General features: G+C 42.3%; 30 protein-coding genes and 2 pseudogenes. 6 read left to right on the forward strand and 26 right to left on the reverse strand.

Annotated features, from left to right (window positions below; translation table 11 throughout):
• The 10 genes from MD535_RS21865 to MD535_RS21910 all read right to left on the reverse strand — a co-directional run.
• Window positions 1-870 (reverse strand): hypothetical protein (locus tag MD535_RS21865; RefSeq protein WP_265677164.1); only part of this gene is annotated, 870 nt, incomplete at its 3' end.
• Window positions 870-1,223 (reverse strand): hypothetical protein, encoded by a 354-nt coding sequence (locus MD535_RS21870; protein ID WP_265677165.1) that lies wholly within the window; start codon window positions 1,221-1,223, stop codon window positions 870-872. The genes MD535_RS21865 and MD535_RS21870, both read right to left, overlap by 1 nt.
• Before the next feature lie 28 nt (window positions 1,224-1,251).
• The gene (locus MD535_RS21875; RefSeq protein WP_265677166.1) at window positions 1,252-2,262 is read right to left on the reverse strand and encodes a hypothetical protein; all 1,011 of its coding nucleotides are present in this window, start codon (window positions 2,260-2,262) and stop codon (window positions 1,252-1,254) included.
• Complete coding sequence (locus tag MD535_RS21880; RefSeq protein ID WP_265677167.1) at window positions 2,263-6,627, reverse strand: PAAR-like domain-containing protein; 4,365 nt, start codon at window positions 6,625-6,627, stop codon at window positions 2,263-2,265.
• Window positions 6,628-6,644: 17 nt separating this feature from the next.
• Complete coding sequence (locus MD535_RS21885; protein ID WP_265677168.1) at window positions 6,645-7,094, reverse strand: hypothetical protein; 450 nt, start codon at window positions 7,092-7,094, stop codon at window positions 6,645-6,647.
• A gap of 359 nt (window positions 7,095-7,453) precedes the next feature.
• Window positions 7,454-8,245, reverse strand: a complete 792-nt coding sequence (icmH, locus tag MD535_RS21890; RefSeq protein ID WP_265677169.1) for a type IVB secretion system protein IcmH/DotU — start codon at window positions 8,243-8,245, stop codon at window positions 7,454-7,456.
• Window positions 8,242-9,567, reverse strand: coding sequence for a type VI secretion system baseplate subunit TssK (tssK, locus tag MD535_RS21895; RefSeq protein WP_265677172.1), 1,326 nt, complete (start codon window positions 9,565-9,567; stop codon window positions 8,242-8,244). The genes icmH and tssK overlap by 4 nt, the downstream gene beginning before the upstream one ends.
• A gap of 11 nt (window positions 9,568-9,578) precedes the next feature.
• On the reverse strand, window positions 9,579-10,079 hold the full coding sequence (gene tssJ, locus MD535_RS21900; protein ID WP_265677190.1) for a type VI secretion system lipoprotein TssJ: 501 nt from the start codon (window positions 10,077-10,079) through the stop codon (window positions 9,579-9,581).
• Window positions 10,072-11,556: a type VI secretion system-associated FHA domain protein gene (locus tag MD535_RS21905; protein ID WP_265677205.1), complete on the reverse strand. Its 1,485-nt coding sequence runs from the start codon at window positions 11,554-11,556 to the stop codon at window positions 10,072-10,074. Before MD535_RS21905 ends, tssJ begins: the two co-directional genes overlap by 8 nt.
• A 9-nt stretch (window positions 11,557-11,565) precedes the next feature.
• Window positions 11,566-12,168, reverse strand: coding sequence for a hypothetical protein (locus MD535_RS21910; protein ID WP_265677206.1), 603 nt, complete (start codon window positions 12,166-12,168; stop codon window positions 11,566-11,568).
• A 608-nt stretch (window positions 12,169-12,776) separates the two neighbouring features.
• Between MD535_RS21910 and MD535_RS21915 the strand changes: the two genes are divergently transcribed.
• From MD535_RS21915 to MD535_RS21925, 3 genes are read left to right on the forward strand one after another with little or no spacing between them, the layout of a single operon-like run.
• Window positions 12,777-14,096 carry a type VI secretion system ImpA family N-terminal domain-containing protein gene (locus tag MD535_RS21915; protein WP_265677207.1) on the forward strand — a complete coding sequence of 440 codons (1,320 nt, stop codon included), beginning with the start codon at window positions 12,777-12,779 and terminating at the stop codon, window positions 14,094-14,096.
• A 21-nt stretch (window positions 14,097-14,117) separates the two neighbouring features.
• Window positions 14,118-17,510 carry a type VI secretion system membrane subunit TssM gene (gene tssM / locus MD535_RS21920; RefSeq protein WP_265677208.1) on the forward strand — a complete coding sequence of 1,131 codons (3,393 nt, stop codon included), beginning with the start codon at window positions 14,118-14,120 and terminating at the stop codon, window positions 17,508-17,510.
• A 29-nt stretch (window positions 17,511-17,539) separates the two neighbouring features.
• Window positions 17,540-17,992 carry an Lrp/AsnC family transcriptional regulator gene (locus tag MD535_RS21925; protein WP_265677210.1) on the forward strand — a complete coding sequence of 151 codons (453 nt, stop codon included), beginning with the start codon at window positions 17,540-17,542 and terminating at the stop codon, window positions 17,990-17,992.
• 40 nt (window positions 17,993-18,032) lie between these two features.
• Here the strand turns inward: MD535_RS21925 and tssG are convergent, their stop codons facing one another.
• The 13 genes from tssG to MD535_RS21990 all read right to left on the reverse strand — a co-directional run bounded on the left by tssG (window position 18,033) and on the right by MD535_RS21990 (window position 33,455).
• Window positions 18,033-19,031 carry a type VI secretion system baseplate subunit TssG gene (tssG, locus tag MD535_RS21930; RefSeq protein WP_265677211.1) on the reverse strand — a complete coding sequence of 333 codons (999 nt, stop codon included), beginning with the start codon at window positions 19,029-19,031 and terminating at the stop codon, window positions 18,033-18,035.
• Entirely contained in the window at window positions 19,028-20,776 is a 1,749-nt protein-coding gene (gene tssF / locus MD535_RS21935) for a type VI secretion system baseplate subunit TssF (protein ID WP_265677213.1), read from the reverse strand. The genes tssG and tssF overlap by 4 nt, the downstream gene beginning before the upstream one ends.
• 10 nt (window positions 20,777-20,786) lie before the next feature.
• A complete protein-coding gene (gene tssE, locus MD535_RS21940) occupies window positions 20,787-21,197 on the reverse strand; it encodes a type VI secretion system baseplate subunit TssE (RefSeq protein WP_265677214.1) in 411 nt (136 codons plus the stop codon).
• Between the two features lie 58 nt (window positions 21,198-21,255).
• Window positions 21,256-22,731 (reverse strand): type VI secretion system contractile sheath large subunit, encoded by a 1,476-nt coding sequence (tssC, locus tag MD535_RS21945; RefSeq protein ID WP_265677215.1) that lies wholly within the window; start codon window positions 22,729-22,731, stop codon window positions 21,256-21,258.
• 8 nt (window positions 22,732-22,739) lie between these two features.
• Window positions 22,740-23,246, reverse strand: a complete 507-nt coding sequence (gene tssB, locus MD535_RS21950) for a type VI secretion system contractile sheath small subunit (protein WP_265677216.1) — start codon at window positions 23,244-23,246, stop codon at window positions 22,740-22,742.
• 26 nt (window positions 23,247-23,272) lie between these two features.
• Entirely contained in the window at window positions 23,273-24,832 is a 1,560-nt protein-coding gene (gene tssA / locus MD535_RS21955; RefSeq protein WP_265677218.1) for a type VI secretion system protein TssA, read from the reverse strand.
• A 2-nt stretch (window positions 24,833-24,834) separates the two neighbouring features.
• Entirely contained in the window at window positions 24,835-26,826 is a 1,992-nt protein-coding gene (locus MD535_RS21960; protein ID WP_265677219.1) for a serine/threonine protein kinase, read from the reverse strand.
• 231 nt (window positions 26,827-27,057) lie between these two features.
• Window positions 27,058-28,002 carry a hypothetical protein gene (locus MD535_RS21965; RefSeq protein WP_265677221.1) on the reverse strand — a complete coding sequence of 315 codons (945 nt, stop codon included), beginning with the start codon at window positions 28,000-28,002 and terminating at the stop codon, window positions 27,058-27,060.
• A gap of 6 nt (window positions 28,003-28,008) precedes the next feature.
• Window positions 28,009-28,983, reverse strand: a complete 975-nt coding sequence (locus MD535_RS21970; protein ID WP_265677222.1) for a DUF2169 family type VI secretion system accessory protein — start codon at window positions 28,981-28,983, stop codon at window positions 28,009-28,011.
• Complete coding sequence (locus MD535_RS21975) at window positions 28,964-30,283, reverse strand: hypothetical protein (RefSeq protein ID WP_265677223.1); 1,320 nt, start codon at window positions 30,281-30,283, stop codon at window positions 28,964-28,966. Before MD535_RS21975 ends, MD535_RS21970 begins: the two co-directional genes overlap by 20 nt.
• A 17-nt stretch (window positions 30,284-30,300) precedes the next feature.
• Window positions 30,301-30,786, reverse strand: a complete 486-nt coding sequence (locus tag MD535_RS21980) for a hypothetical protein (protein WP_265677225.1) — start codon at window positions 30,784-30,786, stop codon at window positions 30,301-30,303.
• A complete protein-coding gene (gene tssI / locus MD535_RS21985; RefSeq protein ID WP_265677227.1) occupies window positions 30,786-32,864 on the reverse strand; it encodes a type VI secretion system Vgr family protein in 2,079 nt (692 codons plus the stop codon). Before tssI ends, MD535_RS21980 begins: the two co-directional genes overlap by 1 nt.
• A 72-nt stretch (window positions 32,865-32,936) precedes the next feature.
• Window positions 32,937-33,455 carry an Hcp family type VI secretion system effector gene (locus MD535_RS21990; protein ID WP_265677228.1) on the reverse strand — a complete coding sequence of 173 codons (519 nt, stop codon included), beginning with the start codon at window positions 33,453-33,455 and terminating at the stop codon, window positions 32,937-32,939.
• Window positions 33,456-33,911: 456 nt separating this feature from the next.
• Between MD535_RS21990 and tssH the strand changes: the two genes are divergently transcribed.
• The 3 genes and pseudogenes from tssH to MD535_RS26355 all read left to right on the forward strand — a co-directional run.
• Window positions 33,912-36,581, forward strand: a complete 2,670-nt coding sequence (gene tssH, locus MD535_RS21995; RefSeq protein ID WP_265677229.1) for a type VI secretion system ATPase TssH — start codon at window positions 33,912-33,914, stop codon at window positions 36,579-36,581.
• Window positions 36,568-37,942: pseudogene (locus MD535_RS22000) on the forward strand (sigma-54-dependent Fis family transcriptional regulator); the annotation flags it as partial. The gene tssH and the pseudogene MD535_RS22000, both read left to right, overlap by 14 nt.
• Before the next feature lie 86 nt (window positions 37,943-38,028).
• Window positions 38,029-38,193: pseudogene (locus tag MD535_RS26355) on the forward strand (helix-turn-helix domain-containing protein); the annotation flags it as partial.
• Between the two features lie 68 nt (window positions 38,194-38,261).
• Here the strand turns inward: MD535_RS26355 and MD535_RS22005 are convergent.
• The 3 genes from MD535_RS22005 to MD535_RS22015 all read right to left on the reverse strand — a co-directional run.
• Window positions 38,262-42,953, reverse strand: a complete 4,692-nt coding sequence (locus MD535_RS22005; RefSeq protein ID WP_265677232.1) for an OmpA family protein — start codon at window positions 42,951-42,953, stop codon at window positions 38,262-38,264.
• Window positions 42,946-44,181: a hypothetical protein gene (locus tag MD535_RS22010; protein ID WP_265677235.1), complete on the reverse strand. Its 1,236-nt coding sequence runs from the start codon at window positions 44,179-44,181 to the stop codon at window positions 42,946-42,948. Before MD535_RS22010 ends, MD535_RS22005 begins: the two co-directional genes overlap by 8 nt.
• Window position 44,182: 1 nt before the next feature.
• Window positions 44,183-45,485 (reverse strand): hypothetical protein (locus MD535_RS22015; protein WP_265677237.1); only part of this gene is annotated, 1,303 nt, incomplete at its 5' end.

Consider the following 45,485-nt stretch of genomic DNA (forward strand, 5'->3'; position numbering starts at 1 on the left):
CTCGAAGTTTTCGGGTTTTTCATCAATGTATAAATAGTATTTAGGCTGAGGGCGTTCGAAGCTTTCACCGGTGATCACGGCACTTTTTCCTTTGTCCATAAAGGCAAAGACTTGAGCCATAAATTCGGTATTATCATTTTCATTGTTAAAATTTGCTCGAGCTGTAGGTTGAACAAAGAAGTTGGCAGGCCAGAACTGTCGTTTTTTGTGCTCGCTGTACAACAATAAGTTAAGGCCTTGCATCATTTCACGGTAACCAAGGCTATCAAAATGACAAGCGGCAACCTTGCCCCTACGCCATGTGTAGACTATTTTTCGCTCGCGATCAAAGTAGATGTCCGCCATTCTGGGTAAACAAAGAAAGGCAATGGTGCCAGCTAAGGAGATCATCAATAGCACACAAATAGCACCAATTTTCTTGTACACAAAATCTCTGTAGTCTTCATCGCCATATAGAGTAACAGCTTTAATAAGAGTGACTTTTGAACCCGTTCCGTCTTCATCTACTAACGTACGATAGTACATGTCTCGCTTCTCATCGTATTCTCTACCAATATTCTTATATGATTGATTTAAATCAATCATATAGTGGGCGCTACTAACCATCCCCTCATTAGGTCCAAAGCTACTGAGCATATGAAACGATAGGCCCCAGAAGGCCAATACAAAAGGCGCTATGTAGACAAACCGAACGGTTTGTGTTGGGGTAGCAACTGATAGCGTTGTATCGTTAACCTGCATGATTGAATTTTGCGGATCTTGATAGGCATCCAGCGTGACTCTGTCATTGAGCCACTCTCGCAGCTCGATGAATTTTTTGGCATGCCTTAGCAACCCAAAAAATCCTCTTTTATTTCTTTTCTCTATCATTACAGTAACTCATCGTCTTTCAGGACAATAAAGGCCTGTTTTGCCAACCCATTTTGAGTCAACATCCGTTTGGGGGCTATTACATCAGGCCTAGGTTGATAGTACCAATATAAGTTTGCATTATTCTCCAACTCGACCTCCACGGTCAGATGTAATGATGCGTTTTCGAGTTTATGCTTAGCCGGATCAGCCAATGCATGTTGAAGTGCATCAGCAAACGCTTTTGTTGCGCTTTCATCAAGTTGCATTGAATATTGGTTTGGCTGAATCATCTCTAACTTGCGTTTTTGAATTGAACCCACGATTTCAGACACACCCTTGACATAGGCTGGGAGCACGAATTGGTAGGTCACTTTTTATTTATTTTCCAAAGGTGTAACCTTAAATCGCATGACCTCTTACCCGATTTGTACGGTAGTGGGAAACTAGGTCATCTTCAGCGGCAAGAGCCCCTTCAACACGCTGCTCAAAGTTATCCGGCTTTTTATCCTTACGTAAGAAGTATTTTGCTGGCTCCCTTCTAAATGATTCTCCTGTAATTACCGCTTCTTTGCCATGCTCCATAAACGCTAAGATTTGAGCTAATGGGTAAGTCATATCGCCTTCTCGATGAAAAGAAAGCTTACCGATATCAATACCCATTATCCCCATCGGTCGGTAGCCCGTTTGGTTTTTGTTCTCAAATTGCAATACGATATTTAAGCCAAGGTGGTTTTCTAATATCCCCATTTTGTCAAATGATGCCGCTCCAACCCTTCCATGTCGCCACGAGTAGACAATTTGCCGGTTTCGATCAAAGTAAACTTCCGCGTCTTGAGGTTTGAGTAAAAAAAGCAACCACGCTCCTAAAGATAAAGCGCACATCAGGGCAAGGAAGCCTGTCGTTGAGAGAAAACTATCTAATTTTCCTCGTTGCTTCAGCGCTCTCATATGAGTGAACAATGTGACATTACCGTCTTGCTCAAAATAGATGCTAAAGGATTGAATTTGTTTATCTTCATCAGCTACTCTTCCACGATAGTAGCTCTCATCATCCTTTCGCCCTTCTTTCTGAAAGTCTATAATCCAGCGTTCGTATTTATTTTTTCTATCTTGGTGAAATTCAATCATACGCTCAGCTCGAGCCTTTTGAGACTCAAAGTTATATTTGTAGCTAGAATCGTAGATAAAATACAGGGTTAATATGGTTAGCATCAGCATCCATGGCACGACAATGGTATTGCGGCGAGTATGATAACCAGTCCTTAACGTCAACAGATTGTCATTGACCGTCATAAACGGTTCGAGCGGGTCTTTCATTGGGACAACAATCACTTCTGCTCGAAATTGCGCCCACCATTTTGAAAAAGGTTGCGCTTTTGTTGTGAATATTCCTTTAGAGCCGCGATTCATTTACTTTCCCCAAGGTGTAGTATTTGGTTTTTCATCAAGCATGCCTATTTGACTCGTGCTTATGTAGCCGCTGTTGGTTAAATAGCGTTTTGGCACAATGGTGTTTGGCGTCGGTTCGTAGCACCAGAGCAGACGAGCCGGATGTGAAAATTCGACATTGACCGTGACATGCAGGCCGTCTTCTTTGGCGATACATAACGTCCTATCTTCAAATGCCGCCGCCAACGCACTCCTGAAGTTTTCGGTCATGGCCTTATCGGGCTCAGGGACCGAGTAAGCCGCGTATTTGGCGTCATCCAGTTCACGAAAAACCGAACCATGCAATTGAGATATGTTCATTTTAAAATCTGGCAAAACGAACACATAACTGAGCTTGTAACGATATGGCGCTGAACCATACGGACGAATACTGTTATCCACTATTGAGAGTTTTGGTGCGTAGAAATAGTTCAAAAACTCCTGAGACTCGACGTTCAATGCGGCATCAAAGTATTTGATGTTATCAGATGTCACAGCATTTATAACATCTATTCTGTCCCCAGCAGTACTCGTATCCTCTTGTTTTTTAAAGTCATTCCAAAACGGGTAATGCTCACTGGTCCCCCAGAAAGAGCTGTAAAGTAAGTTTTCAAAACTATTTTTGCCAAATCGGTCGATTTGATATGCGCTAAATAGCAAGCCAGTAAGACCAACGGCAAATAATATGACTCCAGCAAAGCCACCAATGACAGAAAATGCCACCAATACACTTGAGACGCCACCAACAACATAGCCTAACCGAGCTTTGTCATTACCTGCTCTATCACTGGTAAATGCATCCCAGAAGTAAATAAACGCCATTGCTACGTTTGCACCTACAACAAGTCCTTTTATCGGCGCTGCCGCTAGACGCGTATCTAGACGCTGACTGTAAGCTTGTAAACTGCGTACTCCGAGCTTTTCAGCTAACTGCTTACTCATATTCGGTAACTGCTTTTGAAGAGCAAGAAGTGCCCTCTCAGTTCTGCGTGCTGCAACATTTACTCCCTTAGCACTATACTGGCTAAGAGTAATACTGTCTGCGGTAATTGCCGCGAGCGTAGATAGCATTTTCACCGTACGATACAAATATTCTTTGTCATCATTGACGGGATCAAGTGTATCGAATTGTGTTTGAGCCAAAAGATCATTGATGGTATTTACATTTGCTTGGTACGACCAATAGGTCAGTCCTAAGCCTGCACTTTCTTGAGCGAAGTGGAGAAGTGTTTTGGTAGGGAGCTTATCGGCCATCTTTTTGAGCCATTCAGGTGCTGATGCGGTTGGCTCAGCTTCCAGCAATTCGAAAATACGTTGCTCTGCTTGGTTTGCTTTCATTTCAGACCAATTGAGAAGCTTTTCTCCAAATTGCACGTTTGATTTGATCGAGCTTTTGTGACCTTCTTGTTTATCAATTAAGTTTTCGATGTCATCGAGAGCCACGTTAAGTCGATTCCCCGTAAACCGAACTCCTAAGAAGGCATCAAATAATGTTGGTAAGGTTGCTCTATAAAAGCACTCTAACCCAGAATTTCCCAGTAACTTAGTGCCATAAGTGAACTCAGCTTGTATACGAGCTAAATAATTACCTATAGAAGTTAATACGGGAGGAACAGCATGGTGCCAATTTATTTGTTCTTGAGGCTGAAGAAATACTATCTGAATGGCCTTTAGAGCAATTCCCCACACCTTATCTAATGGGGTGAGTTCTTCTGTATGAAAGGCTTCACCAACCCATCTATCCATGCTTTCAATGCCTTCTTCACTTGCGGTCACGCCTTCAAAAAGCGACCCAAGCAGGAGCAGAAGTTTACCCATCTCAGCAGCAGGATCGATAATGCCTTGCTGACGAATATCAAAGTAGTGTCTTAGATAGCAAGTAAGCGAGCCAACTTCATCTTCAGCGCCTCTACCCGCTACATAGTAGTCCATTAAGTCGAGATATCTTTGACGCTGTTTTTTATTGTTGTCAATTTCAATTCCATAATCTCTTAAATAATTGTTCAGGTCTTTTATCGCTAGGTTCTCTTCTGCTGCTTTCTTAACTTCCGGAATATCGCTTTTAAGACACGACTGTGCGTATTGACCAATCGTCAAAGGGTATTGGTTGACACTTACATAGGCTTGCTGCTCAACAACATTTTTCGAGATGGCTTTGGAGATATCACGCTGACGACCAACAGGATCAAACAAAGCCACCAACGTACCATCTTTATGCTCGCTATGGCTTTTTTGCATGGTTTCTACTATGCCTTCAGCCGCAAGGTGATAACTTAGTGCGGTGGTGGCCAAATCGAGGCCATGGGGCATCGGTTTGGCGCTGTCTTTGTCTGCCAACCACTTCTCATCGTTATTACGATAATCTTCAACCAATTTACTCAAGTTATCTTGTGTGGCTTTTTGGCTGAACTCCGTGTTCGGTGCACTTAGGTCAACCCGCTGCATAGACTTTCCACGTAACTCCTCATCATCGTTCATCTTATCGATGATGGCAGCTGACCATTCATGCTCAGAGTAAGCAATGGATATGTGCTTGGTTTCTGCGGTGACGAACGCAAAGGGATAGAAGGTGGAGCCAGATGATGTATCGAGCGTTAAACCATCTTGGGCGTTTTCTTCATTGGTAAAATAGTACTTCTCAAACTTCTCAATCACCCCCGTTGGGGTGTCGGTTTGAGCGTACTTAAAGATATGAAACGGCTGCGCCTCGTCTTCTCCTTCTTCCTTAATGTATATCCAACCTTCACGGAGTAAGCGAAGCAGATAACCGCCCGTTTCGTTCAACCCTGATGCGGCGACCATATCAGTCATGGTCGGTGGCGCTTGCGCTGGCATCAGCTCGCCAAAGAAGTTCGCGTAGCCATAGCGCACCGGATAAATGGGGATCACATTTTGAATCACACCAGCCACTTCATTCATATAAGGCTCAACCGTATCAATCGATTGAGTGGTATTCACTACCGCGGGTATGGCTCGATTTTCTGTCGCATATAAATTTTCTGGCGCTTTAGTGACGTGCACATTGGTTGTGTTAGCAAGTAGAAGTGAAGCTTTAGTCTGAAGTTTGGTAAACGTTCCTGAAATTAACTTTGGTAATCCCTTCATATAAGCGTTTAGCGTATTAATATGCTTATCGAATACATCTTCAGATAAATACGCATATTGAAGCTTACTGGCTTCATCACGTAAGAAGGTGAGTCGAGCTTTGATTTTACCGAATAGAGCTTCGAATTCATCATTGATGGTTTTTTGCGCCGCTTGCCATTCATAACGGCTTAAGTAAGTTTGTGGATTGCCCTTACCACGTGCTCGCATATACGCGAGCATTCGGTCAGCATTTTCATGGGGTGCCAGTCTTAGTAACACAGAGAGTATTTCGCCCTCCTCTAATACAATCGGAAGCGTGTACGCCAAAAGCGCCTCTGTCGTATGGGGTAAAGGCTGATTTAAGTGGCCAATAATGGCGGTACACGTTTGACCAAACTCATAGGCAGTTTCAGGATGAAAATGGCAGAAATGCAACTTGATTTCGGTTTCTACCATATCTTGGAAGAATTGATCTTCACTCAAGGACGCGCCAATACATCCCCAAGGGGTACCAATCGTATCAATTTTAGTCGGTTGCCAAAAGCCACGCCCACCCTTGCTTGCCATGTCAAAAAATTCATCATCTGGCGTTGACTCTGAATAACGAGGGTTTTCTCTGCGTATTGGCGTGACGACAAAATCATCTTGGCTTTCTTGCGCAACAATTTTGACTTTTCCTGGTTTTAGCTCCGCCGTCGTGCTTTTGCCATTCTCATCTAAAATGCCGGAAGTCACCGGCGCACCTTGCTCATTCATTAGTGTATATTGGGCATTGGTTAACCGTTGTCCATTAGGGTAACGTACACTCACATCCACCACATCGGTGCTTTCTAAATCTTCATCGACACTGACAGAGGGGTTTTGTACCCCCCCTAAACACATGGTATTAGCCGCGTTCATTGTCATTTGGTCGGAAAGGCGCGCGACGCCTTTACCTTCAATGATCACATCCGGCGAAGCAGAAATAAACTCAGCTTCAGCTTCAATAGTACCGGAAGATATACCTTTCTTATCGCCGCCTGCATCACCCGTACTTTTTGAAAACGTACTGCCTTTTAGCGCTATGCTATTACCTCCATCTGCACTGACCGAGGTTGAACCACCCGCCAAATCTGCCGATTTAGCATTATTGCCATATGGAATAGGAACAACTGGCTTGCCGACTGTCGTCAAACAAACATCGGGTAGCGTTGCGTTAGCTTCGCCTCCTGAGCCTTTGTGAACAACACTCAACCCATTTGCGGCTATCGTTACTGCCATATGTAATAACTCCTTGGCTAATTTAAAGTGATTTTGGTGGCTTGAATTCTCTGCATTTTTTCAGCAGTGCTATTAATCGTTTTAGCAGTCGTCTTGATGCTACTATTTTTCGCCGTCATCGTTATTTGAGCGTCACCAGAACGTATAACAACCTCTTCTTCACCTTGTATCTGCATTTTTTTAGAACGAAAGACAAGGCATTCACTGCTAATCAAAGAGGTGTAGATATTAGTGAGGATGGGAAGGTTAATATCACCAGTGAAGAACTCAATACGACAATCCAGTTGGTTGTCAATCGCCAGTTCAATATCAGACATCGTAAATGCTCGCCCGATACTTGCCCAAATAGGTTGACCCAAAGGGTTATTTTCAAAGTCTACTTTGACTCTATTTAAGTCCTGATGAAGTTCGATCACCCACCCGAAACGTGAATTCAATTCTGGGGTGTGCTCTGGTTGCTCATACATGCGCATTACTTCGTTGATGTAAATATCGAGCAATGATATCAATTAAGTTAGAGAAGACACTTTTTCTAACCATCTGAGATACGTCGACTCTCCCCCTCGTTTGCAATGAACTTATAGTTATTATGACCATCACACTAGGTAATATAAATATAGCGTTAGCCATAAGGCATAAATCACCAATAACATGAAAATCAATAATCGAGATATGCGTCACGCTTTGTATTTTTAGGATACACTCGCTGCTCACGTCATTCTCGAAAAGTCGCATAAAAATCAGAACAAGCGGTATCAAATTGGTAGTAGCGACAAAAACCAGCCCAAAGGCGTCTGGCACAAGGCACCATTTTAAATACGTTCTACTATTGATAGACTTCAAGCAACTGTTGAAATTTTAGATCAATCAAAACATACGTAGCCGCGTACATAAGAGCAAGTGTGACCCCACTAACAGTAAGGATCAACTTTGGTGACACTACTCTTTTTAGAGGCTTCTTTAGATACTTAGCGTTCAAATTAACGAGAGAAACTTTCTCTTGTTCAGCTAACCTATCATCACGAACCAAACGATAAATTGTGCTACCGATCTCAGCTAACTTCTCATTGCCACGTTCTTCCCGACCATATTTACCTTGAAAGCCCAATTGAAGTAGCAAATAAAGAAACTCTATCACATGGCGGTATTTCCTAGGATCTGTCTTCAAACGTTCAAGAATGATAAAGAACTTATCACCGCCAGACGTTTCGTTGTGAAATTCAGACAGTAAACTGTTTTGGCTCCAGTAACTGTTCGCACCCCATTCTTGTCGACACACTGATTCATCCATTGCCGCACACAAGCAATAACGAATAACTAAAATCGATGCACGATCAAGCTCCATATCGTTAAGTTTACGTTCACCCTTTCGTATTTCACGCGCGACTTGTTCTCGAAACGGCATCGGATCATCTAGCCAAGGGATAGAAGACATACATGACAGGCTTGCGATCAGCCAAGTAAATTGGTCAACAAGTGGGTTAACACCCATGTTTTCAATGTTCAAATTACGCACTGAGATGTTGCGAGATAAATCTGGAGCAGGCATTACCTCCATTGGCTTGCCTGGCTCAGGTTGGAATAACACTACCGTCGCATCGGTTTCTGCGTAACTCATAAACGGACTGCCCATAGTTGCAGTGATAAATTCGCGAAGTCACCGGCTACATGAACCGCAATAGCAGCGGCATTCTTAAGCGCAGCCCACTCTTCACACGCTTTATCCAGTTCGAAATAGGTATAACCAGCATGATAAGGAAGTGATCGGGGTACGACAGGCATAGGTTTAATTTCGATACCCGGAAGCTGTAAGTTAATCAAATCGCGAATATTATCAATCGAACCAATCTTCGTTTGGCTAATAAATTGCGTGTGTAAAACGTCCAAAGTAACGTCCGCTTTAACCGCAAGAATAAACGTAGTGTTATCCACTAATTTGCTATCAGTAATGGCCGCTGTGCGAATGCCATATTTTTGTTCGGTTAGTGCCAGTGGCACTGCACGTTGCTCAGACATCACACTCAGCGTCATCTTAGCGCTTTCTAATGATCTCGATAGACACGAGGTTAAATCACCATGATTATATTTAGTGAACTCTTGAGGACGTCGAGATACAGAACAAAGGGTTGATAACTCACCTTCCGCTTGCACAAGCACGCGATACAAAGATTCAGGATGTACTCCATCAACACTCGCAAAGTGCCAAAACAAAGGCTCATAACGGTTTAATGCTTGCAAAAGCATAAAATCAGACACCGAAGAAACACCTTGTTGATCAACAACACCGAGTCGTTGCACGATAGATTCGGCTCTGTGCTTTAACATAGAAGCAAACTCTGTCGCGAATTTGCTCAAAACGACGGAAGCATGAATATCGACGCAGGTTGGAATGAAGCTGTCGTCTAAGATGACACTTCCATCTGGCTTTACTTCAGAAATCTTTAAAATAGGGATCGAAGTATAAGCACTTTTATCCTCATGGTCATATTTCAAGCAAAAGCTAAGTTTACCAACAATAATACTCGCCATATCTTCAGAGTCGTAACAAGCATCAACCGCTTCTTGCGACTCCATATTGTACCGTGCACCGTTTTGTTTTGAACCAAATAGCTCCGAGCGCTCTGAGGGTAACGGACAACATAAGTACACCACTTTGTCCGCGATAGCAGGATCGACATCTTTCACTTCTGGCAGTTCGGCTAACAAAGGTAAGTCGAATGGTGTGCGGTCTTGTAAAATCCCTTCAGCTCGAGTAATGCCTATTTTTCCAAGAACCAACAGCTCGTTATTAATCTCTAACCGTTTAATACCCCAGTGAAGAGGAGAACTATAGGAACTCAACATATTTGACAGTTTACTTTGAGAACGATCTAACTGTTGAAAATGCTGAGGCTTCATGAACATCCCATCTTGCCAAACAACTGGATTGTATAAAGACATCTATCTATCCTTTAAAAGTAAACTTGTTCAATACCGCGAGTATTATTTGATGACAATTTGCTATCTTCTAATTTAAGCCTCAGGAAGTACTCACTTTTCTCTTCAATTACTTCTACTTGACGCCATGAAGAGCCGTTTATATCTCTAAATGCGACCGAGAACCCAACCGCTCTTGTCGATGGGTCAAGCACCAGCATTTCACTGACCACATCACCTGGTTGCAATTGATATTCATAGCGCTTTATATACTCATCCCCCAATGATGCTTTATCATTTTCAAAAAGAGCAAAAAAATCCAAACTTCGAAACAGAACGGGTGATGTCAATTCGTGCACACGTAAGATCACTGGGGAGGATTGACCGCCCTCTCGTTGGTTGAGATTCGATGATGCTTCAATCACTAATTCAATCGATGATGTTTCAGGTGTAATACCTGATGACTCCTTAAATTGGTCCCACATCGAGCAACCTGATAGCAATATAACCCCAATACATATGGCGACACTACGCATGACTTTCCTTAGTTGATTTGTTATATATTTCTTTAATTTGACCTTGCAACGAAGTCTCATGTAACTGACGTCGCTTATGTGTGTAAAACTCAGTATATTCTGACCACAACTTCGATTTTGTAGTAAATATAGAGCCTTTAACATAATCATCCTCAAATCGCATAGGATCCGTTATAGTTGATTGCTTGATGAGTAAATCACTAACTGCTTTGCTATAAATGGTTCGGTGCTTTTGAAGTTCATCTAACATTTGTTCAATCAATTCTGTAGGCGCCAGTAAATCTTGACTATTCAATATCAGCATTAGCTCAGTTAGATTCGCCTCTTGTTGTATATTTTCTGGCTCATCTTTAATCAATTCAATTTCGCGAAGTTCTTTTTGTAAGTTATCCATACATAAGCGAAGACAGGTTCCCATCTGTTTAAAAAACTCAGGTTCCTTACTAATCAAATCAGCCTCATTAATACCAAGCCCTTCGCAGAACGCCTGTGCTAAATCTTTCGTAACAACAAACTGACCTAAGTCTTGAGAACTATCATTCCCCAACTCTCCCTGAAGATTGCTCGTAATCTCTTTTTCATTATGCGGAGTGGGTTCTTGTGCTGTAGGTACAAACGGCTGCGTTACTTCTTCCCACTTTTGGCGACTGTCTTCACCAACATTAAGTTGTCTTGGTTTACTTCCTACACCTTCAAGTGATGGATGCGTTCCTTCTACTTTGCCCTTTTCGCTCGAGTAAGCATTTTGATGATGAATAAACGCTCCATCTGGTTTATCTTGATCCTGTTCTAACTGAGTTTTCAATTTTTCCATTCCCATCCAATCTTCTGGGATTAGACTCGACAACTCAATTTCAGAGTGAATACTTAGGCTATCGTCTACGATCTGGCGGCTATTATTAATCGAATTGACCTGACTGCTTTCAAGATTATTTTCATCGCTGATTAAATGGTCATCTTCGCTATGCATAGAAAACTGAAGGTGTGCGACAGGGTCATGGCTCTCGATTTCATCGAGTTTTGTTTCCATAAATATATCTTCAAGCGAGCCTACCTGAACGCTTTCTTCCACAACCACTTCACCCAGATTAACTAATGGATCCGTCGAGTCTCGTTCAGGTGCAATATCAGATGCAATATCTTGTGTCGCTACAACTTGCTCTAGGGCGATACTAATCTCGTACTGCCCCATTGATATAATATCGCCATCACAAATCGAGACAGGTTGATTTTTTAGGATTTTGTTACCATTAACTAAAATACCATTAGTGCTAACATCACTGATATAAAATGTATCCCCGTAAACACTAATTAAACAATGAGTACCCGAAATAAACCGGTTATGGTCTATGAGAGATAAAGTACAACCAGCAGAACGACCAATTGAACCACCACTTTCAGGCATTTCAAACTGCTTAACACCTACGTATTCTTCTGGGCACTTTGAAATAAATAGAACGAGCTGATTTAAGCGCATTATAAGCCTCTAGAATAAGAGTGAAACTGTCAGCTCAACACCGCCGAGGCCACTATTGTAGACAGGATGAATGTAAGACACTTGTGGAATTATTTGTAAATGCGCATCCGGGCTACTACCCAATTTGATCACACTACCTATCGTTGCTACAGCGCCCAACTCAAATTGTTCAACATCATCAAGCTGATTACCATATTTATACCCATCTTTGTCTACTTCCCATCGATTTGAGTATTGTGAAAACCCAGCAGAAAGGCCAGCACCGATATAAGGTGTAAAGATACTCCATGAATCTAGGGCAAACTGAGGAACAACGCGAAATTCATAGTTCGTGACTTCTTGATAAACACCATTGCTAGGTGCCTCTATTTGCTCACTCAAATAATTAAAACCTAACCACCAACGCCAACGGTTGTTATTTTTATCGATAGGACGAGTATGAACGATTCCATAACGTAAAGAATCCTTTTGACCGCTAGAACCTTGATCGTATTCCATACTTTCAATTGCTAGCATATTCACTGAAATGCCATATCGTTCGCCTTTCGCAACCGCAAAAGATGAAAACAGGCACACAACTGAAATCAGCCCGACATTAATTGGTTTTAGCATTTACTTCCTCTAGGTCGTTCCCCTGGTACAATTTGGAGGAAAGATAACAAGTATCTCTTTTTTTTCAACCCGCTAATAACCACCTCGAACAAATAAGTCAAATTACCTAACAATAAATGTCAAATACCTACTGATATGAACATTGTAATCTTCTCTTCATTACGAAAATAAGGATGACGTACCGTAATCAACTCGTAAGCCAACATTTCAGGAAAGCTCTTCAAACAACACAGGATTCGCCTGGTAAAGAAAATTCACTAATATTTAGAACCAAAAAATGATATCTTCGTTCCACTTTCTCATACTTTTTATCCACTGCAAAAATAGACAAGTGTCGATATATAATTCTAATTTATTCTGGACTCACAAATTATTACACTCATAAATTTATTTATAAATCAATATAAAATCCAAAACTGAGATTAGCATCACAATTAATTGAATTTAATTGTTAGCCGAGTTTATAGTTATTTAATTTTATTTTTTTGCCGATAGAATTCATCAAATAAAAATCACTAAAAATCACTAAAAATCACTAAAAATATCGCGCATTCTGAATATGCAGAATGACAAAATTATAAATAAGAACTCAGTTGGAACCAACATTCATGATTTTTACCGACTTCGCAAGAAGACCTATCGACGAAACTTTGCCCAGCGGGATCAACCCAAACAATTTGGAAGAGTTCAACGAAATAAAGCAACAAATAAACAACCTAAATAAGGTAACTGGTCGCACTTCGTGGAAATTAGTCCAAACATTATCGAAGAAAATCCTCGTATCACATAGCAAGGATTTTCGGTGCAGCTGCTACTACACCGTTGCAGCTAATCAGAATGAAGGGCTAAAAGGCTTAGTTGAGGGGTTAAGCTCGCTACTCGATCTTTGCGTTGTTTACTGGTTTAGTGCTTTTCCAGAACACTCAAAATCAAACGCTCGGATTAGTGCCATTGAATGGATGGTAGAAAACATAGAAAAACGAATTCAGAAAAAAAATGTGACCCAAGATGACCTTCCTTTAATTGAAGCTAGCCATCAGCTTTGCATTCGTATTGAAGAAGAATTACGCCTCCATTATGGTATTAAAGCACCTTCACTAGGTAGAATCCATCGCATTTTAAAACGTTGGATAGAGGACCTGAAAGAACGCAAGATTCGAGATATTGCGATATTAGAACAAAGCAAAAAAAAACCCGTTCACTCAGTTCCGGTTATATCGCCCCCTGTTGGAGTAAGTATCGACATCCCTTCGAGTGCATCCAAACAGCCGCAAGAGGAAGCAAAGCTTAACCCTAGTAAACACGCATCTGGACGACTGGCAATCTATTCAATGATAGGGATTATAGTAATAGCGTTAGTCTCTCATTTTGCTCATAAACAGCACACCTATTTATCGCTCGAAAATCAAATCGCGCACGCGTCCATAACTGAACTCAAACCTGTATTAGACTCGTTAGGTTACGACAATCATATCTATTCTAGCGACTTGAGAAGCGCTGTTGTTAAACGGCTTGACTTACTGCTTACAGATTGGGCTTCCGACCCGATAAAAGTCAGTGAGGTAAACACTATCTCTGCGCTCACGGAACAATTAATTGTACTTTACCCTGACTCATCATCAGCACGACTTCTACACGAAAGTTTCACTCGTCAGCGGATTAAATTTGAATCAGATTTTCAAACATTACTTAATCGCTTTACATCTGCAAGAACCACATTTGCCAACGTTAAAATAAACAATTCTGACTCCGATTCGGCTAAAGCATACGAGTATAGCAACTCTTTATTCCCGCTTCTGGGTCGAATTGAATACGCAGAAAAAAACGCAAAACAAGATGAGCTTGACCGCTCTATCTTAATTCTCAATACGTACTTATATAAACTTAATCAATTACAAGCGTCTATTGGCGTACAGAAAAACAACTAATCAAAATAGAAACCAAGGCTTATGTTCAAACACAAACTCTTTAGAAACCCAGTGATTGTTTCCAGCGCTGTGGCAGTGCTGTTATCAGCACTCATCATCGCCATTTATATTATCTGGTTAGATAACTCTCAAAAACCTTATCTTTGGCTTGGTTTAGGTGCTATTGCTTTCTTATACGCAATTTTTCAAATTACTCTTTGGTTCAAAAAGAGGAACGGCACCTCAACTCAAAAGTTGGAGACTGAAGATGAAGCGCTTGCGATGGTGATTAAACCACTTCTTGACAGCGCAAGGAAAAAGCCTATTTATCTGTTGATTGGCAATAAAGGGTCGGGCCGAAGCCAATTTTTAACCAACTCTAACGCCATTAAACCAATAGACAAAAATCGCACAGCGAAGAACGATTTCTTCGAATGGTACGAATCAGATCATGCCGTTTACATCAAACCTGATCACCGTTTGGTATTCCAAGATATATCAAGCAGTGATGAGTCATTATGGAATAGGTTGATTGAAGAGATAATACGTCATAGACCAAGAAAGCCTTTTGCTGGGTGCCTGCTTTTTATCGACTTCGAATGTCTTATCGTTTCTGAACCTGAACAGCTCGATTATATTCAAAGTGCATTACTCGAACGCCTTAAGTCTATTAATGACAAAACTTCTTCAGCGCTTCCTGTGTACCTCATGATGTCTAAACTAGATAAACTAGAAGGCTTTAAGGAATACATACATTTCAGCTCTTTGAAAACAAACGTGGAGTTTCTATCTATTCCTCTTAAAGACGCGAAAGGCGTTATCACTGAGTATTATAATGATAGTTACCGTAACCTAGTTAAGGTGATGGAAGTTAACGCTCTGGACTCTTCCGCTCACTCTAATGACGTTAGCGAGAAACAAGCCATTCTCTCTTTCCCTAAGCAATTCGAATTGTGCCAAGCGGAGATCAGTTTAATTGTAGAGCGAATTTGCCAAGTAAACACCGGATCATATTCACTAGATTTAAGAGAGATTTTCTTTAATTCGAGTCTTCAAGGGGGGAGGAAGTACAACTTACTTGCTAAAAGTTGCAGTAGCTATTTTAATTTGCCAATTATTGCTTCTGAGCACACACAGTTAGCCGAAACGCCCTACTTCACTCGATTCCTTATTGACGCAAAAATATTGCCAGAAAGTGACTTTGCTGGTGAAAATAAAACTCACCTTCGCTTAATTCAAAAGCAAAGCCGACTTGCCTTTTCACTGTGCTTTGTTTTACTTGTAGCAAGTGGATACTTCTTTGCTACAACACTTGATAGCAACCTTCGCGTAATCAATCAATTAATCGGCATTGAAAATAAAGAACAGGTAACCCAAGAGCAAATTGAGTTTACTAAGCTACTCGTGCAAGCCAATGATACCGTTCAACCTTCGTATAACGCCTGGCTCACTGGAACGAAAGCACTCGACCAAGAACTAGTGTCGATGAATGTAAGTCGTTTAGATAAAAGTACCAAAATTGCATATCAAGCGTTACTTAATGAAGTATCTCAAAAGTTAATGCCAGTAATTGAGAAAGGCTACCGAATTCAATTAACTCAAAATCAAGATGAAGTTCACCGTGCTTTGCCACTCTTAAAAGGGTATTTAATGCTTAAAGACCCATCTAAGCGTGATCTGCAGTTTCTTCGTCAACAAACACTCGCTACCTTAACTGACTTGAGCGACCAACCTGAAGTCATTAATGAAGCAATGAACTACTTAGACGCGTATTTCCGAACCAAGTTTGAGCCAGTCCCAATTAATATGGACATAGTGCGTGCGACGCGTCGAAACTTACTTGCAAACTCCAATGTTGATCTTGTTTATGCAAGTCTATTGCAGCAAGCTCATAGTATTGACTTAGGTAGGTTAGACCTAAGTCGTGTCGTCGGATTCGATTTCAATAATGTGTTCACCGATTCTCAAGAAAATGACCGCTTGATCATCGATAAAATCTACACATCCACAGGATTCAGTACCTTTTATCGTCCGCGAGTCGATCTCATGTCTCAGCAAGTGATCAGCGATAACTGGGTTCTTGGCTTATCAAATCACGTTATCCCAACACCACAAGAGCAAGAAGCATTTAAAGCTGATGTACGTAAAAAATATACCGATGATTACATTAGTTACTGGAGGAACGCCCTCAGTGAACTAAAAGTACGCCGTTATAACGATGTGGGGCAATTAACGAACGCCATTGACCTTATTTCAGGACCATCATCACCGATGACAACAATCCTCAAACAAGTTTATACCAACACTCAGTTTTCTCCAGTAGGAGAAAACAGCGCTCTTTTGTCACAAGTTAACCCTAAATTGCAAGAGGTCGTTGATACTGCATCAGCAATAACAGAGGAAGTCGTTAAACCAGACTACTTACTGGTAAAAAGAGTGGAACAAGCCTTTTACTTGTTAAACCAATTACAGATTAGTGAAACTCCTAATTCACCTACTCCGTGGGACGAAACGATTGCTGCACTCAGTCAAGTACGCACCTACATGAAGAATATTGCAGATGCTCCAGACCCTCAGATGGCAGCTCTTTCTGCAGCTCAACACCGAATGAACAGTACTGACACCGATCCAATCATTCGATTAAAGCAAATCGCTCAAAAGTCACCTGAACCCGTAAAAAGCTGGCTCCTAGGCATTGTAAACCAAAGCTGGTCTGTCATGATCGCAGAATCGTCTAAGGGAATACAAACGCTGTGGTACAGTAATATTTATACTAAATTTAAAGATTTGGGACTTAATAAATACCCATTCAACCTGACATCAAGTGAAGAGATTTCCCTTGAAGACTTTGAATTGTTATTTGCTACAGGTGGGTTACTCGATTCCTTTATTCAGAAAAACTTCGCGCCCTTTTACGACACAAACTTGTGGCAACCAAAAGAAGTTGAAGGTCAAACGATGCCACTATCTCCAGAACTTCTTGTTCAGTTAAGAAATTATAATGTCATTCGAGACACTCTAATCAACAAAAACACCAACAGAGTAAGCATCCCATTTAGCGCTAAAGTCCTCGATCTTGACTCAAGTGCCATTCGTGCACGCGTTAATATCGCCGACGTCGATATTAGTTACTATCACGGACCTAGTAGAATTCGTGAACTTCAATGGCCTCCTCAAAATGGGGATTTTAATATCAGCATTACAATCCAAGATGTAACAGATGAAGGCAAACAGCACGTATTAAGTAAGAGTGGTCAATGGGCTATATATCGCCTGTTCGGTGATTCAACACTAACAAACACTCATAACGGCAGTTTCATCAGCGACATCAAGGTTTCGGGTAGAGATTTGAGCCTACGTATCACCCCTCTTACCCAAAAAAATCCGTTTACTCTAGCGGAACTTTACAATTTCACACTTCCAGAAACTATATAAAAACAAAAAAACAACAAGGCAGAAAACACATGATGGCAAATATGAATTTACAAGGCTTAGACAAATTGGACCGAAAAATTCTTTCGAATCTTTTATCAAATGGACGCGAATCTATCGCCAACCTATCTCGGAACATTGGTTTATCTCGGACTGCCGTCGCAGAACGAATCAACAGACTCGAAAAAACGGGTATTATAAAAGGCTACACCGCTCAGATCCGAGTTGAAAATGAAGGACGCAAAGCAGCGAGCTACTTACTTATTTCATGCGAAAAAGGCAAAAAGAATGAGGTAAGTAATGCCCTCAAAGAACTTCCTGAAGTTCGCCTAACCAGCATCGTGGGCGGCTCTTACGATATTATCGCGCTTATAGAAGCGCCTGATTTACACTCAATTCACCATTTGTGTAATGAAATTGAATCTTTCGTCGGTATCCGCTCGCTAAACACTACTGTTGTATTACACCAACCGATTAGCCGCTGATCCGTCGCTCGCATAATAAGCCGCTCAAATGAGCGGCTTATTAGATACTACCAATTACTTTAATCTGCGCATCTTGTGCAGACGGTTTTCCTAGCCAAAATGTTTGTCCTAAATTATTCCCTTTCCCTTGCCCAAGCATATTCTTTGGTATGCTATCGAGATCGACCGTTAACATGAGATCCCATGACATTGGGTCACGTAGTATGAACCGCATCAACGCCACAAGTGTTCTATGTAGCTCCCCACCATTAGAAAACTGTTTAAACGTGGCAAAATTTATGTTGTCGATACACACGTTAAACTTACCATTAAGATCCGCTACGCTTTGTCCTAAATGTAAGTTTTGACCCAACAGACAATTTGACCGATTGAGTTTGTTTCTCTGTATCGCTGAAATGTTTACCCTTCTATATACCCACTCCTCAATCTTTACACTAGACAATGAAAAGTAATGGGCAACAATACCCGAAATCAACTTTGGTGATCGCGTACGTGTAGATAACTGATTTACATACGAAAGAATTTTGGCACGATCAAGTTCAGCAACGTCACACTCTTGAATCACACTCGATAATCCCGCTAAATGTAACACACGCCCAGAAAATTGATCACTCGCCCCACTCTTATATTGAATATGGTACCGATACTTCTTCCATACTCGATAAAGCAAACTGTTGTATCGGTTATGGAAGAAGTCGAAAAAGTCTTTTACTGGGTTATCTTCAGGATCTCTTCCAGCAAGCTTCTCTGTATAAGTCGCTGGAAGGGGCGAGCTTGAACCATGTAAACCAAGAAAGTTCGTTTCTACCCGAGAGTAGTTCCGCCCATTTCGCTCCATATGTGCGATATAATCCATATCACTCTTTGGGAACGACAAGTTTGGTGAGACACTAAATTCAATTCTCTCTTGATAAAAGTACTTGTTTTCACCCACAGCAACAAAGTCTGTACCGGATTCTAACTGGTAATATTTCTCAAGTAACGAAACCGCCTGATAGAAGCTAAACTCATTTGTACTGGCAGATAATTGGTTAATCATAATATTGTCTGCTGACCTTCTAAGCTTACCCAATGGTAATTTTCACCACTTGCTTCATCGAAGACTTCAAGCTCAGTAAAAGAATTCACGCTCGAATAAAGGCGAATAAACTCATTGAGTACGTTAGCCATCAAAAACATATCACCCTCATTGACAAAAAATGTTGAGTTAGTTACCAACTTGAACTTGTTTCCTCGTACAGATACTCCCCGAAACACTCGATCAATGGGCTTCATCTCTGAAGAAATAATGCCGTCAAGACGATGAATAGATGCTCGGTGCGCTTGACGGTCAACTCGAGAATGGAAGTCATATGTCGATAGTAGGACCTTAAGAACATCAATATTTGCCAGAGACAAGTAGTTAAGTGACATATTCGCAATCAGCTGCCACTGCAGTTCACCGTTCACTTGAGGGCTCACAGATTGTGTTGGTTTTGTTATATTTTTAAACGTCGCATAAGCAGGGGAATTATGAGTTGTATAGATAACATCGCCGACCGACAAGCGTTCCGCTAAATCTGCATTACTGCACTGTAGCTGCATCAAAACCGTTTCAGTTCCTAAATCAGCTATATCACCATTATGAGTGTGGAAAGAGATATAACGCTCCAACCCTCGACCACTGACTCTCTCCCCTACCTTCGACTTGTAAAACTCGCGCTTGTCTCTTTGATTGATATGATGTTCAAATGACTCAAACTCAATGAGAGGCTTACGTCGTCGCTCATCCTTACTCCAACTTTCCACTGTATTGATCGAATACACTTCATAATGTTCTTGATTGGTACTTTGTGGTCGAACTTTGTATTCGTTTCTTCGGTGCTCGAGGCGTATTGGATCACCATCTTTTTCAAACAAATTGACCGCTGGTGTACAATGTAAACGTAAGTGTTTATTTTTTAGAACTAGCTCAGATGGCAACGCACGTTTAAAATGAAAACTCATTTTAACAGTACTGCGTTGGGGAATGCCTCTTAGCCACTTTAATCCATGTATATCAAAGAACATAAACTTGTCAGGCAAAGAGAAATACTCTTGTAATAGCCGATAGCCCGCAAAGGATTTCTTGCTGTACGGTAGTAGTGATTCTTCCTCATCATAACCCACCGGTTTCACGAATTCGGGACCTAATCTATGTTTATAGCCTCCACCAACATCAAGCTCAACATAATCAAGATACCTAAATAACCAAAGAAATACCGTTCTTGTTATGTGTATTTCTCCATGAAGGTGTAACCTCAAAGTATCAAGTCCAATTCTCGACAACTCTAAGCCATGCTCAGTGGATAACGTAACATCAATACTGGAACTCGTGCGGCTGTTTGTTTGCTCAATATTTGTGATTTTTAGTGGATATAAATCCACATCATAGCAAGTCCTGAATTGGCATTGCGTTCCCTCTACCTGCTCGCTAGCCATTTCCGCACCACGCTTAACAACCGTCTTCTCGGTAACACTGCCGGTATAAGGCTTTAACTCGCTGATACACATTGAAGGTACTGAACGCATATAATGAGGCCAAAGTAACGTCATCATAGATTGAGTCAATTCTGGCAGTTCATCGTCTATTTTTTCGCGGATTCGACCAGTCAAGAACGCAAAACCTTCCAAAAGGCGTTCGACATCTGGGTCAAAAGTGCCTTCTGCTAAAAAGTTGGTTAACTTTGGATTGTATTTGGCAAATTCACTGCCTGACTCACGTAAATACGTCAGTTCATCTTGAAAATATTTGCTGCTACTCAAGTGACACCTGCTAAACGTTGAATTGACCGTCGGTTCCCATATAGACATCTATTGACATCGGAACTTTGCCGCCGTTGTGCAAAACTTCGCCGCAAATTCCAAAACCTAATTGCAGAGGGTTATGATGGTCCTCACGGTAATGCACCTCGACATTTCGTAACCGAGGTTCGAAGCTTTCAATCGTGGTTGTAATGTTTTTCTGAATATGACGAACAAGGTTAATATTATTCGACAGAACATCATTAAAATCTGGTAAGCCATATTCACTATCAATCATTGCGTTGCCAGAGTGAGTATTGAGCAAATCAGCGAGATGTAGATGTATCGACTCAACCAGGTGACGATGCGATACCACCTTCTCATAGCAATTTTTTGGCTCATCCAGTTCGATACGTTCTAAAAGCCGATAACCTTTTTCCATACTTTTCCCTACGAAAAAGCAGCCAGAGTACTGGCTGCTTATTGCTACAAACATCTGATTACTGGTCTAGTTTACCAACTAGAGACAGGTCAAAACTTGCACCCATGTACTTAAAGTGTGGACGTACAGACATTGATACTTTGTACCAACCAGGATCGCCTTCAACATCAGATACTTCGACTTTTGCAGCGCGTAACGGTCGACGACCACGAACTTCTGCTGGCGGGTTTTCCTGATCAGAAACGTATTGACGAATCCACTTGTTCAATTCAATTTCTAAGTCAGAACGCTCTTTCCAAGAACCAATTTGTTCACGCTGTAATACTTTGATGTAATGAGCTAAACGATTAATAATGAACATATAAGGTAGTTGTGTACCTAACTTGTAGTTCATCTCTGCTTGTTTACCTTCAGGCGTGTTTGCAAATACTTTTGGCTTCTGTACTGAGTTAGCTGAGAAGAAGGCCGCATTATCAGAACCTTTACGCATTGTTAGCGCGATAAATCCTTCTTCAGCGAGTTCATACTCACGGCGATCGGAAACCAAGATTTCTGTTGGAATCTTAGTTTCTATTTGCCCCATGGCTTCAAAGTTGTAAACAGGCAAATCGAAAACCGCGCCACCGCTTTGTGGACCTATGATATTTGGACACCAACGATATTTAGCGAAAGATTCACTAATTTTAGACGCCATTGCATATGCAGAGTTACCCCAAAGGAAGTTACTATGGCTATCTGTTACCATCTCGTCGTAATCAAATGCCTTAATAGGGTTATCTTCAACTGAATAAGGCGTACGAAGCATAAAACGAGACGTACAAAGGCCAACATAACGTGCGTCTTCATGCTCGCGGAACCCACGCCATTTAGTATACTGAGGCCCCTCAAAGACGGATTTAAGGTCTTTTAAGTTTGGTAGTTCTTCGTAGCTATCGAGACCAAAGAACTGTGATGAAGCCGACGTGATAAACGGTGCGTGTGACATCGCACCGACGTTGCCCATGTATTCCATCAGCTTGATGTCTGGTGACGACGCAGAGAGCTGATAATCACAAACAACTGCCGCTACTGGTTTACCACCAAATTGACCGTACTCTCTGGTATAGATTTGCTTGTAAAGACCAGATTTAACAACTTCTGGAGCATCTTCGAAATCATCAAGAAGCTCGTCTTTCTTTGCAGAAATCAGTTCTATTTGAATGTTTTCTCTAAAATCTGTGTGATCAACCAAATATTTCAAGCCACGCCACGTTGATTCAATTGCTTGAACATCATCATTATGAAGAATCGCGTCTACTTGCTTTGATAATTTCTGGTCAATCTCTGAGATCATAAGATCAACAAGAGACTGATCCACTTTTTCTACAGCGGAATTGCTTAGCAATTCACCAATGAATGCTTCTACGCCGCGTTTTGCAACATCAAAACCTTCATCCGTTGGCTTTAAACGTGTTTCATTTAGAATGCTGTCCAGAAGTGAGCCCGATTCTACTAGAGCCGCTTCTTGTTCTGGCGCTTGTGCTTCTGCTGACATGGTATCCCTTACTCTTCTTTCGCGTCTTGGCTTTCACCAATACTTAGTTCTTCCAAAAGTTTCTTTCTCGCGTCCTCGTCTTGAAGTACGGCTGCAATTTTCTTTCGAAATGCAGGTACGTTGCCAAGGGGCCCCTTCAATGCAACTAGCGCTTCACGTAGCTCCAGCAATCCGTTCAATTCAGGAACGTTTTTCGCAATAGATTCCGGTGAAAAGTCCTTCATGCTTTTGAACGTTAAATCCACGCCAATTGGCGCTCCGTCTTCGTCAGAAAGACGGTTAGCAACGTTCGCTTTGACATTAGGAGCATAGCCATCTAACACCTCATTGAAGTTATCTTTATCGATGTTAATTGGCGTTCTTTCTTCTATTGGCGTTTCATCTGCACGAGCAGTGAAGTCACCGACAACCATCATACTCAACGGCAGTTCTACGTCTTCTTGCGTATCACCTGTCGCTGGAACATAACGGATATTAATTCGCTCTTTAGGAGCCACCGAGCCATCACGTGACATAATTAGTTCCTTCTCTAATTTTGCTACTAGTCATAAATTATTTCCCATTCTTTGTATTTAGTAGGAAGACGATCTTTGGTTCTGAATAACTCTCGAAGAGTTTTTTGAATTAGACCATCCAACTGCATAGACAAATGGGGTTCCCAGCTAGCAAGATTAAACTCCTTTTTAACTTCCCATCCTTTCTCTAGGTACGGTAAGCACAAAGGGAATAACCCCGCATTCTGGTAAGCTTTTACCAATTGTAAATACAACGTAAACTGCCCTCTTCCTGAGTTATCCAACTCGAGCTTTTGAGACAGTTCTGCTGCGTATTCACCCAGATTTGCAAGGGTGATATCCTCCATTGGCAGTGAATCATCAGTAGTCACAACAGTCGTAATAACAGCTTGACGACTAGATGTTGCAGCAACACTTGTTGACAACCACTTAAGTGTTGCTTCATCTGCAAATGGAATGGAATTTTTAAAAGAAAGGTGTTCAATACCCTCAAATCGTTGCACAAACAGTCTCACTTCCTGCTCAACGGCAGAAGCAGCTTCTTGCCATCCCAAATTGTTAAGCATCGAATAAACGAAATAATGGCCAGTTAGCCAGAAAGGTGCATCTGTCAATGTACGCTCTAGGCGCTTAATCGTATCCACGTCACTTTCTTGCATCGCTTTATCTTGATAATTTGATTGCTGATCCGTAGAGACAGCAAGACTCAATTCTGTTTGGTTATTTTGATTTTCAGGTAACCCATCAATGTCATACCAAGTCAGATGCCGATATATTCGATAAGCCAACGAGTTGCTTGGGTCAGAGTAAATCATCATTTCTGCGACTTTTTTTAACGATCGTTTTGATACAGAGGGGGACGAAAAATCCGTATCAACATCCTGCTCTCTAAACTTTGATTTAGGAGCAAGAGGCTTAGCTTTTTGTACGTCAACAACAGGCGCCTCCAATAACGGGGCGGGGTCGATTTCTTTGATATCTGAATGATGCGCTTCAGCAACCTCCGCAGTTTGCTCCGTAACTGCACCTGGTATCACTCCACTGCTTTCGGCATTATGAAGAAGTGTATTGAGCTGTGTTTTTATCTCAAAGAAATCAGCTTCAGAGTCATGGAATACATCATCAAGTTGATACTGAAGTTGCCCGATAAGAGTTAAACATTCCAAAAGCACACTTCTATCTAAAGACTGAAAAGCTAACTTATTGCCCACCAACTTAATTTGGTTATTAAGCCATTCTATCGCCCCATCTCGACCTCGTTTTCTTTTTGGATAGAGGTCAGAAGCATATCTAGTCAGGAGTTCATTAAAGAGTGTTAGCCCTAGTTCTAGTCCCACGAGATCGTGCTCTTCTACCAAGGAGCGCACTAGGTAGCAGATTGCTTTTATATCTTTACTATGATGTTCTAGAACTTCTGTCGACAACGATTTAACAGCATCCCAATCAACCGTTTCTCCAAACAAGGAACCAAACTTTTTAACTTCGGACTCCATCCTTTCATAACACGACTCATATCTGGCATCACCACCAGAAGGTGCTTGTTCAGAAATCGGCGCCAGCAATCGTTCACAATCAATTATTGACACTATTAACTCTTCCCTTCCATGCGATACTCACGAAGTGCTCTTTCAACAGCAATTGCACCTCTAGCCGGTTTAGACTGTTGATGACTGTTATCAATAGAATCTGCTGCCATACTTCTTAACACCCCAATGATTTCATTAAATTTCTTCGGAGAATTGCTTTCAAGATCACTTAAAGAATCGTACAACTTTTGCTTGGCAAACACGGACTGTTCCGTCACCGTACTAAACAGAATAAATTCACTTCTTGCTACTTTCAGATGACGCACTTTTTCAACCAGTTCAGGTGTCGAACCAAAAAATACTTGTGCAGCCTCCGCTTCTCGGATTGCTTTTGAGTAATAGCGCTGCTGGGCATTGACTTCGATAGAATTGTTTATATTTTCTAGCACCTGTTGTGGCAACACTTGGCTATAGAAATACGCTTGTGATTGATTGATAACCCACGCTGACTTCAATGCTTCATCAGCCAATTGGCTTTGCCCATTCAACACTAAATCAGCTAATTCCTGCGCTTTACTTCCAGATAATTCCGAGAGCTTCTGAGATTCGATAGAAGCCTGATTCAACCCCGTCATTGCAGATGTTAAGGCCGCATCTGCATAAGGAAACAAAGCTCCGTCACCATTGAGCCTTTCTCGCAGTACGACAAGGTCTCGTCTAACCTGGCCAAGGCTCTTAGGTAGTTTGTCTGCAACTGTCTGAGAAGACACGATCTCAATTTTGTTTTCTTCATATAAGTCCGAAAGCTTCTTTTGCTGCACTTGATACGCCTCCCGATATGGCGCGGTGCTCACGACATTCATTTCCATATCATTTAGGACGAGCTCTATCTCCCAAGGCGGAAGGGCAAGAAACGATGCGGTTTGAGCTGGTTTAATTGTCGCACTTGGAGACACCGAAGAGTGTTCAGCGTTAACAATCGATTTCCATTCCGGTTGTGCCTGCTCGTAAAGATAGCTGGCTGTTATCGCAATAACACTAAGTACTAAGCTCGCTTCAAGGAATTTAAAGCGCCCGCCTACAGTTCTATCTGAATGTCGGCGCTGCGTTAGCACTAAATCAGCATTGCGTAGATTGCTAAAGATAGGAGCGCTGGTCTTGAAGTCCATAGCATGCGTATCAATATGAGCTAATTGTTGAGCGAACGAAAACGCGGTGTAGTGATGTCCTCTTGGATTTCTGATAACTTCTCTGATCAACTTCCAAACGTGGTTTGGGATTAGAGTTGGTCGCTTGCGGCTTTTTAACTGCTTATGCCAAGCATCGCCAAAAGCAGCACCAAGAAACAGGTGCCCCGTTAATAGAGCCAGTGAATACACATCATCTGACGGCTCTGTTACGCCTGTTTCAAGATATAAAGGGGAAGCGTAACTCATACTCGCTTCCGCGTAAGGTTCGGATTCCCCGATATAACGCGCAGCACCAAAATCAATGAGTTTTACGTAATCATTGTCTGTGACAAGAATATTAGAAGGCTTAATATCGAGGTGACACACACCTCTGGTATGCATAAATTCCAAAGCACCAGCCAATTGATACACTAACCAGGCAATATGGTCGTAGCGAAACCCTTTACTTGAGTGCCGCTCCATTTTTTCTGCTAACGACTCCCCCTGAATCCATTCATACATTAGATACGGGCGCTCGAATTCACTGCCAATTTTAATAAAGTCGGCGACACTCGGATGTTGGGATATCTCTAATCTACTCGCTTCATTGAGAAGCATTTTTTGGGTTACTTCAGAGGCATCTGCATTGACAACTTTACAGCAAACCTGCTTCTCTGGATTACCCTTCTTGGCTAAGTGATAAATAGTGGTTCTACTATTTTTTGAATGCAGGGTATCAAGTACGTCAAACTGCGAAAAAAGGACATACTCAAGCTTCGGCTTATTTTTGCTTTGCGTCGCTTGCTGAACTTGTTTCTTTTTCTCAATAGCTCTTACAACCAACTGGTCAATATAGCCTTTCGCATCCCCTTGCTTATCCGACACTTTGCACTCTTTTATAAACCAAACATTATTAAGCACGAATAATAATAACTATGCTTGCCTCATTTCAACACTAGCCTTTAAAACAAACGGTAAGACTATTAGTTTAGTCATTATTACTAAAAACTTTATTAAATAGACTTTCTCTTTCACTAACCAAATATTGGCTTTTATCAATGATATTGCCAATAAAAGAAAACCTCTAACAGTCTATAGTATTATTCCCTTAAAGGGCTAGCCTGATATTAGTTGAACAAAGGCCTTCGCTTTATTCTCACCAAAAATAAGCAACGACGCGGGCTGTTTGAAATGATGCTCTCTAATTGTAAATGCAATTAACGCTAAAGATGAGCAGCAGCCCATCGTGCCCCAGAGTTCATTAATCAATTTTGGTTGGTTTGGGTTGGTAAAATACTCAGCTCTCGACCCTAATGCAAAGCCATAATCTTCCGTATGTGCTCGTAGATTGGTCATATCACTATATACTTCACCAAAACAATCCATCACTCGACTCGCTTTCTGGACTAGCCGATAGATACCTCTTCTATCGGCAGGATTATCATCTACCTCTACATAGCCTAACTGAGCTTTTGGGGTCAGCTTTAAGGTATCAATCAAATTTTTTCTACAAAGCACAATACCTGCAGCACCTTCACTAGGAATCAAGCCCCAAGGGTTCAGGTTACTCATCACTGCTTTCTTTTCTGTAAGGCTAGCCATTTGACTGACTAATGAATCTGCCGACACACACATTAAGGCATCGTATTTTTCCATTGCCTTGAGAGCATGAGTGACGACTCTCGGCCCTTCAACTTGGATTGTTTCTACGTGGGAAATATATTCATTTAGCGCACTTCCAATGATCCACTCTCGCACATGAACCGCTTCTATACCTTTAGGCAAAGCGATCAATAGTGGAATAGGATTGAGTACTCTGGGGAGTTGACGCACTAATGACTCAACAACATAGCCGAGCATTTCCTGTAACTTCTCTTCCACATTTTGGTGTTTAGTAAACTCTACCTTTGCGTAGCTGAAGCGCTCTAGACCATCTTCTGCGACTTGATGTCCAAACCTCCCCAAATCACTTCTTGCCACTTCAGTAGCAATATCAAGATTCATACCAGTCGGTGTCACGACTTCCATACCAAGGATATAGCCCCCTTTAGAGTTCAACATGGTCGCTTAGCCTTTCTTTGTAATGGTCGTGGATACCAGCAAGTGCTCTTTACCTTGACATGGAAAAGCGGCGGTATAACTAATAGAGACTGTTTTATTTTCTGTGTCGACAAAGACGGTGTAAATATCCATATCTACTCTCTGCTGCTCATCTTGAAAAGTGACTAACGCGACATACTGCTCTGATGGCATTCGGAATACCATTGTCTCATCATGACAAAAACCACTCATCACCAGCCTCTCCCCGCCCTTTAGGTACCCGTTACATTGCTGATCCTTAGGTGCACTTTGGTAAAATCTCCTATCAAAGTCCACAGGTAACATAGGCCGCCTATTTTCTTGCCAGTGCTTGTCAAACGTTCCAGCATAGGCGAGACGAGATGCAAAAAACGGCGGTATTGGGCCAAAACCTGCTACCCGAAGACTTTTACCTGTAGAGCTCCAATCTTCATTTTGGTAGAAAACACTCGGCACTCTTTGCTCAATCAGTTCTTTATTCGAACTCGCAATACCGCTTCCTAACCGGTTACGAATATCACCACCAATGGCACAAGAATAGTCGATATTTTGTTCAATAAACTCTGTTGAATGACTAATGGTTATGCTGCCACTATGCTCAATCCAGACTCGTTCACCACGAACCGCAATCGTTTTGTTGATGTGTTCATCCAGTAACACGCGACATTCATGATATAAAACTGGTTTTTTCGCGTAACTTCTTGCTCTACCGTAAATCACTACGTCAGTGTTCTGTTTATAATGCGCAAACTCATGGTCGATTTTCATTGCAGAAAAGCCTGGTTCCCCGACATAAACAGGGTCATCACAAATCTCTTCTCCGCTGGTCTCAAGCCATATGGAACCATTTAATTTCCAGGTTCTTTTTCCAACGACAACCCAGACTTCATCGCCGTTCTCATCTCTTTGGAAGCGGCCCTTGAGTGTCAAGTTCAAGGGTGACTCAATATCCCACAGCTGCATTACCGCTCCTTAACTTAAACCTTTCTGCAACAGACGGAAGTGTCTTCAAACGGCTAATATTCCACTTTTGTTGATGTAACGGCATCATCGTGTCCCAAGGAATATAGACACGAGAATGGAGGCAGACTTGTTTCCACATCCAACTTCGAAATTCATCGTCAATGGCTTGGTTCATCATCGCCGACATTGTTGATTCAAATGTAAGTTCACGCCCTAGCCGACTCGGTAGAATACGATAATGGCCGTCTTGCCCAACCCACTCATTTAGTCGGTTTAGCGCTTCTTGCCACTCAACTTCAACGCTTACTTGCCATGGCAAAATAGGTAGAGTGTCACCATAAACAACATAAAGCGCCTTTATCCATATTTCACCATCAAGTTCATCGAGGTGTATTACGTGCGCCATTACGTTTGGTACTAGTATTGAATCTCCAGAAAGCACAAAGTGAATTGGCGCTAACCTAGATGTCACCTCGAATGGAATAAACTCTTTCAACTCCAATAACTTAGCAAAAGTAATAATTCGCGGGTTAGAGATAACCTTTGCGTCAATACCATAGCATTGTCTAAACCAAGTACCGCGATCATGTTTAGTCAGCAGACGCTCAAATAGGTACTCGTTGTTGTGAGGATTAGAGTTTAACCATTCAATGCCTTCTTCCGCATTCATACACGCTAAGGCACAGTAACCAATTTCTTCGGAAATAATTTGTGACCTTAGCCAACGCTTGGTAAGACTAATACTCGCGCTTTGACGTAAAGTTAATAATTCAAAATATTGATCTCGCAATTTACATCCACCATCAATTAACTCTACAAGCGAATAATCTAAAGATTCGATGGGGGATTGAATAACTAAATACTTCGCAAACTCACAAGCCATTTCATCAAGCAGCGCCAAGCCACATAATACGTTGTCTTTAGAGTCACTAAACTCGGGCTGTAGCATCAACCAAACGTAGATTTCGACGTAATCTGCTCTAAGTTGATGTATAAAGCCTGGCTTCAGACGATAAAAAGACAAATAGACTTTTTTAATCTCCCCTATTTGCCGATCAATATTATTGAGGTAATCAATTTCACTGCTAGGAAAACCCTTCTTAAACAATCTAAACCTTTGTTTTAATAAAAAATTCAGAGATTCACTGGCCAGTATTAGCTTCTCTTTACTAAATGTAAGCCAACGCGCATTAAGGTGTGTGAGTTCATCGACTGCACGCTCCGCCTCTCGAAGAGTGTCTTCTATCCTATCTTGGAAAATTGGTTCTTTGAGCTGTTCGACACTAATTTTCTGACGCATCTTTTCATCCAGTACCGTTAATTTATAGCGATTGTGCCACCTTGAATTTTTTGTGCTTTCTGTGCTTGGGACGTGACATACTTTGCCTGTGTCGTCACGCTTCCATCTCGTGCACTGTAGCGTGTCTCCGCTTCCCCACTACGTAAGATGAGTTCCTGATCTGTATCCATCACTATTTTTGTCGCTTTTATGGCGAATTGGTCGGTACTATCCACAATTGAAAATACTATGTCTGTTACCACTGGCAAGCTGATATCTTGATTGAGAAACTCAACTCTGCACCTCAACTGATTATTGATCGCAAGTTCGAGCTCTGTTCGCCGAAATGCACGCCCTAATCGTGCTGAAATCGGTTGTAAGAACGAGTTCCCTTCAAAATCGACACGTACACTTTCACCCGACTCGTTAATCGACTTAATTGTTCCAAAACATGGAAAGCAAGCCGTAGGTTCGGTTTGCTGTTCGCTGATAATCTCACCAATTAAATATTGTTTTTCCATCATTAGTTAATCGCTACATTGCCACCTTTCACAACAACTTTATCGCTACCTTCAATCGTAATTGAAGTACCCGTTAGCCTAATTGAACCGTCGCTGTTCATAACTAACGAGGAACCACCAGTTTTCAACACAATTTTATCGCCACTGATGATCTGTGTTGCACTGTCAGCTTTATAAGAAGTATTCCCTTTTACCGACACCGTTAGGTTTCCACCTACTGTCTGATTATCGTCAGCACCAACATCTGAATTTTTCGACGCTCCTACCGTAAGGTTACTATTCTCACCTACATCTAAGTCGTCGTTTTTACCAATTTTCGTCGTTCTATTGTCGCCGATATCGAGCGCTGAGTTGTTTTTCACCGCGTGAGTTTCGTTGGCGTTATACGTCACTGAAACGTCTTGCTCTACCGTTTCGGTAAACGTGCTATTGACCTGAGTCGTTTTATGCCCGTCGATAGTTTCTTTATGGTCACCATGAATATCATTAGTTTGATGGCGTGCGACTTTCAAAAACTCATCTTGACCAATATCACGAGAGCGGTTGTTTAACACTTTCGTCGACATATCCTTTTGTGCGTGAATATGCACTTCTTCTTGGTTTGCTTCGTCCTCAAAACTCAACTCGTTGTAACCAGACCCCTTATGAGTTTGTGTACGAAACGTAGTGCGTGTTTTATTCTCTGGTAGTGAGTAAGGAGGATAGTGCAAGCCATTGTATACAGCACCAGTCACGAGAGGCCGGTCAGGGTCCCCCTCTAAAAATGTCACAACGACTTCGTGTCCTATACGAGGGAGGTAAACAGCCCCCCATGTAGGTGCCGCCATTGACTGGCTAACACGAATCCAGCAACTAGAGTGTTCGTCACTTTCACCATATCGATCCCAGTGAAATTGAACCTTAATGCGGCCAAGTTTATCGGTGTAAATTTCCTCGCCAGCTGGGCCTACAACGACTGCGGTTTGTGGACCATCAACAATCGGCGCTTCCAATTTTGGAGCACGATATTCAACACTACGCGGGATGCAAGAGAACTGATTATGGTAAGTGGTCGGTAGGCCGTTATTTTCATCTTCATGTACTTGCGGATCATGCCCACTATGCGTGACAGACAGCATGATGTAATCTTGGTTAATTGCAGAGCGAGGGTGTTCGCCAATACTAAAACTGTAGCCCGAAGCCAAACGCATGACATCACTACTCGCCTCAACCTGTTGATTGTCTACAATATGCTCCGACATCCACTCGTTAGTACGAACTTGGCCTATCATTGGGTCAACATAACGACCAGGAAAATCAAACAGTTTTAAATCTTGGTCTAAATCACCCGCACAAGCCATCTCCTGAGGAATCTTCGGCTGTTCGTAATTGTAATCTGTATAAGTAACATGGCCCGTTTTTACGCGATTGACCAACTCTAAGTCTGTTATGTGCTCACGATCAGCAGCACCTCCACCATCTGAATGGTAAACAACAGGCCCCAAATACGATGCATTCATTGGTGTACTGATCAAAGGCGCTATTGCGTCATTACTATCGATAATAACCATCGTATGATTTGAATCAGCATGCTCAAAGTAATACCACATGCCGTGTTCGGCCATCATACGTTGGACAAAATGCAAGTCAGATTCACGATATTGCAACACATACTCTTTTGGTGGGTAGTTCCCAGACAGTTCAAAACGATAGTCAGTGACTGAACCACCATCAAGTACTTCACCAATAATGTCTGACGCTGATTTTTGTTGAAATATTCGGCAATCTTGGCGTTGAGACAAAAACCATGCCTGAGGAACCAATACCAGTTGATACCTCGAAAACCGACGGCCAGAGCCTAAATATCGAACTTCATTCACTACGCCATTAAAACAACGTGCAGAAGAAATGCCTTGTCCGTAAAACGTCAATGTACCTGCTTTACGAATTAACGAGTCAAAAGTGATATCAGGATCAAGTGAAAGTAATGAGAGACTGATGTGGAAAGGCTTAGAAAGCTCATCATTAACTTGAAAGCTCTCAACTCGGAATTCATGCCCACACCCGGGCACTTCAAATTTAAACTCTACGTCATTCACCATATCTTTTACCTGATACTAATAATGGAACAAGGGCCAACAATTGTTGGCCCTGAATCTTTACACCAAAAGCAATTATGCTTCGCGTGGAGCACGCCAATCATCGTTACCAGCAGTACCACAGTTTTCGTGAGTTACTTCAATTGCACGGTAAGTCAACTTCAGAACTTCTTCTGTTACTCGATCTGCAGTTGCAGCATCTTGACAGTGATTCATGCGTGTTTGGATATCGACAAGTAGTGCGTCAATCAGCTTGATTGAGTAGTAGTGCTCTTGCTTACCTTGTACAGAAGTACGGTAGAAACGAATCACACACTCTGGAAGCTTTTCACCAGAAACTAGCGCATTGAATAGTAGTGGTGAAGAACGGTCTTGAACTTTTGTTACTACTACCGGGCGGTGGACACGTTGGCCTGTTGGCTGACCGCTTTGTGGATCACGAGGTACTGTAAGTACGTGATCAAGCTCTTGTACTAGGAACTCATCAACGTGAGCTTCTTGCCATGTATTTCCTACAGAATCTGCAGAGTACGTGTCTTTAGTAATGTGGCCTTGAGTTTCACCATTGATAGACATATATGCTGGAGTTGGCATCGATATTTCCTTTTTTAAAATTCTAGATTTGTTAATTCACCAAATCGCTTATCACCGCGACTGATTACACTAATACAATTCCCATGCCAACTTAAAAAGTAACTTAAGAACAATGACTTAAATAAAAAACCATTGTTCCACTTAATTTTTCACATACAACTTCTTGGCAGAAATAACGAAAAATTGCCTAACAAAAATAATAAATTGCTTTCACTCTGTAAAGACAAAATAACCAACAACAAAATCTAAAAATAAGTCATTCCAACTAACTATTTAGTTAATTTAACCAGTAATACAAACACTCCGATTTAATTAAAAAGCAATTAGTTATTAAAGAAACTATCGCCACCTAAAAAACACCTAATAAGTACTAGTTAAAATATCTTCGTGAAAAAACAAATATGCCAAGTTTAGTATAATCAGCGCCACTTAATACCCATAATGAATGATGTAACGATGATAAATATAAACCTTTCCTCATTAATTCAACGTCTGCACCCTATCGCTAAGGTTGCCTTAGAAGACGCAGCGGCACTCGCCGTATCAGAAAAAGCGAACGAAGTTCAAATTGAACATTATTTGTTAAGTCTCTTAGAAAGGCCTAACAGTGATTTTGACGTCCTATTAAGTCATTTTGATTGCTCAGAACACCTATTGAGACAATCTATTCGCTCAACATTAGATACTGAAGCTAAGGGCAATGGCAGTAAGCCTGTTTTTTCTGCACTATTAATCGAATGGTTACAAGAAAGTTGGCTAGTCTCATCATTAGACCTTTCAGAAACACAAATTCGTTCGGGCGCCCTTCTTCTTACTTTGGTAAGTAACCCTCTCCGTTACGGACAACATGGATATGCCTCCATTTTAGAAAGTGTTAACCCAGATAGCATTAAGCGCAATTTTACCGAGCTGACAAGCCCATCTTTAGAAGCTTTGGCTGCGACATCAGAAACCACCCAAGCACGTGAAGATGGTTCCGCACTGAGTCAATTTACGACAGATTTTACTGGTAAAGCCCGTAAAGGCGAAATCGACCCGGTATTCTGTCGTGATCAAGAGATCCGTCAGATCGTCGATATTCTTGCTCGTCGACGCAAAAACAACCCAATTGCGGTTGGCGAACCTGGTGTAGGTAAAACGGCGGTAGTTGAAGGTCTAGCGCTAAAAATCGTTCAAGGTGACGTACCAGATAACCTAAAAGGCGTAGAGCTTTACGGTCTAGATATGGGGCTACTTCAAGCAGGAGCCAGCGTAAAAGGCGAATTTGAGAAACGCCTAAATGCAGTATTAGATGAAGTAAAAAGCTCCCCAACACCAATCATCCTGTTCATAGACGAAGCTCATACACTTGTCGGAGGGGGGAACCAAGCTGGTGGCAGTGACGCGGCAAATTTACTTAAACCCGCATTAGCACGTGGTGAAGTGAAAACCATCGCAGCGACAACCTGGTCTGAATACAAAAAATACTTCGAAAAAGATCCTGCATTAGCTCGTCGCTTTCAATTAGTAAAACTGGACGAACCATCACCAGACGAAGCCGCTTTAATCATCCGTGGTCTTCGCCCTGCTTACGAACAATCACATAATGTTTATGTACGTGATGATGCCATCACCGCCGCGGCAGCATTATCAGCGCGTTACATCTCAGGTCGCCAACTTCCCGACAAAGCGATTGATGTCCTTGATACCGCTTGTGCACGCGTAAACATAAGCTTAAATGCCATACCAGCATCAGTCGAGTCACTTCAGCAGGCTCTGGCCGCGCAACAGCGCGAATTAGATGCACTCGAGCGTGACGCCCTGCAGCAAACTGGTGATAAGCACAGCCTAGCTACTATTCCAGATCTAAAACTCGTCATGGAGAGCACTCAACAACAACTTTCTGAGCAGGAAGCCCAGTGGCAAAAAGAGAAAGAACAGATAGAACAGATGATAGCCCTAAGATCTCGTCTACATAATTTGGTTTCTGCCACACCTGACACAAAAGAAGCGACAGTAGAACAAGCACAACACGTCGCCTCGCCATACGAAGAACTAGATGAAGAATCCGTTCGCATCGCCATCTCCGCATGCCAAGAGCAACTGGAAACGATTCGAGGTGGTAACCCGCTCGTTCACTTTGAAGTGGGACCAGACGAAGTCAGTCACGTTATTTCTGACTGGACCGGAATTCCGATGGGAAAAATGCTTCAAGACGAAGCTGAAACAACACTTAAACTAAAAGACAACCTCACGCAAAGTATCAAAGGTCAAGAGTTTGCAATCGAGTCGTTATCTGAAGGGCTTCAAACGGCCAAAGCAGGCCTAGGTAACCCAGATGCACCAACAGGTGTGTTCTTGCTCGTAGGCCCAAGTGGCGTGGGTAAAACGGAAACAGCACGCGCTATCGCAGACCAAATGTTTGGCGGAGAGCGTTTCATGACCACTATCAATATGTCGGAGTTCCAAGAAAAGCACACCGTATCTCGCTTGATTGGCTCTCCTCCCGGTTATGTGGGTTTTGGTGAAGGCGGCATGCTGACAGAAGCCGTACGTCAACGCCCCTACTCTGTCGTACTTCTTGACGAAGTTGAAAAAGCCGATCCTGAAGTGCTTAACTTATTCTACCAAGTCTTTGATAAGGGCACATTGAATGACGGAGAAGGTCGTACCATCGACTTTAAGAACACCCTAATAATCATGACCAGTAACCTTGCGACTCATGAAATTGAATCCTTAGTCCATCAATCTAAAGACATTGATGCCAACATAATCGCAGAAGCGATCCGTCCAACGCTAAACCAACATTTCAAACCAGCCTTATTAGCACGCATGTCAGTACTGCCATTTGTGCCTTTATCTGATGAGGCCATGACTGAGATCATCCACCACAAACTAAACAAAGTATCACAACGTCTGCAGAGCCATCATAAACTGTCTCTTAACTATCAAGAAAGCTTGGTTGAATTCGTACTGGGTAATTGTCGTCTTGCAGAAACTGGGGCACGTAACATTGACGCCGTGATCAATCGCCAATTGCTTCCTCAACTATCGACTCAATTGCTGGTCCACGACAAGGATGAATCACATACGCAAATCGAAGTATCGGTCGATGAGCAAGGAACACTAACCTATGCGTTCAGCTAACCATAGCGAACTTAGCAACGCACTACTCGCGATCAGTCAGTCTTTGGCTGATCGCAGTCAGTTGACTCAAACCCTAGATGCGGTGTTAACCGCAGCTAGGCAAATGACGTTTGCTAAGCATGGCATTATTTATGTCTTAGACCAGACCGGACAAGCGCTTATTCCAAGTACCGCTCACCATAACGACAACGTCGTTATAGGCCATCCTTGGGAGCCGCTACAGATTGATTCAGCCAGTGAAACCGACCCATTTAACTTTGCCGTTCGCAATGGGGAAGTGGTGTTAATCAATGAGTTATACAAATACAACGGTTATGACTGTGAAGGCATTTATCAAACTGAACAAGCGCTCGGCCTAAAAAGTGCAAACCTACTTGCATGGCCACTTATCGACAACAGCAAAACCATCGGCTTGTTAGTGCTACTTGACCTAAGTGTTATCGATAATGAAACAGCTCTCACCGAGTTTTGCCGTATGGCCGCGAGCAACATCCGCCATGCTGTATGGTTAGAGCAATACGGGCAGGTGATCAAAAGCTTAAGTGCGGACAATCAAGCCCTTGTCCGTGAGAACGCTCAATTAAAAAAACGCACTCAAAAAACCTATCAAGGTCCCATTGCCGAGAGCGAAGAAATGCTCAGTGTATTGAGCCGACTAGATAAAGTTCTTTCTTTACCTGTTGACGTCTTACTCCGTGGTGAAACAGGGGCAGGTAAAGAGGTGATTGCCAAATACATTCATGAAAATTCGAACCGTTCAGAGCAACCGCTTATTGTGCAAAACTGCGCAGCGATCCCCGAGCAATTGCTAGAATCCGAGTTATTTGGACATAAAAAAGGGTCCTTCACTGGTGCTGACAAAGATAAAATCGGCCTGTTTGAAGCCGCCAATCATGGCACACTGTTTCTAGATGAAATTGGCGATATGCCAATGTTGCTGCAAGCCAAACTGTTGCGTGTTTTACAAGAGCGAAAAGTACGCCCAGTTGGAGCTAACAGAGAAATTGAAGTCAACGTTCGAGTCATTGCTGCCACACACTGTAATCTGATGCAGCAAATTAAAGATGGGGGGTTCCGGGCGGATTTATTCTACCGTTTAAACGTCTTCCCTATTACCCTACCTCCACTCAGAGTACGACAGGCAGACATCATTCCACTGGCCGAACATTTTGTGCAGCACACAACCAACACCTTAGGTTTACCGCAAGCACCGGGCTTAAGTGCTAATGTACGAAAACAGCTGCTTGCTTACCCTTACCCAGGCAATGTCCGTGAGTTAAAAAACATCATTGAACGCTCTGTCCTCTTGTCAGATTTTGAGACCATCACTCACATCGAGTTTGGTGAACAAATCCCAAGCGAAGTACAACACATTGAGGTAATACAGACAACATCAGTACCAATAAGCGCTGATTCTCTCTCTGAACCGCCGGACTCCGGCGATGTCGCACTTGGCTTAAAAGAAGTCGTAAGTCAGTACGAACGTACCGTGATCATTGACTGTTTAAACGACTGTAATTGGCATACAAAGCGCGCAGCGGAGCAACTGTCATTGCCACTGAGTACACTCAATCACAAGATAAAGAAATACGATATATCGGCTGCTGGGTGATTAGGTGTTGATTGTAGTCAGTACAGGGTTGTAGAGAATAAGATAAAAAACCGCCCGGAGGCGGTTTTTTATTTGTTCAAAATAGATGCCTCAATAACGGTCGCTAAATATGGGTCTCGAATCCAAGTCATCAAACGCTCTTTGCGAGCAGCCGAATCCAGTTTTGCCCAGTTGATGTGCATATCTTTATCAACTTTATAGCTTGGATCTTCACCATCAGAAAAATAAGATAATTCATCTACATTTTTGTACTGCCTGCCCAACGACATCTCAAAGCTTCCAAGTTTGAACGGCGTTTTTTCCGCTGTATTGCGTTGTACTAGAGAGGACACCTTTAGAACTGCTTCTTGGAATCGACCAGATGTCGAAACAACGGGTCCAAATGGTCGAATCCCCTTGATTTCTTGCCCGTTCAGCGCTTTAAATGCGAACTCGAAACGAGACGCGTAGACGACCTTACCATCGAAATCTTCATCCATGTCTATGTTGGATAGAGCCTCAGAGACAAAATCTGCGTCTATATTTTTGTTAATCACATCGCTGTCATCTAGCGCCCATTTAGAACCGTCCTTCTTTAGTATCCCAATATAAGTAAGGTTACTTAGATACTCAGGACCAACGGTAGTTTCAGAGCCGAATTCGGCTTCATTATCAAAAGTGGTAGAGAGCTTTAGTGAAACTGGAACACTCTGCCATTCGAGATTTTGGCCCTGATACGACGCTTTTCTGTGCTTGCCACCAATGAGCATAACTTCCATAGCGAATGACTTATTCGAAGTCCAATCAAAGCCTTTGAGCTCATCTGCAGTAGTGAACATACTGTCCTCGTTCATAAACTGTCGTTTATTTCCGTAGTTGACCGCAATCGCACTGTGCTTAATGTCATCGATAACAGGCTTTGTCGGGCCTTTATGAACTTTACTATGTAAGACAAAATCTAGCGTTAACAAGTCTTTCTCTGACACACTATTTCCGTTCGCTATAAAGCCCGATTTAGCAGAGAGTGTGTAGTTATGGTTTGTATCAACCCCTACAGGAATCTGTCTAGGTGACGTAATAAATCGTCCGACAGTCTTGTCCACTCGTACTGGTAGCTTATAGTTGCTTCCAGATAGGGTGAACTCATAGGTCATATTTTTGAAGCCACCGCTGTTTACATATTCTTTGAGTACATCTTGTTGGGAGTCAATTTTTATCACCTGCCCAAAAATCGGACCGAGAGCAACTTTAGATAAGTAGCCGCTATAATCGACTAAGTCATGCTTGGCGATCAAAGGCTTCACTCCAGAGAAGACATCATCACCAAAGTAAAAATACGGCTCAAACTCACAACCAATAAGGACTTTGCTGTCTACTTTTTCCGCCTCAAAAAATTCGGCCAACTCACCTTTGGGGTCTACACTAAATTCCTCGTGTTTCATTGGTTTGAACATCAAATTAAACTTAGGTCCACTGGTATTAAGTAAACCATCAGTGCGCTGATAAGACATCTCACACTGAAACACATTTGACGTCATCTGTTTTAGACTTTGTTTGCCTAACACCATTTGCCACTTCAAACGGTGGAAAGGCGATAATCGCACCTTTTTATTTGCTTTTAATCGCGCCTTCTCCCACTCATCAAACGTGACCCATTTGGACTTTTCATGAGGCTCTGAGACTAATAACCGAACGAACCCTAGATCCTCTTCTGATAATTTTTTAGACTCAACATTAAACTGTGTCGCAAACTCCACCAAGCCTCGTTGTTGATCGCGATTATAGAGCTTGTCTTGCACTGGAAACGCGACATTAAACGCCCCTGAAACATCTTTCCTTTTTGGAGCAATATAGTTTGCTTTGTTACGAGTAATGATTTGTTCAGCCATTTCTTCACCGTAACTTTCAACTAATTGCTTGTGTCCCTCACGACGCATGAGCTCTTGGAGCCACAAGTTACACAAGTTTTCTTTTAACTCTGTGTTTAATATCCAGCCGTCGGTTTCGATATATCGCTGAATGTATTCATCGATAGCTAATATTCGCCACTGTTCTGTGAACGCTTGTTCGCCCTCAGCACAAGCTCTTTGAATCAAAAGCACCAAACCATTAATCGCAAGTGCACGGCGTTGATAGCGCTTAATCAACTCCTTTGCACCCGTAGCTTTTCCTAAGTGCTCAACTAACGCCTCCGAAGACGTAAAATACATCTCGGTCAATTGAGTATTAATCTCAGCCAATGAATCAATAATTTCTGTGGTTTCATGGCTAAGTTGTTCAATTGCAGATATGCTTTTTCTAACCTCGTTGTAGGAAGACAAGTAATAATCAAAGAGCGCAGAGTCTAGCAACTGGGCGCCACTCATCAGCATTTTTCCGCCTTCTTTGACAACGAAAAAGCCTCTTGCTGCCTGCCCTATTATCGGAACATAGCAAGCCATACCAACGATCATCTCGAAGATAGCTAGCTTGAGCTCTTTTGCAATTGCTTCTTCTCCCAAGTTCGCATTTAACTGAGCCAAGCGCGCTTGCTCCATAGCTTTAAAACCGAGTCGACTCGGTGGAATTCTCGCCGCAAACTCTTGTAAGTAGATTCGGACTTCAACGCGTCGGTTAATATTAAGTTCCGCGTTTTCGCGTTTGATTTCGTTGTTTGGTACCTCGACTATTGGTCGACGTTCACCAAAAAATCGAATATCACTGACTGAAGAAAAGAACTCAGCAACATGTTGCGCTCGCTGTTGCGAAAGGTTTTGGTTGTATTCTGAATCACCGTTTTGACAGGCGTGCCCTTCGATTTCAACGACGGCATTGGGAATCTTAGATAGTTCTCCATCGACGGCAGCCAAATACGACAAGTGCGGGGCTTGAACCTGATTATTATCAAAAGGAAAAACCAAGCGTAAGCCGGCACCTTTATGGTCTTTAACAAACATTGCACTGTCTTCAGCAACGTCATTAGGAATGCTGTCAGTAAACGTTACATTGTCGCCTAACTTATCTATGATTTGCTTAAGTAATAATTCCCCACTATTGAGACTTTCTTTCCAAACTGGTACCCAGTTCAGATAATCGCGTGATACCTGCTCAAAATAACTTTTCCTGAGTTTAGCTTTCTCTTCTGCTAAGCGTAATTGCTCGCTTTTGTCAGTGATCTCTTTTATCTCATAGAAGGTGTTAATTGCATTGAGCCCGGCTCCAGCAAAGGGCGACAAAAAGCTTTTGACACTGCCGTTACCTGTCAACCACGTTCTAGCAGCACTCCCCGCCACAACGTGGGCATTACCATTTCTCGCAGGTTCAATAACCTTGGTAAAGAACTTACTTTTATCAAACCCTTTCTCTTTGAGAAGCGTTTTTAAGCCCACTTGTGTTGCACGCTCAGATTCCGATGCCGCTTGGCGTAAATCTTGAAGAGTTCGGTAAGCTGCTGCGGTCGCCGATACCCCGAATGAAAACTCCAACGCAGAAATCATGGCTGGAGGTAATGCGCCCTTGTCTACTTGCCCCCAAAACGTGTTTGCTAAACTCCCAATTACATCATGTTTACTTGATGGGTTTTGATGAATATTAATACCTGCATTAACCAAACTTGGTGTAACTTTTGTGCCAACCTCCCACAGCGCAGCACTCATACTGGCAGTCGCTCCGCTATTCTCTAGGTTTTCAAGCTCCCCCATTCGGAAGGCTTGTAGAGCTTTAAACTGCGTAGGAAATTGGTATATCAAAGACTCTTCAAGTGAGATCATGTCGCCCGCAACAACCGCGATCTTACCAAACGGTGTCGTTTGGCTGAGCGTGATGTATTCTCGTAGCTCGTAGCTGACTTTGGAGATAAGTCCAACCTCATCATATTCTTTAGTTACATTAGTGGCATTTAATGCAAACTCAGGGATCTCATCAATGAGTTCAGTGTCAAAAGCCACTTCAATGGTGTACATACCATCAATAAAAACTTCCGACGCCAACGGAAACAACGCAATTGGACGATGCGAATCGCTGTTTTGATCAAGTTGTGCTTGCGTTATGGTATTTTTACCCTGCAGGTTTAGGTGCTGTCCGCTCTCCTCATCAAAACGAGTAACTTTAACAATTGCATCAGCATACTCTTGTGTTGAAAATGCTACGGCAAGAAATGAGAACGTGGGTACAATAAAGCCACGAATGGGCTTATCTTCAGGAACAGAGTCATACCATTTGTTATATGTAGCTTGCTCATCCGTTAGTGCTTGAGTGCCTGCTTCATATTTAGGCGCGAGTTGTGAGCGCTTTACTTCTGTAACAGCGTATTCCACTTTTTTTTCTAGCGAGTTCAGTGCTTGATCACCGTCATACCCCTTTAGCTTTTCTAAGATAGAGACAAGGTCTGCACACGCCTTTTTCATTGGCCGAGCATCACTCTGTGCACCAATCGCCAACTCTGTAAGCATTGACCATTCAGGAAAAGACAGCTTGTACGTCTTCTGTGCTAGTTCATGTACTGGCGAGCGCAGTGCCAAAACCTGATTGATGTTGGTTTTTTGGTTTTTCTGAATAGAATCGCCCAGTACATGTAAACGACCTAAGTCGTCTGTCGCCCAAAGGGCTGCGCTTTCCTCACCTAAGTTTTTGGCAATGGGAAGCCGTGACCTAGGGCGAATATTGCTTAATGCATCAATCACTTCCAAGTTATCAGCTGAATTCACATCGGCATAGGCGGAACCTTTTTTACCATCAACGGTAGGATACTCAACGCCAAATAAATAAATGTCTGTCGGTAAATATTTAAAGTCATTATTCATCGTTATCTACCTCCAGAAAACGCCCACCGTTAGCATCGGCGTTATAAAGAACTGGGGTTGTAGCTACTCTTCCAGAATGAATCACCTTCCATGACTGTCGACCTTTTCCGGTCAACTCATAGCGATAATCAGATCCATAGCGTTTTATGGTTATTATTGCTGCTCCAGTCTGGGTTTCTCGGCCATCATTACTAATGTTAACCACCTTATCGTAAACTTTCTTTTCCTCTCCTTCGTCAGAGAACGCAAGCCACGTTTTTTCCTCAACATTGATCAAAACTTTACGGTATGAGTTTACCGCCCATACGTACTTACCATTAGGGCTGATCGCAGTTTGTACATAAACACGTTCCTTAATCGTTTTTTCTGGCTTAAATTCGTCCTCAGGGAAAATTTTATATAGCATTTTTAAAGTCTTGGCATCGAAAACCACCACACCCAAATCACCGACATAAATGAGCTTACCGTCAACAATGACCGTAGATTCTGAAATGTCGACATCTACTTCTTCCTTGACTCCTGTCGCGAGTGTGTATTTAAAACGCTTAAAACCATCTGAGAAGTAGATGTAGCTAGAATCATCCGCCCAGACCAAATATGGCTTGGTGCGCGCACTGCCCAACTGAATGGTCTGTTGCGTTTTTAAGTCAAAAATGGCTTTTATCAGAGGCTCGCCATAACTGTATGCGTATGCCACATAACGATTATTGGGTGAACGGCTCATAACAAAGGTCTGAGGTGACGCCATACTTGGCATATCATCCGTAACTAAACGTAAATCTGTCCCATCAATTTTCACGCTCCAAATTTTGTAGCCATTTTCGTAATCATTTACGAGAGGGTCTCGAGAGCTGACATTATTCCACCAAAACTGAATTCGAGGTTTGTCATAAGAGCTCACATCAGACAAATCTTCACGGGGCCACTCTTTTGCTCGGCGAACGGCAAAGCCTGGTTTGACAGGAAGTGTGCCTGGATATTCAGGCTTGGACAGATCTTCAGAGAAAACAATAAAGTTGTGCTCACTTTGCCATTGACAGCGTGGACCCGTTACATCTTTGCGTTCGAATGACGTTGTTTCACCAACATCGTAACAAGCCTTCTGAGCGGGTTCTTTTTCTACGGATTGTGTTGTTGCAGTATTCGAAGTTTGATTACTTTCTTCACCACAGCCTGTTAGTAACATAACTGTCGAAAGAAGCGTGATACTTAACGTTGTTCGTTTCATTTTATAATAGTTCCGTGAGTTCAATGTCTTGATAAATTACTGACATTAAGACCGTTTTATATGAGCTATGAGATCGGCAATGACGGGTTAAACTGACCCTTTTAACTTCTGGCAACCAACCACTAAACACGATTTCTTTACAATACTGATCCACAAACTCAGCCTCGCGCAAAAAAATCTTTTGGCTCCATGTTTCATCAACACACGTCAGTTGGAAAAAATCATCCGGTTGATCGCACTGAGGGTTACTTTTATACGTGATTACAATGCCTTCACTTGGTGAGTTAACAACAGCGGCAGCAACACCTTGCTCGTTTTGGCTGATGATATTGTAATCTGATTTACTTGGCGCTTGAGTATCTAGATTCGGCAGCGAAATCACAGGTTCGGAGCTCGCATCAAAGTTAAGAGCAGAAGAATAATCACTGAGGTCTACTTTAACCGCTTTCTCGTTATTCCCGCTCTGTAATTCATTGAGTTGCTGAGTATTGAGTTGAGCCCGAGAATAATAAAGAGCAACATCACTTTGTACGCTGCCGTTGATTTTGTATGGAAGCCAAATATGAGGCAAAGGAACACCAAGCGGCTCTCTCTTAGTTTTACTTCCAGCCTTAAATGGACTCAACTCGGTTTGAAGTAATTCTGTGTATGTTTCGCCTTCGTTAGGCCAATCAGCGACCACTACCTCAACTTCTTCTCCAGTAAGACCAAAAACACGGGCGCAAGCGTATTCGTCCAACACACCCTCATAGACTTTTTTACCGTCTTGGTACAGCTGAAACGCTTCCCCTGACAGAAATGCTTCGGAGTCTTCATCATATAAGCTGATATCGACCGATCTTTGGGGCGAGGACTTAGTGCTTTGGTAGAGTGATAGATCGACATCAGAAAAACGTCCGTCGTTTTGAATTTGGATTTCTCGCCAAATTTCTGATTGCCAAGCGACATAAATGTAACCACGATCAATAGATATATACCCTAAATCACCCTTATGAACCGGAACCACCGGCACCAACACGTTATCCCACTCGTCCATCTGAGCTTCTTTGTTAACGGGTTGTAGGTCTTCGGCGAGCTTAAGTAAAATTGGCTGTGGCTGGTCAAAGCAAGGGATTTTGATATAAAGCGTTTTGCCTTCAGCTTCGAGATCTTTAAATGTGGCAAGGCTGCGGTATTTGTTGGCTCTATCGGCTTTCCCTACTGTTACTTTTTCGTTTTGTTCAGCCGTTTTAGCTAGAGTTAGGCACGCCGCATTACTCGACCACTGCCCCGCAAACTCCACCACTATTTTATGTTCTGGGCTG

The sequence above is a fragment of the Vibrio qingdaonensis genome, from assembly GCF_026191675.1.
Classification (GTDB): Bacteria; Pseudomonadota; Gammaproteobacteria; order Enterobacterales; family Vibrionaceae; genus Vibrio; species Vibrio qingdaonensis.

Excerpts from the sequence above, each read along its gene's own strand:
- MD535_RS21975 (WP_265677223.1), bottom strand. The coding sequence starts at position 30,283 with ATGCGTCAGAAAATTAGTGTCGAACAGCTCAAAGAACCAATTTTCCAA.
- MD535_RS21925 (WP_265677210.1), top strand. The coding sequence starts at position 17,540 with ATGATGGCAAATATGAATTTACAAGGCTTAGACAAATTGGACCGAAAA.
- MD535_RS22005 (WP_265677232.1), bottom strand. The coding sequence starts at position 42,953 with ATGAATAATGACTTTAAATATTTACCGACAGACATTTATTTATTTGGC.
- tssJ (WP_265677190.1), bottom strand. The coding sequence starts at position 10,079 with ATGCGTAGTGTCGCCATATGTATTGGGGTTATATTGCTATCAGGTTGC.
- MD535_RS21970 (WP_265677222.1), bottom strand. The coding sequence starts at position 28,983 with ATGCAGCTGTGGGATATTGAGTCACCCTTGAACTTGACACTCAAGGGC.
- MD535_RS21915 (WP_265677207.1), top strand. The coding sequence starts at position 12,777 with ATGATTTTTACCGACTTCGCAAGAAGACCTATCGACGAAACTTTGCCC.
- MD535_RS21880 (WP_265677167.1), bottom strand. The coding sequence starts at position 6,627 with ATGGCAGTAACGATAGCCGCAAATGGGTTGAGTGTTGTTCACAAAGGC.
- tssK (WP_265677172.1), bottom strand. The coding sequence starts at position 9,567 with ATGTCTTTATACAATCCAGTTGTTTGGCAAGATGGGATGTTCATGAAG.
- MD535_RS21875 (WP_265677166.1), bottom strand. The coding sequence starts at position 2,262 with ATGAATCGCGGCTCTAAAGGAATATTCACAACAAAAGCGCAACCTTTT.
- icmH (WP_265677169.1), bottom strand. The coding sequence starts at position 8,245 with ATGAGTTACGCAGAAACCGATGCGACGGTAGTGTTATTCCAACCTGAG.
- tssC (WP_265677215.1), bottom strand. The coding sequence starts at position 22,731 with ATGTCAGCAGAAGCACAAGCGCCAGAACAAGAAGCGGCTCTAGTAGAA.
- tssM (WP_265677208.1), top strand. The coding sequence starts at position 14,118 with ATGTTCAAACACAAACTCTTTAGAAACCCAGTGATTGTTTCCAGCGCT.
- MD535_RS21910 (WP_265677206.1), bottom strand. The coding sequence starts at position 12,168 with ATGCTAAAACCAATTAATGTCGGGCTGATTTCAGTTGTGTGCCTGTTT.
- tssB (WP_265677216.1), bottom strand. The coding sequence starts at position 23,246 with ATGTCACGTGATGGCTCGGTGGCTCCTAAAGAGCGAATTAATATCCGT.
- MD535_RS21965 (WP_265677221.1), bottom strand. The coding sequence starts at position 28,002 with ATGTTGAACTCTAAAGGGGGCTATATCCTTGGTATGGAAGTCGTGACA.
- MD535_RS21980 (WP_265677225.1), bottom strand. The coding sequence starts at position 30,786 with ATGATGGAAAAACAATATTTAATTGGTGAGATTATCAGCGAACAGCAA.
- MD535_RS21885 (WP_265677168.1), bottom strand. The coding sequence starts at position 7,094 with ATGTATGAGCAACCAGAGCACACCCCAGAATTGAATTCACGTTTCGGG.
- MD535_RS22010 (WP_265677235.1), bottom strand. The coding sequence starts at position 44,181 with ATGAAACGAACAACGTTAAGTATCACGCTTCTTTCGACAGTTATGTTA.
- tssG (WP_265677211.1), bottom strand. The coding sequence starts at position 19,031 with ATGATTAACCAATTATCTGCCAGTACAAATGAGTTTAGCTTCTATCAG.
- MD535_RS21905 (WP_265677205.1), bottom strand. The coding sequence starts at position 11,556 with ATGCGCTTAAATCAGCTCGTTCTATTTATTTCAAAGTGCCCAGAAGAA.
- tssH (WP_265677229.1), top strand. The coding sequence starts at position 33,912 with ATGATAAATATAAACCTTTCCTCATTAATTCAACGTCTGCACCCTATC.
- tssI (WP_265677227.1), bottom strand. The coding sequence starts at position 32,864 with ATGGTGAATGACGTAGAGTTTAAATTTGAAGTGCCCGGGTGTGGGCAT.
- tssE (WP_265677214.1), bottom strand. The coding sequence starts at position 21,197 with ATGGAAAAAGGTTATCGGCTTTTAGAACGTATCGAACTGGATGAGCCA.
- MD535_RS21990 (WP_265677228.1), bottom strand. The coding sequence starts at position 33,455 with ATGCCAACTCCAGCATATATGTCTATCAATGGTGAAACTCAAGGCCAC.